47 protein-coding genes and 3 pseudogenes (2 of these 50 only partly in view) are annotated in these 57,671 nt (G+C 62.7%); 33 read left to right on the top strand and 17 right to left on the bottom strand.

Annotated elements, in window-relative coordinates; genetic code table 11:
• Window positions 1-732: the 3' portion of a hypothetical protein gene (locus D8M36_RS02115; protein WP_126846323.1), read on the top strand. It extends 306 nt beyond the left edge of the window; only the last 732 of its 1,038 coding nucleotides appear in the window; the start codon falls outside the window, past its left edge; it ends in the stop codon at window positions 730-732.
• Between the two features lie 32 nt (window positions 733-764).
• Window positions 765-1,637 (top strand): tetratricopeptide repeat protein, encoded by an 873-nt coding sequence (locus tag D8M36_RS02110; protein WP_126846321.1) that lies wholly within the window; start codon window positions 765-767, stop codon window positions 1,635-1,637.
• 86 nt (window positions 1,638-1,723) lie between these two features.
• Here D8M36_RS02110 and glgB read toward each other — a convergent pair whose 3' ends face one another.
• The 3 genes from glgB to glgX form a co-directional block, all read right to left on the bottom strand.
• The gene (glgB, locus tag D8M36_RS02105; protein WP_126846319.1) at window positions 1,724-3,928 is read right to left on the bottom strand and encodes a 1,4-alpha-glucan branching protein GlgB; all 2,205 of its coding nucleotides are present in this window, start codon (window positions 3,926-3,928) and stop codon (window positions 1,724-1,726) included.
• Between the two features lie 24 nt (window positions 3,929-3,952).
• Window positions 3,953-5,947, bottom strand: a complete 1,995-nt coding sequence (locus D8M36_RS02100; protein WP_238638345.1) for an alpha-1,4-glucan--maltose-1-phosphate maltosyltransferase — start codon at window positions 5,945-5,947, stop codon at window positions 3,953-3,955.
• A gap of 61 nt (window positions 5,948-6,008) precedes the next feature.
• On the bottom strand, window positions 6,009-8,210 hold the full coding sequence (glgX, locus tag D8M36_RS02095) for a glycogen debranching protein GlgX (RefSeq protein ID WP_238638344.1): 2,202 nt from the start codon (window positions 8,208-8,210) through the stop codon (window positions 6,009-6,011).
• 134 nt (window positions 8,211-8,344) lie between these two features.
• On the opposite strand from glgX, the gene D8M36_RS02090 reads away from it, so the two are divergent.
• The 9 genes from D8M36_RS02090 (at window position 8,345) to D8M36_RS02050 (ending at window position 17,078) form a co-directional block, all read left to right on the top strand.
• Window positions 8,345-9,412 carry an AAA family ATPase gene (locus D8M36_RS02090; RefSeq protein ID WP_065248005.1) on the top strand — a complete coding sequence of 356 codons (1,068 nt, stop codon included), beginning with the start codon at window positions 8,345-8,347 and terminating at the stop codon, window positions 9,410-9,412.
• An 8-nt stretch (window positions 9,413-9,420) separates the two neighbouring features.
• Window positions 9,421-10,314: a DUF58 domain-containing protein gene (locus tag D8M36_RS02085; protein WP_065248004.1), complete on the top strand. Its 894-nt coding sequence runs from the start codon at window positions 9,421-9,423 to the stop codon at window positions 10,312-10,314.
• Window positions 10,301-10,765, top strand: a complete 465-nt coding sequence (locus D8M36_RS02080; protein ID WP_126846315.1) for a hypothetical protein — start codon at window positions 10,301-10,303, stop codon at window positions 10,763-10,765. Before D8M36_RS02085 ends, D8M36_RS02080 begins: the two co-directional genes overlap by 14 nt.
• Complete coding sequence (locus D8M36_RS02075) at window positions 10,756-11,778, top strand: vWA domain-containing protein (protein ID WP_126846313.1); 1,023 nt, start codon at window positions 10,756-10,758, stop codon at window positions 11,776-11,778. Before D8M36_RS02080 ends, D8M36_RS02075 begins: the two co-directional genes overlap by 10 nt.
• Window positions 11,775-12,779, top strand: coding sequence for a vWA domain-containing protein (locus D8M36_RS02070; RefSeq protein ID WP_126846311.1), 1,005 nt, complete (start codon window positions 11,775-11,777; stop codon window positions 12,777-12,779). Before D8M36_RS02075 ends, D8M36_RS02070 begins: the two co-directional genes overlap by 4 nt.
• 2 nt (window positions 12,780-12,781) lie before the next feature.
• Window positions 12,782-13,666 carry a hypothetical protein gene (locus D8M36_RS02065; protein WP_126846309.1) on the top strand — a complete coding sequence of 295 codons (885 nt, stop codon included), beginning with the start codon at window positions 12,782-12,784 and terminating at the stop codon, window positions 13,664-13,666.
• Entirely contained in the window at window positions 13,660-14,805 is a 1,146-nt protein-coding gene (locus D8M36_RS02060; RefSeq protein ID WP_238638343.1) for a cysteine desulfurase family protein, read from the top strand. Before D8M36_RS02065 ends, D8M36_RS02060 begins: the two co-directional genes overlap by 7 nt.
• A gap of 84 nt (window positions 14,806-14,889) precedes the next feature.
• Window positions 14,890-15,993 carry a tRNA 2-thiouridine(34) synthase MnmA gene (mnmA, locus tag D8M36_RS02055; protein WP_126846307.1) on the top strand — a complete coding sequence of 368 codons (1,104 nt, stop codon included), beginning with the start codon at window positions 14,890-14,892 and terminating at the stop codon, window positions 15,991-15,993.
• Window positions 15,990-17,078 (top strand): hypothetical protein, encoded by a 1,089-nt coding sequence (locus tag D8M36_RS02050; RefSeq protein WP_126846302.1) that lies wholly within the window; start codon window positions 15,990-15,992, stop codon window positions 17,076-17,078. The genes mnmA and D8M36_RS02050 overlap by 4 nt, the downstream gene beginning before the upstream one ends.
• Before the next feature lie 26 nt (window positions 17,079-17,104).
• Here the strand turns inward: D8M36_RS02050 and D8M36_RS02045 are convergent, their stop codons facing one another.
• The 5 genes from D8M36_RS02045 to D8M36_RS02025 are packed head-to-tail and all read right to left on the bottom strand — an operon-like array spanning window position 17,105 to window position 21,144.
• Window positions 17,105-17,686 (bottom strand): hypothetical protein, encoded by a 582-nt coding sequence (locus tag D8M36_RS02045; RefSeq protein ID WP_126846300.1) that lies wholly within the window; start codon window positions 17,684-17,686, stop codon window positions 17,105-17,107.
• Window positions 17,683-18,912: a DUF58 domain-containing protein gene (locus D8M36_RS02040; RefSeq protein WP_126846298.1), complete on the bottom strand. Its 1,230-nt coding sequence runs from the start codon at window positions 18,910-18,912 to the stop codon at window positions 17,683-17,685. The genes D8M36_RS02045 and D8M36_RS02040 overlap by 4 nt, the downstream gene beginning before the upstream one ends.
• 2 nt (window positions 18,913-18,914) lie before the next feature.
• A complete protein-coding gene (locus tag D8M36_RS02035) occupies window positions 18,915-19,880 on the bottom strand; it encodes an AAA family ATPase (RefSeq protein WP_126846296.1) in 966 nt (321 codons plus the stop codon).
• Complete coding sequence (locus D8M36_RS02030) at window positions 19,877-20,431, bottom strand: hypothetical protein (RefSeq protein ID WP_126846295.1); 555 nt, start codon at window positions 20,429-20,431, stop codon at window positions 19,877-19,879. The genes D8M36_RS02035 and D8M36_RS02030 overlap by 4 nt, the downstream gene beginning before the upstream one ends.
• Window positions 20,428-21,144, bottom strand: coding sequence for a DUF4129 domain-containing protein (locus D8M36_RS02025; RefSeq protein ID WP_126846294.1), 717 nt, complete (start codon window positions 21,142-21,144; stop codon window positions 20,428-20,430). The genes D8M36_RS02030 and D8M36_RS02025 overlap by 4 nt, the downstream gene beginning before the upstream one ends.
• Window positions 21,145-21,302: 158 nt before the next feature.
• On the opposite strand from D8M36_RS02025, the gene D8M36_RS02020 reads away from it, so the two are divergent.
• The 15 genes and pseudogenes from D8M36_RS02020 to D8M36_RS01950 form a co-directional block, all read left to right on the top strand.
• Window positions 21,303-22,151 (top strand): hypothetical protein, encoded by an 849-nt coding sequence (locus tag D8M36_RS02020; RefSeq protein ID WP_126846293.1) that lies wholly within the window; start codon window positions 21,303-21,305, stop codon window positions 22,149-22,151.
• 4 nt (window positions 22,152-22,155) lie between these two features.
• Window positions 22,156-24,570 carry an NAD-dependent DNA ligase LigA gene (gene ligA, locus D8M36_RS02015; protein WP_126846292.1) on the top strand — a complete coding sequence of 805 codons (2,415 nt, stop codon included), beginning with the start codon at window positions 22,156-22,158 and terminating at the stop codon, window positions 24,568-24,570.
• Window positions 24,571-24,587: 17 nt separating this feature from the next.
• Window positions 24,588-24,884 carry an Asp-tRNA(Asn)/Glu-tRNA(Gln) amidotransferase subunit GatC gene (gatC, locus tag D8M36_RS02010; RefSeq protein WP_055088781.1) on the top strand — a complete coding sequence of 99 codons (297 nt, stop codon included), beginning with the start codon at window positions 24,588-24,590 and terminating at the stop codon, window positions 24,882-24,884.
• 3 nt (window positions 24,885-24,887) lie between these two features.
• Window positions 24,888-26,393 (top strand): Asp-tRNA(Asn)/Glu-tRNA(Gln) amidotransferase subunit GatA, encoded by a 1,506-nt coding sequence (gene gatA, locus D8M36_RS02005; RefSeq protein ID WP_126846291.1) that lies wholly within the window; start codon window positions 24,888-24,890, stop codon window positions 26,391-26,393.
• Window positions 26,390-27,901, top strand: a complete 1,512-nt coding sequence (gatB, locus tag D8M36_RS02000; RefSeq protein WP_126846290.1) for an Asp-tRNA(Asn)/Glu-tRNA(Gln) amidotransferase subunit GatB — start codon at window positions 26,390-26,392, stop codon at window positions 27,899-27,901. The genes gatA and gatB overlap by 4 nt, the downstream gene beginning before the upstream one ends.
• Before the next feature lie 117 nt (window positions 27,902-28,018).
• Window positions 28,019-29,608 carry an alanine/glycine:cation symporter family protein gene (locus tag D8M36_RS01995; RefSeq protein ID WP_126846289.1) on the top strand — a complete coding sequence of 530 codons (1,590 nt, stop codon included), beginning with the start codon at window positions 28,019-28,021 and terminating at the stop codon, window positions 29,606-29,608.
• A 254-nt stretch (window positions 29,609-29,862) separates the two neighbouring features.
• Window positions 29,863-31,458 carry an alanine/glycine:cation symporter family protein gene (locus D8M36_RS01990; protein ID WP_065247987.1) on the top strand — a complete coding sequence of 532 codons (1,596 nt, stop codon included), beginning with the start codon at window positions 29,863-29,865 and terminating at the stop codon, window positions 31,456-31,458.
• Between the two features lie 92 nt (window positions 31,459-31,550).
• Window positions 31,551-33,383 (top strand): dihydroxy-acid dehydratase, encoded by a 1,833-nt coding sequence (ilvD, locus tag D8M36_RS01985; RefSeq protein ID WP_126846288.1) that lies wholly within the window; start codon window positions 31,551-31,553, stop codon window positions 33,381-33,383.
• Between the two features lie 218 nt (window positions 33,384-33,601).
• The gene (locus tag D8M36_RS01980) at window positions 33,602-35,356 is read left to right on the top strand and encodes an acetolactate synthase large subunit (protein ID WP_065247985.1); all 1,755 of its coding nucleotides are present in this window, start codon (window positions 33,602-33,604) and stop codon (window positions 35,354-35,356) included.
• A 2-nt stretch (window positions 35,357-35,358) separates the two neighbouring features.
• Window positions 35,359-35,889 (top strand): acetolactate synthase small subunit, encoded by a 531-nt coding sequence (gene ilvN / locus D8M36_RS01975; RefSeq protein WP_126846286.1) that lies wholly within the window; start codon window positions 35,359-35,361, stop codon window positions 35,887-35,889.
• A 129-nt stretch (window positions 35,890-36,018) separates the two neighbouring features.
• On the top strand, window positions 36,019-37,050 hold the full coding sequence (gene ilvC, locus D8M36_RS01970) for a ketol-acid reductoisomerase (RefSeq protein ID WP_126846285.1): 1,032 nt from the start codon (window positions 36,019-36,021) through the stop codon (window positions 37,048-37,050).
• Window positions 37,051-37,099: 49 nt separating this feature from the next.
• Window positions 37,100-38,155: a 3-isopropylmalate dehydrogenase gene (locus D8M36_RS01965; RefSeq protein WP_126846283.1), complete on the top strand. Its 1,056-nt coding sequence runs from the start codon at window positions 37,100-37,102 to the stop codon at window positions 38,153-38,155.
• Window positions 38,156-38,196: 41 nt separating this feature from the next.
• Entirely contained in the window at window positions 38,197-39,279 is a 1,083-nt protein-coding gene (locus D8M36_RS01960; RefSeq protein ID WP_126846281.1) for a branched-chain amino acid aminotransferase, read from the top strand.
• 42 nt (window positions 39,280-39,321) lie between these two features.
• Entirely contained in the window at window positions 39,322-40,935 is a 1,614-nt protein-coding gene (cimA, locus tag D8M36_RS01955; protein ID WP_126846279.1) for a citramalate synthase, read from the top strand.
• Window positions 40,936-41,669: 734 nt separating this feature from the next.
• Window positions 41,670-42,027: pseudogene (locus tag D8M36_RS01950) on the top strand (IS3 family transposase); the annotation flags it as partial.
• 154 nt (window positions 42,028-42,181) lie between these two features.
• Here the strand turns inward: D8M36_RS01950 and D8M36_RS01945 are convergent.
• Window positions 42,182-43,000 (bottom strand): DUF4240 domain-containing protein, encoded by an 819-nt coding sequence (locus D8M36_RS01945; protein ID WP_126846277.1) that lies wholly within the window; start codon window positions 42,998-43,000, stop codon window positions 42,182-42,184.
• Between the two features lie 8 nt (window positions 43,001-43,008).
• A complete protein-coding gene (locus D8M36_RS01940) occupies window positions 43,009-43,575 on the bottom strand; it encodes a hypothetical protein (protein ID WP_126846275.1) in 567 nt (188 codons plus the stop codon).
• 936 nt (window positions 43,576-44,511) lie between these two features.
• Between D8M36_RS01940 and D8M36_RS01935 the strand changes: the two genes are divergently transcribed.
• Complete coding sequence (locus D8M36_RS01935) at window positions 44,512-45,345, top strand: DUF6414 family protein (protein ID WP_126846273.1); 834 nt, start codon at window positions 44,512-44,514, stop codon at window positions 45,343-45,345.
• Between the two features lie 14 nt (window positions 45,346-45,359).
• On the opposite strand, the pseudogene D8M36_RS01930 reads toward D8M36_RS01935, so the two are convergent.
• From D8M36_RS01930 to D8M36_RS01905, 7 genes and pseudogenes are all read right to left on the bottom strand, one after another.
• Window positions 45,360-45,722 (bottom strand): annotated as a pseudogene (locus D8M36_RS01930) (type IIL restriction-modification enzyme MmeI); the annotation flags it as partial.
• A gap of 59 nt (window positions 45,723-45,781) precedes the next feature.
• Window positions 45,782-46,045: pseudogene (locus tag D8M36_RS10445) on the bottom strand (type IIL restriction-modification enzyme MmeI); the annotation flags it as partial.
• 87 nt (window positions 46,046-46,132) lie between these two features.
• Window positions 46,133-46,801, bottom strand: coding sequence for a hypothetical protein (locus D8M36_RS01925; protein ID WP_126846271.1), 669 nt, complete (start codon window positions 46,799-46,801; stop codon window positions 46,133-46,135).
• Between the two features lie 13 nt (window positions 46,802-46,814).
• Complete coding sequence (locus D8M36_RS01920; RefSeq protein ID WP_161970182.1) at window positions 46,815-47,357, bottom strand: PTS sugar transporter subunit IIA; 543 nt, start codon at window positions 47,355-47,357, stop codon at window positions 46,815-46,817.
• Window positions 47,354-49,909 carry a DEAD/DEAH box helicase gene (locus tag D8M36_RS01915; protein WP_126846268.1) on the bottom strand — a complete coding sequence of 852 codons (2,556 nt, stop codon included), beginning with the start codon at window positions 49,907-49,909 and terminating at the stop codon, window positions 47,354-47,356. Before D8M36_RS01915 ends, D8M36_RS01920 begins: the two co-directional genes overlap by 4 nt.
• Window positions 49,910-49,943: 34 nt before the next feature.
• Window positions 49,944-50,777, bottom strand: coding sequence for an endonuclease/exonuclease/phosphatase family protein (locus D8M36_RS01910; protein ID WP_065247974.1), 834 nt, complete (start codon window positions 50,775-50,777; stop codon window positions 49,944-49,946).
• A gap of 92 nt (window positions 50,778-50,869) precedes the next feature.
• Window positions 50,870-51,805: a 3-methyladenine DNA glycosylase gene (locus D8M36_RS01905; protein WP_126846642.1), complete on the bottom strand. Its 936-nt coding sequence runs from the start codon at window positions 51,803-51,805 to the stop codon at window positions 50,870-50,872.
• A gap of 195 nt (window positions 51,806-52,000) precedes the next feature.
• Here D8M36_RS01905 and D8M36_RS01900 point away from each other — a divergent pair, with 195 nt between their 5' ends.
• The 6 genes from D8M36_RS01900 to fni all read left to right on the top strand — a co-directional run.
• A complete protein-coding gene (locus D8M36_RS01900) occupies window positions 52,001-52,792 on the top strand; it encodes a fumarylacetoacetate hydrolase family protein (protein WP_065247973.1) in 792 nt (263 codons plus the stop codon).
• A 165-nt stretch (window positions 52,793-52,957) separates the two neighbouring features.
• On the top strand, window positions 52,958-54,385 hold the full coding sequence (gltX, locus tag D8M36_RS01895; protein ID WP_236886301.1) for a glutamate--tRNA ligase: 1,428 nt from the start codon (window positions 52,958-52,960) through the stop codon (window positions 54,383-54,385).
• Window positions 54,382-55,554: a mevalonate kinase gene (gene mvk / locus D8M36_RS01890; protein ID WP_074296518.1), complete on the top strand. Its 1,173-nt coding sequence runs from the start codon at window positions 54,382-54,384 to the stop codon at window positions 55,552-55,554. Before gltX ends, mvk begins: the two co-directional genes overlap by 4 nt.
• Window positions 55,551-56,543 (top strand): diphosphomevalonate decarboxylase, encoded by a 993-nt coding sequence (gene mvaD / locus D8M36_RS01885; RefSeq protein ID WP_074296520.1) that lies wholly within the window; start codon window positions 55,551-55,553, stop codon window positions 56,541-56,543. The genes mvk and mvaD overlap by 4 nt, the downstream gene beginning before the upstream one ends.
• Window positions 56,540-57,658, top strand: a complete 1,119-nt coding sequence (locus D8M36_RS01880; protein WP_126846264.1) for a phosphomevalonate kinase — start codon at window positions 56,540-56,542, stop codon at window positions 57,656-57,658. Before mvaD ends, D8M36_RS01880 begins: the two co-directional genes overlap by 4 nt.
• Window positions 57,651-57,671, top strand: the 5' end (the start) of a protein-coding gene (fni, locus tag D8M36_RS01875; protein WP_074296524.1) for a type 2 isopentenyl-diphosphate Delta-isomerase. Its footprint extends 1,065 nt past the window's final position; only the first 21 of its 1,086 coding nucleotides appear in the window; its start codon is at window positions 57,651-57,653; its stop codon lies beyond the right edge, outside the window. Before D8M36_RS01880 ends, fni begins: the two co-directional genes overlap by 8 nt.

Genomic DNA, 57,671 nt, shown 5'->3' with positions numbered 1-57,671 from the left:
GCCCTCCAGCGCCCAAGTGACTCGCTAGTGGTACCGATCTCCTCAACAGCGGAAGGCTTCCCCCGCTACGCGCTTGCGCTCGTCGACGACGCGGCGAACGCGGGCGAGGCGCGTTTTTTCGTTGGCCTCGAACAAAAGGACGCACGCTCCGAATACACCTCGTGGGGTTGGGCGCGCCAGGCCGCCGGTATTGAGATGCCGACCGTGCCGAGTGCCGAGGCTGGAACGACGCAGGTTGGTCTCGAGGAGCAAGGCCTCGTGCTTACGCCCAAGGAGGCGTTTGCGAAGTACGCCGCCGTTCTCACCGACGGACATGACAACGCTGATCCTGACGACCTGATTCTCGAGGACCCGTTCCAGCAGAGCGCCCACGCGGAAATTCAAGGTGAGCGCGCGCAAATGAACGAGGGGGTGGACTGGGATGAAGTCGCCTCCGTTCGTGAGGAGTACGCGGTCAAGGAGGACGAGTTCCTTGGCCTCGGGACCGCAGAAGGCGGCGCCGTCGTGATGGGCACCCTCACCTCGACTCGTCGCGTGAGCGTGAACTCCGGTTCAATCTCGTACTCGGATGACAACCTCTACACGAAGCTCGCGGGCACGAAGAAGTTCGAAAAAGAACTCGTGCGCACCTACGGCACCACGGTGCTCTTGCACATCCCCGCGGCTGAATCTGGCGCAAAAATCCAGCCGATCGGGGCCTATAAGGTCCTCCTCTCGGTCTCTGGCAGCTGATCGAGAACCAGGCGAACGACGAAGGAGAAACGATGACGAGCTCATATGGCGTGATGGACTTCAACACGCTCAAGAAAGAAAACCAGACCGGCGGCACGTCTGATCCGCTCGAGGGCGAAGTAGCGGTGAGCGAGGCGAACCTCGAGAGCCTCATCAAGGATTCTGCGCAGCACCTCACGATCCTCTTCGTGACGAGTGCGCGAGTGAACGGCGGTGCGGCCTTTACCGACGAACTCCGTTCGGTCATCGCGAAACATGCCGGGACGATCCGTCTCGCGATCCTCGATGCCGATCAGCAGCCGCGTGTTGCGGCGGCGCTTCGCGTTCAGTCGCTCCCCACGGCAGTGCTGCTCATGAAGGGGCAGGTGCAGCCGCTTTTCGAAGGCGTGGTGACGAAAGAACAGCTTGCCCCCGTGATGGACGAGCTTGCCGCCCTCGCCGGCAAGGAAGGCATGCACACCGAAGCACCGCGAGAGGAGGCCGAGCAGCCGGCGCTTCCCGAGGCACTTGAGAAGGCCTACTCGGCGATGGAAAGCGGCGACATGGATGGTGCTGAGGCGGCGTTCACCGCCTATCTCGAGGAGCACCCCGGTGAAAGTGAGGCCAAGAAGGGGCTCGCGGTGATCGCGCTCATGCGACGGACTCAGGACGTTGAGTTGCAGGCAGGCCGTGAGGCCGCCGCCTCGAACCCGAAGGACACCGACGCGCAGCTCATGGCCGCCGACCTCGACCTTCTCGGCGGGCACGTGGACGATGCCTTCGCGCGCCTTCTCACCTCCTTCCGCGATACGCCCGCCGAACGGGACCGCATCCGCGCGCGCTTGCTCGAACTCTTCGATGTTGTAGGAGCCGAGGACGACCGCGTGCTCCAGGCACGAAAGAAACTCAGCCGCCTCATGTTCTAGAAGCCCCGGGCGAAGGCACAGAACACAGAGAAAAAGAGGCTTGCGACCGTTCGGGGATCGCAAGCCTCTTCTCTATGCCCGCGTGGTTATTGGCGCACGTTGCTCTCGGGGGTGAAGAACACGGCGCCGAGCGGCGGAACGCTCACGCGTACCGAGTAGTCGAGGCCGCCGTATGGAACCGGCTCCGCCTGGACGCGGCCAAGATTGCCCACGCCGCTGCCGCCGTAGCTCACGGCGTCAGAATTGAGAATCTCGGCCCACGCTCCGCCCTCGGGAAGCCCAATGCGGAAGGCGCGCCACGGCTCGGGGGAGAAGTTGATGATCGCGACAACGGGATTTCCTTCGCGGTCGTAGCGCGCGAATGCCACGAGGTTGTGGCCCGCGGCATCGGCATCGAGCCAGCGGAATCCCGCGCCCTCCTGATCGAGCTCAAAGAGTGCCGGGTACGTGCGTTGCACGCGATTGAGGTCGCGCACGTAATCGTTCACGCCCTGGTGAAGCGGGAAATCAAGCAGCCAGAACGGGAGGGCCTGGTTTTCGTTCCACTCCGTTCCCTGCGCGAAGTCACAGCCCATGAACAGCAGCTGCTTGCCGGGATGCGCCCACATGAGGCTCAGGTACGCACGGAGGTTCGCGGCTTGCTGCCAATCATCGCCGGGAGCTTTGCGCAAGAGCGGAGCTTTGCCGTGCACGACCTCGTCGTGAGAAATCGGCAGGATGAAGTTTTCCGAGTACTGATACACCATCGCGAACGTGAGTTCGTGGTGGCGGTACTGGCGGTAGATCGGATCCTGACCGAGGTACTCGAGAGTGTCGTGCATGAAGCCCATGTTCCACTTGAAGCCAAAGCCGAGACCACCCTGGTCAGTGGGCTTCGTGACGCCCGGGAACGACGTGGACTCCTCGGCAATCATCGTGATGCCGGGAGCACGCTTGTACGCGGTCGCGTTGACCTCCTTGAGGAAGTCGATCGCCTCAAGGTTCTCGCGCCCGCCGTATTCGTTCGGGATCCATTCGCCTTCGTTGCGTGAGTAGTCGAGGTAGAGCATCGACGCCACGGCATCGACGCGGAGGCCATCAACGTGAAATTCCTCGAGCCAGTAGCACGCGTTCGCCACGAGGAAGTTGCGCACCTCGGTGCGGCCGAGATCAAAGATGTAGGTGCCCCAATCGGGGTGTTCACCCTTGCGCGGATCGGCGTGTTCATAGAGCGCGGTGCCGTCGAAGCGGGCGAGGGCCCATTCATCCTTCGGAAAGTGCGCGGGAACCCAGTCCATGATGACGCCGATCCCGGCCTCGTGGAGCGCGTTGATGAGATAGCGCAGGTCATCGGGGTGGCCGAGACGCGAGGTCGGCGCATAGTAGCCCGTGACCTGATAGCCCCACGAGCCGCCGAAGGGGTGCTCGGCAAGCGGAAGGAACTCGACGTGCGTGTACCCCATGCCCTTGACGTACTCCACGAGAGGCTCGGCAACATCGCGGTACGAGGTGTAGGGGCGCCACGAGGCGAGGTGCACTTCGTAGATTGACATTTGCGATTCGAGTGGGTTTTTCGCGGCGCGTTCGGCGAGGAACGCCTCGTCGCTCCACTCGAAATCTGAGTCGACGACGACGCTTCCCGTTGCAGGGGGCACTTCGGCGAGTCGTGCCATCGGGTCCGCCTTCTCGCGCCATACCTTGTCGGCGCCGAGGATGCGGAACTTGTAGACCGCGCCCGCGCGCACACCGGGAAGGAAAATCTCCCACACGCCCGAGTCACCGAGCGAACGCATGGCCGTGCGGCGGCCATTCCAACCATTGAAGTCACCGATCACCTGCACGGCGGCGGCATTCGGGGCCCACACGGTGAAGCTCGTGCCCTGGATGCCGTCGAGCGTGCGCACATGCGCACCGAGCGCACGCCACAGCTCCTCGTGGCGCCCCTCGCGGATGAGATGCAGATCGAAGTCGCTGATCGTGGGGAGGAATCGGTAAGGCTCATCGACGATTTCGGTGCCCCCGCCCGGCCATGTGACGCGCAGGCGATGCAGCACGATCGGTGAATCGGGGGTTTCGAAAGCGGCGCTAAAGATGCCGTTGTACTCGTGAGTGAGCTCAATTTCGAGACGTTCACCGCTTTCGAGGCGCACTAAAGCTTCGACCTTGTCGGCGAAAGGCTTGAGAGTGCGGATCGTGTATCCGCCCTCGTACTCGTGGAGACCGAGGATCGAGTGCGGTGAATAGTACGAGCCGGTGGCAACCGAACCGAGCTCATGCTCGCTCGCGGGCAGGAGGGGAGGTGTTGCGCTCATGTCTATCTCCTTTGGTGACGGCGCTCAGTAGCGAATAACGCGGAGGATGTGGGCGGGGCGGTAATCGGCGCTCAGTTCGACGTAGTTGTCGCGATCCCACAGGAACTGCTCGCCCGTGAGGAGATCCTCGACCATGTAGTCGGAGTGGATGTTGAGCGCTTCGGTGTCGATGTGCACCCACGTCGACGTTCCGCCCTGCGCGTCGGTCATCGAGACGACGATGATCGTGTCATCTAACCCATTTTCGGTATCGCGGCCCTCGACGTGCTTGGAGAATACGAGCACGCGGTCGTCGTCGCAGCCGTGGAAGTGGGTGGTCGTGAGCGTCTGGAGTGCCGGATGGGCCCGGCGAATCTCGTTGAGGCGGGTGAGGAGCGGTTCGAGCGAGCGACCCGAGTGGAGGGCCCCCTCGTAGTCGCGAGGCTTGTACTCGTACTTCTCGTTGTCGATGTTTTCCTGGGCTCCGGGCCTCGGCGTGCTTTCCACGAGCTCGAAGCCTGAGTAGATGCCCCACGTGGGCGAGAGAGTGGCGGCGAGGATCGCGCGAAGGCGGAAGGCATTCCAGCCGCCCTGCGACATGAAGGGGGTCAGGATGTCGTGAGTCGTGGGCCAGAAGCTCGGCCTCATGTAGTGGGCCGCGGCCTTGAGTTCCTCCATGTATTCGCGCAGTTCCTCGGGGCTATGGCGCCACGCAAAGTACGTGTACGACTGGTGGTAGCCCACCTTCGCGAGCGTGTGCATCATCGCGGGCTTCGTGAAGGCCTCGGCGAGGAAAAGCACCTCGGGGTGAGTTTCATGGAACTCGGCAAGGATTTCTTCCCAAAAGCGCACGGGCTTCGTGTGGGGGTTATCCACGCGAAAGAGAGTCACGCCGTGAGAGATCCAGTATTCGAGCACGTCGCGGATAGCTTCGTAGAGGCCCCGGTAATCGGTGTCGAAGCTGAGGGGGTAGATGTCCTGGTATTTCTTCGGCGGGTTCTCGGCGTAGGCGATCGAGCCATCGGCGCGTACCACGAACCATTCGGGGTGCTCTTTCACCCACGGGTGATCGGGTGAGCACTGGAGCGCGATATCGAGGGCCACTTCAAGGCCCAAGCTTTTCGCGTGCGCAACAAAGCGGTCGAAATCCTCGATCGTGCCGAGGTCGGGATGGATGGCTTCGTGGCCGCCGTCGGAAGAGCCGATCGCGTAAGGCGAGCCCGGATCCCCCTCGAGTGCCTCGAGCGTGTTATTGCGACCCTTGCGGTGGGTCGTGCCGATCGGATGGATTGGGGTGAGGTAGGCAACGTCAAAGCCCATGCGTTTGATGCGCTCGAGTTGCGGGAGAGAGCTTTCGAGGGTGCCGGAGACCCAGCCACCCCGCTCGGGGTCAAAGTGGGCGCCCTCGGAGCGCGGGAAGAACTCGTACCACGAGCCGTAGAGTGCGCGTTCGCGCTCAACGCGCACCGCGATTTTTGTGGAGCGCGTGGGCCAGCGGCGCAGGGGGTACTCGGTCATCGCCTCGTGCATATCGGCGGCGATCGCGGGGGCGATGCGGGCCGACGGATGCAAGCTCGTGTTGGTGAGGGCGTCAATCGCCGCTTCGAGGCGCGCCTTATGGGCTTTCGGCCTTTTTTTCTTGGCGATTTCGGCAAGCGCGGCGCGCAGCACGATCACGCCTTCGGCGCACATGAGTTCCTCATCGATGCCCGCGGCGATTTTGACCTCGGCGTTATGCGCCCACGTGAGATACGGGGCGTCAAACGACTCCATGCGGTAGGACCATTCCCCTTCGCGGTCGGGGCGGAAGGTGCCTTCCCAATGGTCGAGACCGGGGTTCGTGCACACCATGGGGGAACGCAGCGTCTCGCCCTCGGGATCGGTCACGAGGAGCTGCATGCCCATCTGATCGTGACCCTCGCGAAAGCTCGTGGCGTGCACCCGAACGCGCTCACCCACGACCGCTTTGACGGGGAAGCGACCGCCGTCGACATTCGGTGAGACGGACGTGATCGGGATGCGCCCGATTCCGGTGGTCATCGCTGCTTTCGCCCTCGTGGCCATTGTGCCTCCCAAACTCGGCCCGGTCGTGATCTGCGCCTCAAAGTTTATCGGGATGCGCTGGGAGATTGTCGGCACTTTCCGCCTGCGATGTGGGCGAGCGCCAACCGTTGGACTGCACCACGACGAGCGTGGGCCCATCGAGGTGGAGACGCTCGTGTTCGACGTCGAGGCTTGCACCGCCGAGCGAGGAGTCGAGGGCGATTCGAAGCGGGCCCGCGCCCCAGGCGCTCGCGGGCAGTTGCACCTCTCGAGGACCCTGCTCGTTGCTCATGACCACCACGGTGAGACCGTCGCGGTGAGGAATGGCAATGCTCAAATGGCGGCGCTCGGGATTGAACCAGTCGGCGTGGCTCATGGGGGAGGCATCGCCCTTGAGCCACGTGATGCCTCCCGAGTCGCGATCCTCGAGGCTCGCTTCGTCGAAGAAGGTCGAGGGGCGAAGAGAGCTGAGCATGTGGCGCACAGCGATGGCCTGTTTTGTGAAGGTGAGGTGGCGCTCCACTCGCTCGTTTGACTCCCACGAAAGCCACGTGAGAGCGCTGTCGTGGCAGTAGGCGTTGTTGTTGCCCGCTTGCGTGCGCAGGCGTTCGTCGCCGGCGGTCAGCATGGGGACTCCCGCGCTTGTGAGGAGCGTTGCGAGAAGGTTGCGTGCGCTTCGATCTCGCACGGCGTCCAGCGCGGTATCGGGGCCTTCCGTGCCGTGGTGGAACGAGCGATTGTTGTCGGTGCCATCCCGGCCGTCCTCGCCATTGTCGACATTGTGTTTGTCGTTGTAGGCCGTGAGGTCGGCGAGTGTAAAACCGTCGTGCGCGGTCACGAAGTTGATGGACGCGAGTGGCGAGCGCATCGAGCGGCCTCGGGGAAGGTCGTGTGGATCAGCCCGGCGGAACACATCCGCGGAGCCCGCGAACCGCGTGGCGAGATCGCGAATATACGGGTGCTGCGGAGCCCCGTGCTCGCTCAGCTCCCGATTGCTCGAGAGCCAAAATCCGCGTATGTCGTCCCGGAACGAATCGTTCCACTCGCTCATGCCTGCGGGGAAGTTCCCCGTTTGCCAGCCGAAGCTGCCCACGTCCCACGGCTCTGCGATCAGCTTGATGCCCGCGAGCGCGGGGTCGGTACGCATCGCGGTGAGCAGCGGGTGCCGCGGGTCGAAGCCGTGGTCAGTGCGGGCGAGGGTCGTCGCGAGGTCAAAGCGGAAGCCGTCGACTCCCACGGTGTTGGCCCAGAACCTCAGCGAGCGCATGACGAGGTCGACGACGTAGGGGCTGCGTGCGTCGAACGTGTTGCCCGTGCCCGTGAAGTCGGCGAGGTGACCCGAATCCTGCCAGTAGTATTCGCGCGCATCGAGCCCGCGGAAGGAGACGGTGGGGCCATCCTTAGCGCCTTCGGCCGTGTGGTTGTAGACGACGTCGAGGATCACTTCGATCCCAGCGGCATGAAGGGCGTTCACCATGTCTTGCACTTCGGCGAGCACGGCGCCGGGGCCCATCTCGCGTGCCGCTTTGGTCGCGTACCGCGGGTTTGGCGCGAAGAAGCTGAGGGTGTTGTATCCCCAATAGTTTGTGAGGCCGAGGCGCGTGAGGTGAACTTCGTCGAGAGCCGCATGGATCGGGAGAAGTTCGAGGGCCGTGATGCCGAGATCGCGTAAGTAGGTGGTCGACGCCTCGTGGGCGAGCCCAGCGTAAGTACCGCGCAGCTCGGGCGGGAGGTGGGGATTGAGCTTTGAGAAACCGCGCACGTGCGCTTCATAGATGACGGTGTCGCGAAGCGCGGTGCGGGGGCGCAGTGAGGGGTCGAAGCGTTCGGGGCTCACGCGTGTGACGACGGAGTGGATCGCTGAGGCAGCATTGTCGTGCGGGTCGAGTTGGAGGGGCTCGACGGGTCGTAGCCCCGAATCGACCGTGTGGGCGAACATCGATTCGAGAAGTGAGGAGGCGTGGTCGATACCGTGGGCGTAGGGGTCGATGAGGAGTTTGTTCGGATTGAACACGAGGCCCTGCTCGGGAGCCCAGGGGCCGTAGGCGCGCAGACCGTAGTGCGTGCCTTCGGTGAGTCCCTCAACAGCACCCCAGTGCACTCCCGCATCAACGTGGGGGAGCGGGATGCGGCGCTCATCCCCTCCCTCGAATACGCATAGGTCAATTCGCTCGGCGCGCGGGGCGGGGATCGAGTAGGTTCCGACGCCTGCCGCGTTCACGGTGAGGCCGGGTGTCGTGGGGGGAGGAGGAACGTTCACGGCAACATTGTTCCAGACTTCCGTTGTTTGCCGTGTTTATGACGTGCGTTGGAGGGCGGTTCGGTATTGTCGAGGCGTGGTGCGCGCCTTCGCGCACGAGTGATCGACTGGGAAGCGGCAAAAGAGGTACGTACATGAGTGTGAATGGTGGGGCTCCCGCGCCGCGTCCGGTGGGCGAGCAGCCAGGGCGTACGCGTACATTCCAGCCAGAAAGTCCCGTACTCGGGCCAGCCGAGCGCGAGCGGGCGGCGCATATCGTCCAGAGCATTGCCCGCGTGTTCGGCTCGCGCGTTGTGGGCCAGGAACGCTTGAGGCTTGCACTTTTGACGAGCCTCGCAGCTGGCGGCCACGTGCTCCTCGAATCCGTTCCCGGTCTCGCGAAGACGACCGCGGCACAGGCGCTCGCGAGTGCGATCGGCGGCTCGTTCCGCCGTATTCAATGCACGCCGGATCTCATGCCGAACGACATTATTGGTACCCAGATCTTCAATTACGGTACGGGCGAGTTCACGACCCAGCTCGGCCCCGTGCACGCGAACATTGTGCTCCTTGACGAGATTAACCGTTCGAGTGCGAAAACCCAGTCGGCGATGCTCGAAGCGATGCAGGAGCGCCAGACCTCGATCGGCGGCGAGGTGTATCCCCTTCCGCACCCGTTCATGGTGCTCGCGACCCAGAACCCGATCGAGGAAGAGGGCACCTACGTGTTGCCCGAGGCGCAGATGGACCGCTTCCTCATGAAGGAGATCCTCACCTATCCGAGGCCCGCGGAAGAGCATGAAATTCTCGACCGCTCGACATCGGGCACGCTCAGCGCGCCAAAGAGTGTGCAGCCGAGCGTGAGCCTCGACGACATTGAGTTCCTCCAGCGCGCTGTTGATCGCGTATACGTGGATGCCGCGGTCAAGCGATACATCATCGACCTCGTCTTTTCGACGCGTGGCTCCGGCCCGCGCCCCATTCAGAACCTCACGCAGTCGGTGCGCGTAGGCGCCTCGCCCCGTGGCTCGCTCGCCCTCATGCGCGTCGCGCAGGCGCACGCGCTCGTGGAGGGGCGCGACTACGCCACTCCGGACGATGTGCGCGCGCTGCGCTATTCGGTTTTGCGCCACCGACTCGTGCTCACCTTTGATGCGCTCGCGAGCGGAATTACGCCCGAGACGATCATCGACGCGGTTTTCTCCGCGGTTCCGCTTCCGTAGAGGTCGCTTTGGCGTCGCTTCTCACGAGGGTCAAGGCCAAGGTAGAGATCACGACCACCAAAAAGGTGCGTGGTCTGATCGCTGGTCGTGGTCGCTCCCTGTTCAAGGGCAGTGGCGAGGATTTCGACGACCTGAAGTACTACCAGCCGGGTGACAAGATCTCGGATATTGATTGGAAGGCAACCGCGCGAAGCGGCGAGCCCCTCATTCGCCAATTCAACGAGGAGCGCGTGCGCTACCTGTGCGTGATTGGCGATACCTCGGGTGCGATGGCAGCGAATGCCGCCGATGGCACAGTGAAACGCGATGCGCTCGTGACCGCGGCCGGTGTCCTGTGCTACCTCGCGCACGCGAACGGCGATCTGGTGGGCCTAGTCGCGGGCACCCCCGGCGATCAATTGCAGCTGCCTGCGCGCTCCTCGCGTGGCCACCTTGAACTTCTTTTGCGCACCCTCCAAAAGAACACGGTCCTCGGCGGAGCTCCCGCGAACGTCGAGTGGGCGCTCACGCGCGCCTTGCGTCTCACGCGCCGCTCAAGCCTCATGCTCCTGATCACCGATGAAGCGAACCCGGGCCCCGAGTGCGAAGGCGTGCTTCGCCGCCTCATGACCCGGCACGACGTGCTCGTTGTGCGCATTCGTGACGCCGACCCACTCGGTCGCGTTGACCTCGAAGCCGACATCATTGACCCGGGTTACCCCCGCGAGATTCTGCGCCACACGCGAACGGTCGCGGCCGTACAAAAAGAAGCCGATGCCTTCCGCGAGAAACGTGAAGCCGAGATCACGGCGATGCTCGATTCGCTCGGGATCGTCCACACTCTCACCGACGGCGACGACCACGTTGTCGACGACATGATCGAGATGTTCCGCAGGCAGGGGGCGCGCCATGGACGGCCTTGAGATTATTGACCCACCCCAGTATTCGATCGCGTGGCTCATTCTCGCCGTGCTGTGCGCGCTCATGATCATCGCGCTTATCCTTACGCTGCTTCGCCTCACGAGATGGCTCGTGGAGCGTCGCGCCTACGCAAAGCGTCCCGGCGCGTCCGATGCCCTCAAGGCCGAGTTCCTCCGCGCGATCAATGCCATCGGCGAGAAAGTCGAGGCAGGCACCATGAGCGCCCGTGATGGCCACCGCGAACTCGAAGCAGTTCTGCGCGTGTTTGTGCTCCGCAGCGAGGGGCTCGATATTCGCCAAGAACCCCTCGAGAGAGTCGTGCTCGATCCCCGCACGGCAACCGTCGGAACTCTCCTCACGCGCACGCACGAAGCCGGATATGCGCGCGAAAGCCGCACGCGCCTTTCTGAAAGCCTTCACGCAGCGAGAGCGGTGGTGCGCGCATGGTCATGAGTTTCTGGTGGCTGAGCTGCCTGCTTCTCATCGCGGGCCTCATCGCTTGGGCCCTCGCGTACCTCAACCGACGCGTAGTGCGCCATCGCGCACTTTTCGTGGGAAACACGAGCTACCTCGACCAACTCCCAAGCGTGCGCCGAGCCCAGCGCGCCTCGCGCGTTCTCCGCCTCGTGAGCGTTGCACTCGCGGGCACACTCGTGCTCACGGGGGCGCTCCTTTCGGGACGCCTCGCGAGTGAGCGAGTGGAAACTCCCTCGTTCAAGAACCGCGACATCGTGCTGTGTCTCGATGTTTCCGGCTCGATGCTGCCCTATGACCGCGAAATCCTCGAGAGTTACCTCGAGCTCGTGGAAGGCTTTAAGGGGGAGCGCGTGGGCCTGTCGGTGTTCAACTCGACCTCACGGACAGTTTTCCCGCTCACAAATGACTACGGCTTGATCCGCCGCGAACTTAAGCGAGGGATCGACGCGCTCAAATACAATCCCGTTGCCCACCGCATGGGTACGGCGCAATACAGCGAAGAAGACATCGAGAAGTTTTGGGACTTTATGGGCGGTACCTACGATGAAACATTGCCGCCCTCGCTCATCGGCAATGGCCTGGCCTCATGCGGGCAGCTCTTCGATCACGCGGAAGAGGAGCGCTCCCGCTTCGTGGTGGTCGCGACCGACAATGAACCGGGAGGCACGGGCATCTACGAAACCCCCGCTGCGGTCGACACCCTTATCAACAGGGACATCACGATGTGGACGTTCTACCCAGGAGCGACCTCATGCACGGGTAACTGCGCGCAAGAGCTACAGAGCGAGACCGAGCGTTCGGGCGGAAAATTTTGGGCCTCGGCCGATCCTGGAGCGATCCCTTCGATCATCGCCGAGATTCAAAAGGCGCAAGCTGCCGACATGGGCGCGATTCCGCGTGTGATCCGCACCGACCACCCAGCACTGTTCTTCACGATTTCTCTTATCGGGCTGCTCGCCATGATCGTCGTGGGATGGAGGCAGCGATGAACCTGGGAATCCACCCGATCATGCCGTGGTGGGCGATCGTACTCATCTTCGTGCCGAGCGTGAGCGCATGCGCCGTTCTTCTCGGCGTTCGCAAGGGCTCGCGCCTCGATTGGCTGCGGCGTCTTCTCATGGTGCTCGCACTCGCCGTCGTGGCCCTGCGCCCCGTGACTGGCGATGAAGCGCTCAGTACGCAGCGCCTCAACGCCAACGTCATCTTCGTTGTGGACCTCACGGGCTCGATGAGTGCCGAGGACTTCGATGGCTCGAAGCCGCGCCTCGACGGGGCTAAAGCCGACATGAGGCGAATTATGGACGGCATGGAGGGCGCGCGATTCTCGATTATCACGTTCGATTCGAGTGCCTCCGCGCAGCTTCCACTCACAACTGATGCCGGCGCTGTCAAAGCGTGGATCGACACGGCACGTACCGAATTGACGGCCTATTCGCGAGGCTCCAACGTGGACCGCCCGCGCGGAGCGTTGCAGAAACTCGTGGACCAAACGCGAAAAGACGATCCTGACTCGCGCCTGCTCGTGTACTTCTTGAGCGACGGCGAAAACACCGACAACAAAGAATCCGAACCGTTCGGGGCGCTCGGTGGGAAGCTCGATGGCGGGGCGGTCCTGGGCTACGGTACCCCCAAAGGCGGGCCCATGAAGGCCGTTGGCGGCGAGAACGACGGCGAATACATCAAGGACCCCTCGGGTGGCCGCGGCCTTTCGAAAATAGACGAAAAGAACCTCAAATTTATCGCGCAGCAGATGGGCGTGAGCTACCTTCACCGCACGGGCGGAAAAGACGGCCTTGAAGAAACGTGGAAGAACCTCAACCTCACGCTCATTGATACGACCGAGGAGCAGGCCGTTCCGAGTTTCGAAGACTGGTACTGGATCGCCTCGATCGCCTTTACCCTGTTGGCGATCTGGGAGCTCGCAGAGCTGACTCTCCGCCTGCCCAAGACCCTGAGTCGCGCAGATGTGGCTCGTGCCGGAAGGAGATAGCCATGGTGAAGAACAGGCACGATGCTCCAAAGCTCACGTGGCGAGAGCGCTTAGGCCTTCGCCGTTCGGCCCGTCAAGGCCGAAACTTCGGGATCGACCGTTCACGATTTCGCACATTGCGGATCATCGGCGCGCTCCTGATCGCGATCCCCGTGCTCGTGCTCACCGCGGGTATCGTGCGCTTCGTTTCGATGCCGCTGACCCAGGCCTGGGCGCTTGGCGCGTATTCGAATGAACACTACGAGGACGCGAGGGACCGTCTAGGCCCAGTCGAGAAGGTCAATCTCTTCGAGCCCTACCTCCCGCACCTCACCAAAGGCACCGCATACCTACGCGAGAATAAGTTTTCTGAGGCGCGAGGAGAGCTTGAAAAGGCCTTGAGCGAGTGGACGACGGGGATGGACCTCAACAAACCGCCGCATGCCGAGTGCAAGATCCGAAATAACCTCGCGGTAGCGATGGCGGGCGAGGCACGGGGGGTGAAGGACCCAGGCGAGCGCGGGGATCTTCTGTATTCGGCAGAAGAGGTTCTTGCGCCGTGTCAAAACGGCGGTAGTGCCTCCGATTCAAATGAGGACAAGAGCTCGACCGGCAAATCGGGCGAGCAGATCGAAGAAGAACGCAAAGAGGCCGACCGTGAGGCAGGCAAGGAAGAGCGCGAGGGGCCGAGCGACAAAGGGGAGAACGACGAGGAGAACCCCGAGAACGACCCGAAGAAGACCGATCCTGACGGTGATGGCAAGGACGGCCAGAGCCCCACGCCTGACCCCGAAGAACAGAAGAAGCAAGAACAGCTCAAGAAACAAAACGGCGGCGACGATCCTTCGAATGGCGAGGGCGACGACGGCGGCAAGGGCGACGACGAGGGAGTAACGAAACCATGGTAGAAGGCCGCGTGTATCTCGATCACGCCGCAACAACGGCGATCCGCCCGAGCGCACTCGAGGCATACACGGAGGCTGCCCGCACGCTCGGCAACCCTTCGAGTCAGCACGCGTCGGGCCGCCGCGTGCGCGGGATTTTTGACGACGCCGTGGCGGAGATCGCGGATGTGCTCGGTGTTCCGCGCAGTTGGATCATCATGACCTCGGGTGGCACGGAGGCCGATAACCTTGCTCTGCGCGGGATCGGCGGACGCGTCGTGGGGCTTTCGACGGATCACCCCGCGGTCGTGGACACCGTGCGTGCGCTCGGTGGGGAGCTTGCGCCGGTGGATTCCGACGGTCGCCTTGATCTTGCCGCGACCGAAAAACTTCTTGCGGCCGTCGAGGGTCGTGAAGCCGCAGCCCTTGTGAGCGCGGCCCTCGTGAACAACGAGACGGGCGTAATTCAGGATCTCGAGGCTCTCGCCGAGATTGCTTCGCGTTACGGAACAGTGGTGCATACCGATGCCGTGCAGGCCATGGCGCACATGGCACCGCCGGATTTCTCGAAGATCCCGCTATGTTCCATCACGGGCCACAAGATCGGCGCGCCCGTGGGTGCGGGCCTTCTCGTTGCAGACCCCTCCGTGAAGCTTTCCGCGTTCGGCACGGGCGGTGGCCAGCAGCGCGGGATCCGTTCAGGCACGCTCGACGCGCCCCACGCCGCCGCGCTGGCGGTGGCGCTGCGCGAGAGTGCCGAGGAACGGAAGGCTCGTGGCACTGAGCGCGATGAGCTCGCCGAGCTTTTGCGCCAGAGCATCCGCGAGATGGACCCGCGGGCCCACTTCACGGCCGAAAATGCGCCGCGATCCCCGCACGTGATCCACGTGTGCTTCGAGGGCGCGGATCAGGATGCGATCCTGTTTCTCCTCGACCAGGAGGGCATTGATTGTTCTGCGGGTTCCGCGTGCCACGCGGGCGTCACGCAGGCCTCCCACGTGCTCACCGCGATGGGGTATTCCGATCTCCTCATGCGCGGCGCGATCCGGTTCTCCCTTGGCTGGACGAGCACGAAGGCCGATGTGGAGGCGCTCGTAAGGGTTCTTCCGGGCGTTCTTGAGAAGGCACGCGCAGTTGCCTCGAATGGTGGAAAATTTTCGTGAGATGTCCCGCGCATCCCATGTGCGCGGTGTCTGGGCTTTGTACAGTGGAGGGCGTTTTCGAGATTTTCGAGCGAAAGGTGCGAGGTGAAGGTTCTTGCCGCGATGAGTGGCGGCGTCGATTCGGCCGTAGCCGCGGCGCTTGCCGTTGAGCAGGGGCATGACGTCGTAGGCGTCCACATGGCGCTCTCAAAAAACCGCGAACAGACCCGTAACGGCTCGCGCGGTTGCTGCACGGTCGAAGATGCCTCTGATGCCCGCCGCGCGGCCGACCACATTGGGATTCCGTATTACGTGTGGGACCTTTCGAACGATTTCCACGACCTCGTGGTGGAGGATTTCCTTTCGGAGTATTCGCGCGGCCGCACCCCGAATCCGTGCGTGCGCTGCAACGAGCGCATCAAATTCGCGGCACTCATGGACCGTGCGCGTCTTCTCGGCTTCGATGCGGTGTGCACGGGGCATTATGCCTCGGTGCGAAACGAGGGGCCCGGTGGGGCGCGCTCGCTCCACCGGAGCGCCAACATGCACAAGGATCAGAGCTACGTTCTTGCCGTCATGGGTCCCGAGGGACTCGCGCGCTCGGTTTTCCCGCTCGGCGGCTTCGCCGACAAGGCCGAGGTGCGCGCCGAAGCGGACCGTCGTGGGCTCGGCGTGGGCCACAAGCCCGATAGCTACGACATTTGCTTCATCCCCGATGGCGACACGCGCGGTTTTCTCGAGCGCGAGCTCGGTGCGCAGCCAGGCGAGATCGTGGATATGGATGGCCGCGTGCTTGGCGAACATTCGGGCACGTATGGCTACACCGTGGGCCAGCGCAAGGGCCTCAACTTGGGTCGCCCGGCCCCCGATGGCAAGCCGCGCTACGTTCTCGATGTGAAGCCCGACACGCGCCAGGTGATCGTGGGGGCGGCGGAGCTGCTCTCAACGCGCACGCTCATGGCGAGCGAGGTCGTGCCGTTCGAAGATCTCGACTCCGGGCGCGAGGTCGAGGCGCAGATTCGCGCGCACGGGGAGGCGATCCCCGGCGTGATCACGGATGTTGAGCCTGGCGACGACAGCGCGAGCGCAATCGCGGGTCTCACGGTCGAGCTTGCGAGGCCGATTCGAGGTGTCGCCCCCGGGCAGACTCTCGTGCTCTATTCGGGCGATCGCGTGCTCGCCTCGGCCACTCTCGACTCACGCGCATGACAGTGCACGAGGGAGCGCCTTCTTCGCTCCTCACGCTTTTTTCCGACGGAACCTTCGCTCTGAGCGAGGCTACGTCGGCATCCGTCGCCGGGCCGCTCTTTGCGCGCTTTGAGCGGATGCGTTCCCTACTCGGCTCGAGCCTCGAGGAAGGAATCGAGGCCGAGCCGTCGCTGGCGCTCGGTGGCGAGGGCCCGTTCGATCACGTGCTCCCCGCGTCCCTTGCGATGCTTCCAGTTTCGGGAGACCTCGCGCCCTATGGTTGGCGGATCGGTCCGGGCGAAGGCACACGGTGGCGCGCTAACCGCGACGCGGCCTTTGCGCGTCTCGACGCGGCCCGCCTTGCTTTTTTCGAGTATGAGGGCCCGTTGAGCCTCGTGCGACTCGGGCCTGTTTCGTGCGCCTCTTCGGTGTTTATGGCCTCCGGCGAGCTCGCGCTCGCCGATGCGGGACTCGTGCGCGAACTTCCCACCCTCATTGCCGAGGGCATCGACGCGGAGGTTTCCGTGCTTCGCGAACGGGTACCCGGCGCGCGGCCGCGCGTCATGCTCGATGAGCGAGGCGCACTCAGGGCTGTCGAGGGCCGTGTGCGCACGGCTTCCGGTTATCGTTTCCATCGCGCCATTGGCCGAACGGCGCTCACCGACCTTTTCTCGGCGTGCGTGACCGGAGCCGCTGAACGGGGGATCGCCACGGAAGAACTCACGCTCGCTGTTGACGCGCGCGTGGGCATCGTGCGTGCGGCGCTTGACGCGGGAGTGCGAAGCGTTGCCGTTGACCCGCTCTCGCGGGACCTCGCGGCCGTTGGCGGAGCGTGGGAGGCCCTCGCCGAGGCGCGTGAGAAGGGCGTTGAGCTTCGTTTTTTGACGACGGCGGGTGCGGTTGAGGCCTCGATGAGGCACGTCCTCGCCGCGTGGCACGAGCTTGGCTATGCACCCCAAGAGGTTCGGGGCTTCGCTTTCGCCGTGACGAGGCGCCGGGCAGCTGACCCCGCGCGCGAACAAGGCGCTTCGGCCTTCGTGCGGTCGTGTGACATGGACGAGATCATCCACGCCGCTCCCGCGTTCGCCGAGCGTGTGAGCGACTAGAGCTTTCCGCTCACCGGGGATTGGCTCTATTCCTCATCCTTGTGGGGCAAAAGGAGCCACGCGAGAGCCCCGAATACCACGAGAATCGCCACGAGGATGATGACGCTCGGAATCGCCCCTTGCGGCATGAACAAGAGCGGAACGAGGGCGAATACGACGAGTGCGGTCGCGAGTCCGAAAACGAGCGCGAGCATGCCGAGCACCCGCCTGACAGCACGCCCGCTCGCGTGCGCGTGAGCGGGGGAACGCGCGGCAATAGCCCACAGGGAATGCGACGCGAGCAAGGAAGCCGCGAGGCCGATCGACGCGGCGATCGAGAGCGGCGGTGAGGCCCACAGCGCGAAAAGCCACGCGGCAAACGTGAGAAGCCCCGCTTCCGAACCGGGCTGGGCGAGCTGAAGCAGGTTCAGCACGGCAAGCGCGATGAACGGGAGGATGAGCCCCATCGTGAGTGGAGCGGCGAAGCTACTCGTGGCTTCGCACGCGACGAGCAGCGCGGCGGCGAACTGGCACGCGAGCGCGCCAAGCCTCGCGCACCACTGGGCAGGTGCGACCGAGCGAAGAAGGTCGATCGCGTCGAGCAGGTGATCGGTGAGGTGACGAATCACAGCGCCTCCTCGAGCGTGCGTACGGGGATCCCGCGGCGTTCAAGGTCGGCGATCACGAAGCGCCGTTCAAAACCGCGAATCACCCACGCTTCGTCCCACAGGTGCGGATCCTCGAGGCCGTCGATGCGCCGCATTGGCGTACCCGTGAGTCGCGAAGTGTCGGTGAGCTCGGCGGGGAGCGTATCGATGATCGTGAGGTCGGCGCCATGCGCGCGCATGAGGCCGATCTGCTCAATGAACTCCTCACTGAGAAGAGGGGTACACGCGATAGTGAGTGTGCCCGACCGGAGACGTGGAGCTCGACGAAGGCGCGGGGACACGGCGTCTTCGCGCGAGAGACGCGAGAGCGCTTCGAGGATGCGCCTCATCTGGCGCTCACCCGTGCCAAAGGGGATCGAGCCGATCAACGCTCCCGCGTCGTGGATGCCCACGCGGTCCCCGAGGGCGAGGTAGTGGCGCGCGAGCACGGTTGCCGCTTCCACGCTCATATCAAGGCTCGAGGCGCGCCCGTCGCCGGGTTCGGCGCCGATCGGGCGGATGTCAGCCATCGTGTCGACGACGATGAGAACGTCGGTGTCTCGCTCGGAAAATGTTTCGTTCGTGTGGAGGGTGCCGCGGCGTGACGTGACGCGCCAGTTGATTTTGTTGAGACGGTCGCCCGGGCGGTAGGGGCGAATGTCGGCGAGCGCCGTGCCTTCGCCCTTCGTGCGAGACGCGTGTGGACCGCTCACCCCGAGAACATGCGTGAGTGCCAGAGGCCTCGGCTTCGCCGTTGCGCCCGCAACCGCGGAAATTTTGCGCGCTTCGTGGCACCGGTGGCGTCGGAATGCCCCGAGCGCATCCGTTTCCTGCACCGTGAACGGGCCAAACTCATGTGTGCCCCACACCCGCGCTTTAGCACTCACGTGCGCGGTTTCGAGATCGGTTGTGACCGCCCAGCGCGGCGAGTATTCGAGCCCGCCCTTCATACGCGCACCCACGGTCACAAGCATGCCGCGCGCACCCCGGGCGGTCGCGGTGACGCTCTCGCCCTCGTTGACTTTGGCCTCTGCGGCCTCGAGCGTTGCCGGAGTGTTGGCGCGAGGGCGAAGGGCGTGTGCAACCGCGATCCACGCGAGAAGCACGCATCCCACGAGCAGCGCATCGAGCCGCGAGCCGAGAACGCCGTAGAGTACGAAGGCTGCCGAAGCGAGTACCGCGCGCGTGTGGGCCTGAGTTCTGTGCATGCTCAGGCAGCTGCCTCAGGTGCGTCGATGCGTGTGAGGATCGAGTCGATCACGCTCGCGCAGGAGATGTTTTGGAGCCACAGTTCGGGCCGAATCACCACGCGGTGTTCGAGGCACGCGTGAGCGAGAGCCTTGATGTCTTCGGGGATCACGAACTCGCGGCCATTGATGAGCGCGAGGGCACGCGCACTCTGGATGAGGGCGAGGGAACCACGTGGAGATGACCCCATTGCGGTATCGCTGTGCTCGCGAGTTTCACGCACGAGCGCGACCGCATAGCGGCCCACGGCTTCGCTCACGTGGATTGCTTCGACCGAGTGCTGGAGCTTCTCCAGCTCGCCGGTCGCGAGCACGCGCTCAACGTCGATGGTGTCCTCGCGGCGCTCGATTCGACGCGCGATGACGTCCCATTCGTCGTCCGCGCTCGGGTAGCCGAACGTGAGACGCATGAGGAAGCGGTCAAGCTGGGCCTCGGGCAGGGGATAGGTGCCTTCGGTCTCCACGGGGTTTGCGGTCGCGAGCACGTGAAAGGGGTGGGGGAGCGCGTGGGTTGTGCCCTCGATGCTCACCTGGCGCTCCTGCATCGCCTCGAGGAGGGCGGCCTGGGTCTTTGGGGGCGTACGGTTGATCTCGTCGGCGAGCAGCAGGCCCGTAAACACGGGGCCTGGGCGGAATTCGAACTCGCCCGTTTTTTGGTTGAACACCTCGGAGCCCGTGAGGTCGCCCGGAAGAAGGTCAGGCGTGAACTGGGCGCGCCGGAACTCGAGCCCGAGCGCGAGGGCGAACGACCTCGCCGTGAGGGTTTTGCCGAGGCCCGGATAGTCCTCGAGGAGCACGTGGCCACCCGCGAGGATGCCCGCGAGGAGCTTGGTGAGGGCCTCACGTTTGCCCACAACGGCGCGGCCTGCCTCATCGAGGATGCGCGCGCTGAGTTCGGCGGCCTCGCGGGGGGTGAAGATGTCGGTCATGGCCTCTCCTTGGCGTGGGTGGCGGGGGCGGTGAGTCGTGTGTATTCGCGTTCGAGGTCGCGCAGCGCCGCCATGAGTGCGCGTCGCGTGAGCCGTGCTCGTGGGCCTCGCGGGCGCGGGGAATCGGTGGGGGATCCGGCTTCGTGGGCAAGGGCGATGAGGTCCGACGTCTGCTGCGAGAGCGCGAGGTTTTCCCCGCGTGAGGCGGCGAGCGTGTCGAGTTCGCAGGCGATCTTGTGGAGATACGTCGCCGGAAGCCGCGGGCCCTGCCGCTTCGTTTCAATTGTGCGGAAGAGGTCGTCCTCGATGCGCCGCACACGGCGATCTTTCGCGGCTTCGAGCTCAGGGGTTGCGCGGTAGAGGACGCGTGGAAACTCAGGTGCCTCATGGACTGCGAGCCCCGTGGCAGTAAGCTCCCTGGCGAGCAGGGCACCGAGAACGAACACAAGAGCGTAGGCGAGGTTGAGGCGAACATCCACGAGGTGCAGCGCGAGGACGATCGCCACCGTTGCCGCTGTCGTGACCGCGAAGGTGAGCACGAGACGTTTCACGAAGGCCCACCTCCGGTGCGGCCGAGTGCGAGCTGTTGGCTCAGCAGCCGCAGGAGATCGCGCGCTTCCTTGAGAACGGCGGGTGGCGTTTCGTGATTCGAGTAGCGTTCGGCGCGGTAGAGCTCGGCGAGGCGTGCGAGGTGAGAGAGGTCGAGGCCCACGGGGCCCACGACGCGCTGCACGAACTCGCTTGAGGTTTCGTAGGAGTGGCGGCCGTATCCCTCGGCCGTGAGGCGCGCTTCGATCGCGAGCCAGGCGGAGACGATGGGCTTATCGTCGCCGGTATGGTGTTCGAGCGCCGCCGCAGCATCCTCGAGCGATGCGGCAACGGTGGAGGCCTCGACCTCGAGCGGTGTCTCGTCGACGTCGGTTTCCGGGGTGAGGGCGCGCCTCGAATGCCACGCGCGAAAGGCTACGCGTGCGACGACGATGAGGAGGCACAGGCCTGCGAGTGCGAGAAGCACCCACACGATGACCTCGAGGGCGGGGCCGAACGGGCCTTTCCCCTCGGGTTGATACTGCTCGAAAGTGCCCGAGATTTCCGTATTGGCGTGTGGCGTTTCGCTCGTCTCGTTCTCTCGGTGGAAAACATCGAGGGCCGAGGGGCCAGCGCCAATGTCCACAAGCGGCGGCATATGCGCGGCCGTTGCACACCCGAAGAGAAGGGCGCAGGCAATCGCGATGAGTGCGGGAAAAAACCGCTCGACTTTCATCGCGAATCTCCCTCCTTACCGCACCAATGGCGTTCTCATAGAACGCCTATATATGTCTTGGAAGCCTATACCGGTGCCCTGAATGCCTTGCGCCCGCTCGCCAGCGTGTGAGAGTGTCACGTCAGTGCACATGCGAGCGGAAAATTACCGGAGATGCGATGAGCAACAGCAATGGAACTCTTGACGATGACGCGCCCATGACGGCGCGTCTCATGACTGCCTTCGCCTTCATCGCGGCCGCGGGCCTTTCCATACTCTTCACGATCGTGTGGCTTCTCAGTGATGGTCTCAGTGCCGACATCTCGCTCGGCGGGCTCATCGCCCCACTCATGCTCGGAGTTTTTATTGCGGTCGGCCGTGCGGTGTATGACGTGACGCTTCGGCGTTTGCCGTTTGCATGGATGTGCGTTGTTGTCGCCGTGAGCATCCTTGTGCTCGCGCTCGTGGGTGCGAAAATTTTCGAGCTCACCACGGACCAGAGGTATGCGCTTTCGTCGTTTGTGTTCCTCATCGGTGTGCCCGTGTACGGTGCTCTCGCGTGGACCGTGTTCGCTCTCTGGCCTGCGCCAAAGAAGCAAGAGCCGCGGCTCTTTGGTCCGGGCGAGGACCGGGGCGACTGGCGCGAAGAGTTCATTCGCGCCGCACGTGTGCGCGGGGACCTCACAGAAAAGCGCATCGAGGCACTCGCAGACGACGCGTACGCGCGCGCCGGGGCCGCGCATCGGAGCGTGGGGGAGGAGTGCGGCGATCCCGTGCGCTACGCGCGTAGCCTCCCGAAGGATCGCACGACGGTCGCAAAGCGCAAGCTGTACTTCCAGCTTGCCCTCGTGGTGCTCGCTGGTATCGTGCTGACCTTGAACCTGGGCGGTGAGGCAAAGAGTGCCTTCGGCACGGGAGCGCTCATCTTGTGGCTCGCTATTTTTGCGGTGGGTGCACTCTCTTCGTTCTTCCTGTGGCGAAAAGCGAAGCGCGAGCAGGAGGGTGAAGCGGAGCGGCCCGTAGACTGAGCGCGTGAGTACCGAGCAGACACCGAGCACGAACGCCTCAAACATCGCCGCATCTGCCGACCGCGCCGAGATCACCACGCTCGAGGCTGAGGGACGCATTCTTGACCTGCGCGAACGCCTCGCCGCGGCGCGCGTCGAATACTACGAGAACGACGCGTCGATCATGGCCGACGGCGAATACGACGCCCTCGAACGGGAGCTCAAGGATCTCGAGGAGGAGTATCCCGAGTTCGCGAGTGAAGAATCGCCCACACAAACCGTGGGCGGGGCAGTTGCTCAGGGCTTCGCCTCGGTGCCCCACATCGAGCGCATGATGAGCCTCGACAATGCCTTCAGCCTCGACGAGATTCACGAGTGGGCGAAGCGTTGTGAGCACGAGGCGCCGGGCGCGCCCCAGTTCCTCACCGAGCTCAAGATCGACGGGCTCGCGATCTCCCTCGTGTACGAAAACGGCACCCTCGTGCGCGGGGTGACGCGTGGAGACGGCCGCGTGGGCGAGGACGTGACAGCCAACGTGAAAACGATCCGCAACGTGCCCCATACGCTCACGACCGACACCCCGCCCGCGCTTCTCGAAGTGCGCGGTGAAGTGTTCTTCCCGATCGACGAGTTCGAGAAACTTAACGAGGAGCGCCGCGAAGCCGGCCTTCGCGAATTCGCGAACCCCCGCAACACCGCCGCGGGCTCGCTTCGCCAAAAGGATTCCTCGATCACGGCCTCTCGCGCCCTCGAGGTGTACGTCCACGGGATCGGCGCGCACGAAGGCGCCGTCGGATACCCCGAGAGCCAAAGTGAGGTCTACGAGATGCTCGCTTCGTGGGGCCTTCCCACCTCTCCACACTTTGAGGTTTTCGACTCGCTCGAGCAGGTCACGGAGTACATCGCGCGGGCGGGGGAGAAACGCCACGACTTCGAGCACGACATCGACGGCATCGTCATCAAAATCAACGACTTCGCTCATCAGCGTGCTCTCGGAGCAACGTCGAGGGCTCCGCGCTGGGCCATCGCCTACAAGTACCCGCCCGAAGAGGTCACAACGAAGCTGCTCGACATTCAGGTCGACGTGGGCCGAACTGGCCGCGTGACGCCCTTCGGTGTCATGGAACCCGTCAAGGTCGCGGGCTCGACGGTCGCGCGTGCGACGCTCCACAACCAATTCGATGTCGAACGCAAGGGCGTGCTGATCGGCGACACGGTCATCCTGCGCAAGGCCGGCGATGTGATCCCCGAGATTCTCGGCCCCGTTGAGAAGCTCCGCGACGGCAGCGAAAAACCGTTCGTCATGCCGAAAACATGCCCGAGCTGCGGGGCAGAGATTCGGCCGGAAAAAGAGGGCGATAAAGACTGGCGCTGCCCCAACCAGAAGGACTGCCCCTCCCAGGTCACCGGCCGCATCGCGCACGCCGCAAGCCGAGGGGCCTTCGACATCGAGGCCCTCGGCGACGAATCGGCGATCGCCCTCACCGATCCCGATAAACGCCGCGCCGAAGCCCTCGCGTCCCTCAATGCTGGTCACGCGCTTTACCTGCCGGTTCTGACCGAAGACGACTTTGCGAGTGACGCGTTCGTGACGCTCAAAAACGGGGTCGCGACGGATGACATCGACGGTGTTCCCGTGCTCCGCATCACCGACCCCGAAGACCCGCGCATCCCCGCGCCGAGCGAGGGCGTCGTGCGCACGGGAGAGAACCTCTTCGACCTCACACCCGAGGACCTGCGCCATGTCACGGTCTACCAGAGTGTGCGCCGCGACGGCGAAGAAACGGGCGACTGGCGCACCGTGAGCGCCTTTTGGAACCGCCCCCAGTGGCGCTACTACAAGTCCAAGAAAACCTGGAGCCTCGCGCGGCCGGCCACCGTCGGAAAAACGACCGAGGTTCTCATGGGCGAGCTCGAAAAAGCCAAATCGGCGGGACTCTGGCGGGTCCTCGTGGCCCTCTCGATTCGCCACGTGGGTCCGACGGCTGCCCGCGCCCTCGCGACCGCGTGGGGTTCGATCGACGCCATCGCGAACGCCAGCGTCGAGGAGCTTTCCGAAACCGACGGCGTAGGGGAGACGATCGCGAAGAGCGTCAAGGCCTTCTTCGAGGAGGAATGGCACGCCGCGCTCGTCGAGGCCTGGAAGCGCTCCGGTGTGGTGATGGAAGACGCTTCCGCGAGTGGGATCGAGAAGACGCTCGAGGGCCTCACGGTTGTTGTGACGGGTTCGCTCGAAAACTTCACGCGCGACGGCGCGAAAGAAGCGATTCTCCAGCGCGGCGGCAAGGCCTCGGGAAGCGTTTCGAAAAAGACGAACTACGTGGTCGTGGGCGAGAACGCCGGCTCGAAGGCAACCAAGGCCGAGGAGCTGGGAATCACGATCCTCGATGAGGAAGGTTTCACAGCGCTCCTGGAGGGTGGAGAAAACGCCCTGGCGTAGTGCCTAGAATGGATGCCATGCCAGCAATGAGTTCTGAAGAAGTCGCACGCCTGGCGTCCCTCGCTCGCATTGAGCTCACCGACGAAGAAATCGCGCGCTTCGCGGGCGAATTCGACGCCATCCTGGACGCGGTTGCGTCCGTGAGCGAAGTGGCGAGCGACGACGTCCCGGCCACAAGTCACCCGATCCCCATGACCAACGTGTTCCGCAAGGACGAGGTCACGGAGACTCTCACGCAAGAAGAGGCCCTTTCTGGCGCGCCCGAAGCCGCCGATGGTCGCTTCGTTGTTCCGCAGATTCTGGGGGAGGAGTAACCGATGACTGACCTTGTGAAGCTTTCCGCCGCGCAGATGGCGAAGGGCCTCGAAAGTGGCGAGTTCAGCGCGCGCGAATTGACCGACGCGCACCTCGCACGTATCGAGTCCGTTGAGTCGAAGCTCAACGCCTTCGTGACCGTGACCGGCGATGACGCACGCGCAACCGCCGATGCCGTGGACGAGGCGCGCGCCAAGGACGAGAGTCTTGCGCCGCTCGCGGGCGTGCCTGTCGCCGTGAAGGATGTCGTCGTCACGAAGGGTACGCAGACGACCGCCGGCTCGAAGATCCTCGAAGGCTGGATCCCGCCGTACGACGCGACGCTCGTGGAGAACCTCAAAGAGGCGAAGCTCCCGATCCTCGGCAAGACCAACATGGACGAGTTCGCGATGGGCTCGTCGACCGAGACGAGCGCCTACGGCAACACTCACAACCCGTGGGATCTCGAACGCATCCCCGGCGGTTCGGGCGGCGGTTCCTCCGCGGCCATCGCCGGTTTCGAGGCTCCGCTCGCGATCGGCACCGACACGGGCGGCTCGATCCGCCAGCCTGCGGCTGTGACCGGCACCGTTGGCGTGAAGCCCACCTACGGTTCCGTGTCGCGCTACGGCCTCATCGCGATGGCGAGCTCGCTCGACCAAGCCGGGCCGTGTACGCGCACGGTCGAAGATGCCGCGCTCCTGCACGAGGTCATCGGCGGTTACGATCCGAAGGATTCGACCTCGATCAAGGGCGGCTTCGGCAACTTTGTTGAAGCCGCGCGCACCAAGGACGTCAAGGGCATGCGCATCGGCGTCATCGAAGAGCTCGAGGGCGAAGGCTTCGATCCGCTCGTGAAGCAGCGCTTCGAAGAGGCGCTCGCGCTTCTCGAGAAGGCAGGTGCGGAAATTGTCCGTGTGAGCTGCCCGAACTTCAGGTATGCGCTCGGCGCCTACTACCTCATCATGCCGTCCGAGGCGAGCAGCAACCTCGCGAAGTTTGACGGCATGCGCTTTGGTTTGCGTGTCGTTCCCGAGGATCACCCGACCGCCGAAAAGGTCATGGCCGCGACCCGTGGCCAGGCTTTTGGTGCGGAGGTCAAGCGACGCATTCTGCTTGGCACCTACGCACTGAGCTCGGGCTACTACGACGCCTACTACGGAAGTGCCCAGAAGGTGCGCACCCTCGTGCAGCGCGACTTTTCCGCGGCCTTCGAAAAATGTGACGTTCTCGCCTCGCCGACCGCGCCAACCGTGGCCTTCCGCCTCGGTGAGAACACCGACAACCCCCTCAAGATGTATCTCAACGACATCGCGACGATCCCCGCGAACCTCGCGGGCGTTCCCGGCCTCTCGCTCCCGAGCGGCCTCGCTGAGGATTCGATGCCCGCGGGCTTCCAGTTCCTCGCACCAGCGATGGGCGATGACCGTCTCTACCGCGCCGGTGGTGCGCTCGAGGCACTGCTCGAAGATTCCTGGGGAGGGCCGATCCTGAACAACGCTACGGCCCTGGAAGGAGGCGCCAAGTGAACGCCTACACCGACATCGAGCCTCTCGACTACGATGAGGCGATTGAGAAGTACGACCCGGTCCTCGGCATCGAGGTCCACGTCGAGCTCGGCACGGCAACCAAAATGTTCGACGGCGCGCCCAATGTTTTCGCCGCCGAGCCCAACACGGCCATCACTCCGGTCTCGCTCGGCCTTCCGGGCACGCTCCCGGTCGTGAATGAGAAGGCCGTCGAGTACGCGATCAAGATTGGTCTCGCGCTCAACTGCTCGATCGCCGAAAACTGCCGTTTCGCGCGCAAACAGTACTTCTACCCCGACCTCACGAAGAACTTCCAGACCTCGCAGTACGACGAGCCGATCGCGTTTGACGGTTACGTTGACGTCGAGCTCGACGATGGCGAGATCGTGCGCGTGGACATTGAGCGCGCGCATATGGAAGAGGACGCCGGTAAGAACACCCACATTGGTGGCACGGGCCGTATCCAGGGTGCGACCCATTCGCAGGTCGACTACAACCGCGCGGGCGTGCCCCTCGTGGAGATCGTGACGCGACCGATCCCGAACACGGGTGGCCGCGCACCCGAGGTCGCCGCGGCGTACGTGCGTACTCTCCGCGATATTTTCCGCACCCTCGAGGTTTCGGAAGCCCGCATGGAACGCGGCAATGTGCGTGCCGATATCAATGTGTCGCTTCGCCCCTCGCCGGAAGCTCCGCTTGGCACGCGCACCGAGACGAAGAACGTGAACTCGTTCCGCTCGATCGAGCGCGCCGTGCGCTTCGAGATCGGCCGCCAGGCCGGTGTTCTCGAAAGTGGCGTCGAGGTGATCCAGGAAACCCGCCACTTCCACGACGACACGGGCCACACGAGCCCGGGCCGCGTGAAGAGCGACGCCGAGGATTACCGTTACTTCCCGGAACCGGACCTCGTTCCCGTGGCGCCGAGCCGCGAATGGGTCGAGGAACTGCGTGCAGCACTTCCTGAGCTTCCCGCGGCGCGCCGCCGCCGTTTGCTCGGCGAGTGGGGCTTTACCGATCTCGAGATGCGCGACGTGATCAATGCCGGCGCGCTCGACCTCATCGAGGGCACCGTCGCTGCAGGCGCGAAGCCGCAGGCTGCGCGCAAGTGGTGGATGGGCGAACTCGCCCGCATCGCGAAGGAAGCGGAAAAGGAACTCGAGGAGCTTTCGGTGACCCCGAAGCAGGTCGCCGAACTCGTGTCGCTCGTCGAAGGGAAGAAGATCAACGACAAGATCGGCCGCCAGGTTCTCGCGAAAGTTCTCGACGGTGAAGGTGACCCCGCCGCGATCGTTGAGAAGGAGAACCTCGCCGTTGTTTCCGACGACTCGGTTCTTGAAGGCGCCGTCGATCAGGCTATTGCCGACAATCCCGACGTGGTCGAGAAGATCAAGGGGGGCAAGGTCCAGGCGATCGGCGCGCTCATCGGCCCGGTGATGAAGGCCACCCGTGGCCAGGCCGATGCCGGCCGCGTCCGCGAGATCATTATGGCCAAACTTGAGGTGGGCTAATCCGCCGGACATAATAGGTATTCAAGAACTACCTAGCATGAAATGGGGCCCCGGGCTTAGCAGACCGAGGCCCCATTTTGCGGCCTAAAACAGATCCGGGCCCACCGAGAGGCACCCATGAATTTCGACCAGTACGTTGACCAACTGATCGCGCCCATTGCTCAGTTCATGAGCTCGGTCGTGTTTTACGCGCCGAACATTGGCGGCATCGAAGTCCCCCTCATTGTCGTATGGCTCGCCGTCGCGGCGATCTTCATGACCGTATGGCTACGTTTTCAACCGATCACGGGCTTCAAGCACGCGATTGATGTCGTGCGCGGCCGCTACGCGAGCAAGACCGACCCGGGCGAGGTGAGCTCGTTCCAGGCGCTCGCCACCGAACTCTCGGGCGCGATTGGGCTCGGCAACATTGCGGGTGTCGCGGTCGCGATCGGCCTCGGCGGCCCAGGTGCAGCGCTGTGGATCGCGATCTTTGGCTTTTTCGCGATGAGCCTCAAAATGGCCGAGGCAACTCTCGGCACGAAATACCGGGTCATTGACGAAGACGGCACGATCCATGCCGGCCCCATGTACTTCCTCAAGTACGGCTTCAAGGAGATTGGCTGGGCCAAGGCCGGTAGTGTTCTCGCGATGATCTACGCCATTTCGGCGTTCCTTGGCGTATTCGGTGGCGGCAATATGTTCCAGTCGAACCAAACCGCGCTCATCCTCAGCGAACAGCTCGGCAGCGATTTCCTCATGAACAACCGGTGGATCGTGGGCGTGATCTTCGGTGGGCTTCTCGCTCTCGTCGTGGTCGGCGGTGTGAAGTCGATCGGCAAGATCACGTCGAAGGCCGTTCCGCTCATGGCCACGATCTACATGGTGAGCGCGATCCTCATCCTCCTGTTCAACCTTCCGCAGATTCCTTCGGCCTTCATGACGATCGTCACGGAGGCGTTCCAGCCGAAGGGCGTTGCCGGCGGCGCCGCCGGTGCCGCCGTGATCGGTATCCAACGTGCGCTCTTCTCGAACGCGGCAGGCGTCGGAACCGCGGGCATGACCCACGCGACCGCGAAAACTCGCCACCCGGCGACCGAGGGGTACACGGGCATGTGGAGCCCGTTCCTCGACTCGTGCGTGGTGTGCATGATTACGGCTCTCGTGGTCGTCGTGACCGGTGTGTACCAAAGCGGGGAGGCGGACGGCATCGTCATGACGGCGAGCGCCTTCGGCACCGTTGCTCCGTGGTTCCCCTACGTGCTCATGGTGATCGTGGTGCCGTTCGCGTTCTCCACCGTGCTCGCGTACTACTACTACGGGCTCAGCGCGATCCAGTACATCCTTGGCAACTCGAAGTGGGTGACGCGTGCGTTCCAGATTCTGTGGATCGCGCTGCTCGTGATCGGCTCGTCCATCACGATTGATTCGGTCGTGACTCTCGCCGATGCACTCATCTTCATCATGACCATTCCGAACCTCATCGGCGTGTACGCGCTCGCGAAGATCGTGCGCTACGAGATCCTTCGTCACAAGGTCAAGGTGACCACGGGGGCGATCCCGCAGATTGATCCTGAGCTCGCGGTGGGCATGGGCGATCATGAGCCCACCGAAGAGCAGATCGCCGAGGCGCGCGAGCGTGATGAAGAAGAGGCACGCGAGTGGCACGAGATTCGCGAGCGTCTCTACGAGGACGGCGAGTGGGGCCAGCAGAGCGAAAAGGAGTGATCGAGACCACTGGGTAGCGTAAGTCACACGGCGAGGATCCGTGAGGACCTTCTTGACTGATTTTCCGACGGCTGCTACACCAAAGCTCTGACCTGTGGTTTTATTGAGATGAGCCCTCGCCCAGGGGGCTGTGGGTGCGGGCAAATGCCTTTTGTCGCCAAGAATTCGTTTTGGTCGATGTGCTTGTATCCGCCCCTGCGTTTCCGAAAAGTAGTGCTTGTTTGGCGCAAATTTTTCCCCACTAGGAGAGACCGATGCACAGTTCTGGTGCGATCGACCAGTTCTTAAATACGTACTTTGCCCCCTTTGCGGACTTCCTGTCGGCAATCGTGTTCTTCGCCCCGACTATCGCGGGTGTCGAGGTCCCGATCATTGTGCTGTGGCTCGTCGCGGCCGCCATCTTCCTCACGGTGTGGCTGCGCTTCCAGCCCATCACGGGCTTTGCGCACTCGATTGACGTGATTCGAGGAAAATTCACGCGCAAGACTGATCCTGGTGAGGTGAGTTCGTTCCAGGCGCTCGCGACCGAGCTTTCGGGCACCGTTGGTCTCGGCAACATCGCGGGTGTCGCGGTGGCGATTTCGGTTGGTGGCCCTGGCGCGGCCCTGTGGATCGTGCTCTTCGGCTGCCTTGCGATGAGTGTGAAGATGGCCGAGGCGACCCTCGGCGTGAAGTACCGCGAAATCGATGAGGATGGCCACACTCACGGTGGCCCCATGTATTACCTCAAGCACGGTCTTGCCGAAATTGGCTTCAAAAAGTTTGGCATCGTGCTGTCGTTTATGTACGCGGCGTTCACCCTCATCGGTGTGTTCGGTGCAGGCAACCTCTTCCAGTCGAATCAGGGCGCGGCGATTCTCAGCGATCAGCTCGGAATTGCCTTCCTCCAAGACAACCGTTGGGTGATCGGCGCGATCATGGCGGCGCTTGCAGCGCTCGTGATCGTTGGTGGCATCCAATCGATCGGCACGTGGACGGCGCGCATCACCCCGCTCATGGCGATCGTGTACTTCCTTTGCGTTCTCACGATCATCGTGATGAACATTCAGGCTGTTCCGGAGGCGGTCGTCAAGATCATTACGACGGCGACAACCGGCGAGGGCGTGACCGGTGGCGCGATCGGCGTGGCTATCGTTGGTATTCAGCGTGCGCTGTTCTCAAACGCCGCCGGTGTGGGTTCCGCGGGCATGGCGCACTCGGCCTCGAAAACCAAGGAGCCGGCAACCGAGGGCTTCACCGCGATGTGGGAGCCTCTCGTGGACTCGGTCATCGTGTGTACCCTCACGGCGATCGCTATCACCGTGACGGGCGTCTACACCGATAGCAGCGGTGATGGCATTGTGATGACGGCGACCGCGTTTGGCACGGTGGCAAGCTGGTTCCCCTACATTCTGACCGTTGCCGTGGCGCTCTTCGCCTTCTCCACGATCCTGAGCTACTACTACTACGGCAATCTCGCCGCTGAGTTCCTCTTTGGTCGTTCGACCTTTGTGAAGCGTGCCTTCCAGATCGTGTGGATTCTGGCCGTCATTCTTGGCTCTGCCGTGTCGATGGATGCTGTCATCAACTTCTCGGATGCCGTGTTCTTCCTCATGACGATCCCGAACCTTCTCGGCATCTACTTCCTCGCGAAGGTCGTGCGCTATGAAATCCTCCGCCACAAGGTGAAGCTCGAGACGGGCGCGATTGCGGTTGTGCACCCCGATCTCGCCGTGGGTATGGGCGATCACGAGCCTACGGAGGAGCAGGTGGCCGAGGCGCGTGCGCTCGAGGAGCAAGAGCAGGCGGATTACGAGGCTCTCAAGCAGCGCCTTGCGGATGATCCTGATTGGCCGCACCGCGAAGGCTGATCCGCCTCAGTAGTTCGCTGAGTGTTTTGCATCGTGAGATCCCCGTCCAAGATTTGGGCGGGGATCTCACGTTTCGCCCTATGCTGAGCTGCATGCCACATCTTCGTTCACGTACCTCAACTCACGGCCGCAACATGGCGGGAGCTCGCGCGCTGTGGCGCGCGACCGGCATGGGCTCGAACGACTTCGGTAAGCCGATCATCGCGATCGCGAACTCGTACACGCAGTTCGTTCCCGGGCACGTTCACCTCAAAAACGTTGGCGAGATGGTCGCTGAATCCATTCGCGAGGCCGGGGGAGTGTCGAAGGAATTCGACACCATCGCGGTCGATGACGGTATCGCGATGGGGCACCAGGGGATGCTGTACTCGCTCCCGAGCCGCGACGTGATTGCCGACAGCGTGGAGTACATGGTCAACGCGCACTGCGCGGACGCCCTCGTGTGCATCTCTAATTGCGACAAGATCACGCCGGGCATGCTCATGGCCGCCATGCGGCTCAACATTCCCGTGGTTTTTGTTTCGGGCGGCCCCATGGAGGCCGGCAAGCCCGTGGAAGGCGTGATCGACCACAAGATTGACCTCGTTGATGCGATGAGCTACGCGGTCGATGAGGCGGTGAGTGATGATCAACTCGCACAGATTGAAAACAACGCGTGCCCTACGTGCGGCTCGTGCTCGGGCATGTTCACGGCCAACTCGATGAATTGCTTGACCGAGGCCCTTGGCCTCTCGCTCCCAGGCAACGGCACGACGCTCGCGACTCACGCTTTTCGCCGCAACCTCTTCGTGGAGGCGGGCACGCGCATTGTGGAACTGTGTCGGCGCTACTACGACAATGACGACGAGAGCGTGCTTCCCCGCGCTGTCGCCACGAAGGCGGCCTTCACGAATGCGATGAGCCTCGATGTGGCGATGGGGGGCTCAACCAACACCGTGCTGCACATCCTCGCGGCCGCAATCGAGGGCGAAGTGGACTTCACGCTCGAGGATATCGACCGGATTTCGCGCAACGTTCCGTGCCTATCGAAGGTGGCGCCGAACGGCTTTGCACACGTCGAGGATGTTCACCGTGCAGGTGGTATCCCCGCAATCCTCGGCGAGCTTGATCGCGCGGGCCTCCTTGATCATTCGGTACATGCGATTCACGCTGATTCACTCGCCGAGTGGCTCGCCCACTGGGATATTCGCGGGGGTAAGGCGGCCGATGAAGCCTTTACCCTCTTTAGCGCCGCGCCCGGCGGAAAGCGCACAACGGTGCCGTTCAGTCAGGATATGCGCTGGGAAGAGCTGGATCTCGATTCCGAGGGTGGCGTGATCCGTTCCGTTCCGTTCGCCCACACGAAGGACGGCGGACTATGCGTGCTTCGGGGAAACCTCGCCGCCGAAGGTGCGGTCATCAAGAGCGCGGGGATCGACGAGGAGCTTTTTCACTTCGAGGGGCGCGCTTTCGTGGTCGAATCCCAGGAAGAAGCCGTTCAACGCGTTCTCGATAAGTCCGTCAAAGAGGGCGATGTCGTTGTCATCCAGTTCGAGGGCCCTCAGGGAGGCCCCGGGATGCAGGAGATGCTTTATCCAACCTCCTACCTCAAGGGGCGTGGGCTCGGCAAGGCCTGCGCGCTTATCACCGACGGTCGATTCTCGGGCGGCACCTCGGGGATCTCGATCGGGCACATTTCGCCGGAAGCGGCCGAGGGCGGGGCGATTGGCCTTGTCGAAACAGGCGATCGGATCGTGATTGATGTCCACAGGCGCGAGCTCACGCTCGACGTCCCCGAGGAGGAGCTTGAGCGCCGTCGCGAGGCGCGCGGCCCGCTCCCGTGGCGACCGAAGAATCGCCGCCGCGAGGTGAGTCAGGCGCTCAAGGTTTACGCCCACCACGTGCGCTCGGCCACGTTTGGGGCAACGCGCAGGCCGCTGCCGTAAACAGTGAGCGGAGTGGGGCCGACGGTTCTCGACAACCGTCGGATCCCAAAATATGGACCTTTTCGTTTCATGTTTTGTGAGTGTGTAGTTTTACTCCCATGCAGACCATTCTTCTTATCGTCACCGGGCGCGGCTAACGCCCCCGCACGATAAGCCGCGCCCCTCGAATTCCTCCAAGGAACGAGGGGCTTTTTCTTCAGTGCATAGTTGGAGGCGTCATGACTGAAACGGTCACGGGAGCGCAATCGCTCATTATGTCGCTCGAGGCGGCGGGAGCGGAGGTCGTGTTCGGCCTCCCCGGCGGCGCTATTTTGCCCACCTACGATCCGCTACTCGATGCACAGCACCTTCGGCACATTCTCGTGCGCCACGAACAGGGGGCTGGCCACGCGGCGAGCGGATACGCCCATGCGACGGGCAGGGTCGGGGTGTGCATCGCCACCTCTGGTCCCGGCGCAACGAATCTCATCACCGCGATCGCTGATGCACAGATGGATTCGATCCCCATGGTGGTCATCACCGGTCAGGTGGGTTCGAGTTTTATTGGCACGGACGCGTTTCAAGAGGCCGACATCGTGGGCATGACCATGCCCGTGACGAAGCACAACATCCTCGTGAAAAGCGCGGAGGAGATCCCGCTCGCGATCAAGCAGGCTTTCCATCTCGCCTCGACGGGCAGGCCTGGAGTCGTGCTCGTAGACGTGACGAAAGACGCGCAGCAGGCCGAGACCGTGTTCGAGTGGCCCGAAGAGCTGAATCTGCCCGGCTATCGCGTTCCGGGCCGCCCCAACGGAAAGAAGATCCGCGAGGCTGTTGACCTGCTTCTTCGCGCTAAGCGGCCCGTCTTTCTGCTTGGCGGCGGTGTGCTCCGCTCTGGCGCAAGCGAGGAAGTGCGCGCGCTTGTGGAAGAGGCGAACGCTCCGTTCGTGACGACGCTTATGGCACGCGGAGCGCTTCCCGATTCGCATCCGCAGCATCTCGGTATGCCCGGTATGCACGGCGATGTCGCAGCCGTGGCGTCGCTCCAGCGCAGTGACCTTATCATCGCGCTCGGCGCGCGCTTTGACGACCGTGTCACTGGCAAACTCGATTCCTTCGCCCCCGGTGCGAAAGTCGTGCACGCCGATATCGACCCGGCCGAGATCTCGAAGAATCGCGTCGCCGACGTCCCGATCGTGGGCGATGCTGCCGATGTCGCGCGTGCTCTTCGTGCAGAGCTGAGCGATTGCCTCGCCGAGGACGACCCGCGCGACTATGAGGCCTGGTGGCAGCTCATGAGGGGGCTTCGCGAGAACTACCCGCTCGGATGGACCGCGACGGCCGACGGCTACACGGCGCCGCAGCACGTCATCTCCCGGATCAGCGCGATCAGTGGACCCGCGTCGATCTTCGTTGCCGGCGTGGGCCAGCATCAAATGTGGTCGAGCCAGTTCATCGACTTCGAGGAGCCGTACTCGTGGATCAACTCGGGTGGTCTTGGCACGATGGGCTACTCGCTCCCCGCAGCGATGGGGGCGAAGGTTGGCCAACCGCGCAAGGTTGTGTGGTCGATCGATGGTGATGGCTGTTTCCAGATGACGAATCAGGAGCTTGCGACGTGCGTGCTCAACGACATTCCCGTGAAGGTCGCGGTGATCAATAATTCCTCGCTCGGCATGGTGCGCCAGTGGCAGAACCTGTTCTACGACCAGCGATTCTCGAACACCGACCTCAACACCGGTCACGGAACCCGACGCATTCCCGATTTTGTGAAGCTCGCCGAGGCGTACGGTGCGGTGGGCCTGCGCTGTGAGCGCGATGAGGATATTGACCGGGTGATTGGCGAGGCAATGGCGATCAACGATCGCCCCGTCGTGGTCGATTTTCAGGTGAGTGCTGACGCGATGGTGTGGCCCATGGTGCCCGCTGGCGTGAGCAATGACGAGATTCAAATCGCGCAGGGGATGACGCCCGAATGGGAGAGGGAGATCTGAGCATGGACTTTTCGCGCGACCCGGAAAAGAACCACACGCTGTCCGTTCTCGTGGAGAACAAACCCGGCGTGCTGACGCGCGTGTCGGCACTCTTCGCGCGGCGCGGCTACAACATCGCCTCGCTTGCCGTGGGTCCCACGGAACACGAAGGAATCTCGCGCATTACGGTTGTTGTGGAGGTGGATCAAATGCCGCTCGAGCAGATCACGAAGCAGCTCAACAAGCTCGTGAACGTGCTCAAGATCGTGCAGCTTGAACCAAGGCAGTCGGTTGAGCGCGAGCTCGTGCTCGTGAAGGTGAAGGCCAACAACCAGACCCGCACGTCCGTGCTCGAAATCGTGCAAATGTTCCGCGCCAAGGTTGTTGATGCGGCCTCCGACTCTGTCACCATCGAGGCGACGGGGTCGGCGGATAAGCTTGCGGCGCTGTTGTCAATGCTCGAGCAGTTCGGCGTCAAAGAAATCGTGAAGTCGGGGGCCGTCGCGATCGGTCGCGGCCCGCGCTCGATCACGGATCGCGCGCTACTCGGCTAGGCGCGGCGAGGTCCGACGCCGGCGGGCCCACAAGCGTTTCTCAATATGAGACACGTATCCATAAAGTAAGACGAGTGGTGGATAGACTGCCCTCAACCGAATCACACAGGAGAACCGAAGGAGTTCATCGTGGCGGAAATGTTTTATGACGACAATGCCGATCTCGCAGTGATCCAGTCGAAAAAGGTTGGCATCGTAGGCTTCGGCTCGCAGGGCCACGCTCATGCCCTCAACCTCCGCGACTCGGGCGTCGAGGTGCGAGTGGGCCTCAAGGAAGGGTCCAAGTCGCGCACCAAGGCTGAAGAACAAGGCTTCGCCGTTGACACGGTTGCGGAGGTGGCGAAGTGGGCCGATGTCCTCATGATTCTCGCGCCCGATCAGCACCAGGCGGAGATCTACGAAAACGAGATCGCGGGCAACCTCGAAAGCGGTAACGCGCTCTTCTTTGCCCACGGATTCAATATCCGCTTCAACTACATCGAGGCGCCGAAGGGCGTGGACGTTGCGCTCGTTGCCCCGAAAGGCCCGGGACACACCGTTCGCCGCGAGTTCGTCGCAGGGCGCGGCGTGCCCTGCATCGTTGCGGTGGAGAATGACGAATCGGGCGAGGCCTGGCCGCTCGCGCTCTCATATACGAAGGCCGTCGGCGGGCTTCGTGCGGGCGCGATCAAGACGACGTTCACCGAGGAAACCGAGACCGACCTCTTTGGCGAGCAGGCCGTTCTGTGTGGCGGCATGAGCCACCTCGTGCAGGCGGGCTTCGAAACCCTTACCGAAGCCGGTTACCAGCCCGAAATCGCCTACTTCGAAGTGCTCCACGAGCTCAAGCTCATCGTTGACCTCATGATCGAGGGTGGAATCACCAAGCAGCGCTGGTCCATTTCCGATACCGCCGAGTTCGGCGACTATGTGTCGGGCCCGCGAGTCGTAGACGAGCACGTCAAGGCTTCCATGAAAGCCGTTCTCGACGACATCCAAAACGGCAGCTTCGCGAAACGCTTTGTTGACGATCAGAAGGCGGGAGCGGTCGAATTTACGAAACTGCGCGCACGCGAGCAGGAGCACCCGATCGAGAAGGTTGGCAAAGAACTTCGCACGATGTTCTCGTGGAGCGCCGAGCAGCTCGATTCCGACTACACCGAGGGTACGGCGGAACGCTGATCCGCCCTTTGCCCCGTGCCATACCGCTAGCGTCGCCGAAGGAGAAACCATGAACACACTCGAGCTCGCCGTGATCCCCGGAGACGGGATCGGCCAGGAAGTTGTTCCCGAGGGCCTCAAGGTGCTTCGGGCGGCACTCGAGGGCACTGGACGCGACCTCGTCACGACCAACTACAATCTCGGCGCGAGCCGCTGGCATGAGACCGGTGAGACGCTCACGGATGCGGACCTCGCCTCGCTCAAGTGTCACGACGCCTTGCTGCTGGGTGCCGTCGGAGATCCGAGCGTGCCTTCGGGTGTGCTCGAGCGAGGGCTCCTCCTCAAGTTGCGCTTCGCGTTCGAGCACTACGTGAACCTTCGCCCCACGACCCTCTTCCCGCACGTGGATTCTCCGCTCGCGAATCCTGGCGCGGTCGACTTTGTCGTCGTGCGTGAGGGAACCGAGGGGGCTTACGTGGGTGCTGGCGGCGCGCTCCGCGAAGGCGGGGTGCATGAGGTCGCGACCGAGGTGTCAATTAATACCGCCCACGGGGTCGAACGCGTTGTGCGCTACGCGTTCGACCTCGCACGAAAGCGCCGAAAGAAACTCACGCTCGTGCATAAGCACAACGTGCTCGTGCACGCCGGCCGCTTGTGGAAACGCATCGTTGAGGAGATCGCCCCCGAGTATTCGGACGTCGAGGTGGATTATTCCCATATCGATGCGATGATGATCTATCTCGTGCAGGATCCTTCGCGTTTCGATGTCATCGTGACCGACAACCTCTTTGGCGACATCATCACCGACCTCGCGGGCGCGATCTCGGGGGGCATCGGCCTTGCGGCCTCCGGCAACCTCAATCCTTCGGGCGAGTTCCCCTCGATGTTTGAACCCGTGCACGGCAGCGCCCCCGATATCGCGGGCAAGGGCATCGCGAATCCCGCCGCGACGATCCTTTCCGTAGCGCTCCTTCTCGAGTCGATCGGCGAGGACGATGCCGCGCGCAGGGTTCGAGAAGCTGTCACCGAGGATCTCGCGAACAATCCGAACTCCGCGCGATCGTGCGCCGAGATCGGGGACGTGATCGCGAAAGCGGTGCGAGAAAAGGGGAGCTCGGCCTCGTAAACTGGGGGAATCCACGAAAACATGTGAGAGGAAAGAAACCCATGGGTGAGTACCGCGCAAGTTCGGCTCCGCGTCGAATCTCGAGTGAGGAGCGCGAGCGAATTCTCTGCGACCCTGGCTTTGGCGACAATTTCACCGACTACATGGCCCACCAGCGCTGGACCGAGACCGAGGGGTGGGGGGAAGGAGAGATTCTCCCGTACGGCCCCCTTTCGCTCGAGCCCGCCGCGGCTGTTTTCCATTACGCTCAGGAAATTTTCGAAGGCCTCAAGGCCTTCCGCCACGCCGACGGAAGCGTGTGGACGTTCCGTCCCGAGAAGAACGCCGTGCGCATTCAGAACTCGGCTCGGCGCCTCGCCTTGCCGGAGATTTCAACCGAGGACTTCCTCGCGTCCCTTCGCGCGGTCGTGAGCGCCGATGAGCCCTGGGTTCCCACGGGCGGCGAGACGAGTCTCTACCTTCGACCGTTCATGTTTGCCTCGGAAAACTTCCTCGGCGTGCGCGCCGCGCACACCGTCGACTACTACGTGATCGCCTCGCCCGCAGGCAACTACTTCCCGCGCGGCATTCAACCGCTCGTCGTGTGGGTCTCGCCCCTCGCGGCACGTGCCGGCCGCGGCGGCACTGGCTTTGCGAAGTGCGGTGGTAACTACGCGAGCTCTCTCCAGGGCAAGTACGAAGCTGCCCGGTCAGGCGCCGATGAGGTGATGTTCCTCGACTCGGAGACCCACACGAACATCGATGAGCTCTCGGGTATGAACATCTTCGTGGTGTACTCCGATGGCCGTATCGTCACCCCGACCCTCACGGGTTCGATTCTTCCAGGTGTGACGCGCGATTCGATCCTCACCCTTGCGGCCGATCGCGGACTTCGCCCGAGCGAAGAGCCCGTCAACTATGCGAATCTCACGGCCGATATCGCCGACGGTCGCGTCACCGAGATGTTCGCGTGCGGCACCGCCGCAGTCATCAACCCGATCGGCGAGCTGCGCGACGAAAAGTCGACGTGGACGATCGGCGATGGCGGAAGTGGCGAAGTCACCATGGCGCTTCGCGAGGAACTCACGGGTATCCAGTACGGCCGCATCGAGGATCGCCACGGCTGGCTCACGCGCCTCGTCTAGTTCACCGTTCTCGTTTTTCTGCACCACCCGGAGGCCACGGCAGTGTTTCACCTCTACGACACGACTCTTCGCGACGGCTCCCAGCAGGAGGGCCTCACGCTGAGTGTTGAGGACAAGCTCCAGGTTGCGAGGCTCCTCGACGAGCTCGGCGTGGCCTACATCGAGGGTGGCTGGCCGGGTGCGGTTCCGAAAGACACCGAATTTTTTGCGCGTGCCCAAAGCGATCTCACGCTGAAAAATGCGCGACTCGCGGCCTTCGGTGCGACGCGCAAGAAGGGTGCCGTGGCCAAGGAAGATCCTCAGTTGCGTGCGCTCGTCGAGTCGGGCGCCCCCACGCTCACTCTTGTGGCGAAGTCCGATCTTCGACACGTCGAAGCGGCCCTTCGCACAAGCGCCGAGGAAAATCTCGCCATGGTGCGCGAGAGCATCGAGTTTCTGCGCGAGTGTGGCCGTGAGGTGTTCATCGACGCCGAACATTTCTTCGATGGCTACGCCTACGATGCCGACTACGCGGTAAGTGTGGTAGCCGAGGCCCTCCGCGCGGGTGCCTCGATAGTGGTGTTGTGTGACACGAACGGTGGGATGCTTCCACACCAGGTCAGTGCAATCTACGCGGATGTGCGCGCTCGGCTCGAAGCCGAAGGGCTTAATCCTGATCTCCTCGGCGCGCATATGCACAACGATTCGGGTTGCGCGATCGCGAACACGATCGCTGCGGTCGAGGCTGGCGCGGTGCATGTCCAGGGCTGCGTCAATGGTTACGGCGAACGCACGGGCAACGCCGATCTCATCCCAGTCCTCGCGAATCTCCAGCTCAAGCTCGGCCGAAAGCTTGTGACTGACGCACAGCTCGGCGATGCGACTCGCATTGCCCACGCGATCGCGGAAGTCGCCAACATTCCTGCGCAGTCGCGCGCCCCTTACGTGGGCGCGAGCGCCTTCGCACACAAGGCAGGTTTGCACGCGAGTGCCATCAGGGTCGATCCGGATCTGTATCAACACATGGATCCCATGGTCGTGGGCAACGACATGCGCATGATCATCTCGGATATGGCGGGCAAGGCCTCGATCGAGCTGAAGGGCCGCGAGCTCGGCTACGACCTCTCCGGGGAAGACGCCACGCTCACGCTGCTCGCCGAAACCGTGAAGGGGCGTGAAGCCGAGGGGTACAGTTACGAAGCTGCCGACGCTTCCTTTGAGATGCTTGTTCTCCACGTTCTCGGGGATCTGCCCACGTACGTGGAAGTCGAGTCGTGGCGCACCTCCTCGCATCAATTGCGCGACGGCTCGCTCGAATCAGAAGCGACCGTGCGACTGAGCACAGCGCCCCACCACCGCAGTGTGACGATCGCCGAGGGAAACGGCCCCGTGAACGCGCTCGATAAAGCCCTTCGCGAGGCACTTATGGATACCTACCCCCAGATCGCGTCCTTCGCGCTCGTGGACTTCAAGGTACGCATCCTCGACTCGCAGCAGGGCACCGATGCGACCACTCGCGTTCTTGTCACGAGCCAAGCGCCGTTTGGTCGTTTCACCACGGTGGGCGTGGGCCCGAACATTATCGAGGCCTCGTGGGAAGCGCTTTTCGATGCCTATTGGTACGGCCTCCACAAGCTCGGTGTGACACCCGCGCGCGAAAGCGGAGAATCGTACTAGAGCATCGCTTCGAGATCTTTCAGCTTGCGGATCCTGAATGGACAGCAGTGCCAGCGGTAGGCGGGACCACATCTCAAGCCCGCAGTGAGAAGGGCGGAAGGGGAGCCGGGAGGCCCGTGGTGGTGGGGCGTGAAGAAGGGTCGAAGCCATGTGCTCTCTCTAGGGGGGGGGGGGGGGGGGGGGACCGTTCTATGCTTATGGCATTTCCACCCCTACTCGCGGGCAGCAAGCCAGCTTCTCGGAGCGTCGCTACGTGCGTCGTAGCGGTGCGGGGAGTGCAGCCCACTTCTTCCGAGATATCGCGGCGGGGTGGTATACGTCCGGTATCGCTATAGCTACTGGAGACGGCGAGGTGGATGCGACCGCGCGTCTCGTTGCCCTGTACTCAATGAGACGCGCACGTGCAGCGCGAGCCAATACGGAAAAGCTCCATTTCACTGCCCTATTGAAACAGCACACAAGACATGCGGCAGTGGACGGCCATGTGGCGGCTACGTACAGGAATTCATGCCTTATGTAGACCCTCACCTTGGAGCATGGCCGCACTACGAACGAACGCTTCAGTGGCCACCAACGGCGTGGTCGTTCATCACACGGCATCAGCACTCGAGAGAGAGAAACGATCACGATACATATCAATGAACGCGATCATTTTTTGCCGTGGGGATCACGAGTGAGGAGAACGCCTAGCCAAAAGCCGCCCGGTTTCAGCTCGGGCATGACGCGATGAGTAGCTTCTTGGTGACATCACACGTCTTCGCACTGAGAATTATGGTGTGTACGGAGTACGGAAGATGCGGCATCCTATGCGACGAGCTGGGTGGGACATCGGTCGGGATCAGACCGCCCGGTTGATGAAAGGTGCTGGTGTGTGCGGGGTGCGTCGCGGTCCGTCCCCGATGACCACCAGGTGCTCTCAGTCTCCTGATACACGCCCGGATCTGATCCAGCGCAACTTCCGCGCCAGCGGGCCGAACCGGTTGTGGGGTGCTGACATTACCTATGTTCATACCAGGGCTGGCTTCCTCTATACGACATTTGTCACCGACGTGTTCTCACCGCATGATCGTTGGCTGGTCCACGCGTTCGACCTGAGTTGGGTCACAGAGACTTGACCTACCGTAAGGATCTGATTCTTCGCAAGACCAGCCACACAATTCTTCACCAACCGATCAAATTTTTCGGCATAGTCCGATTACCCCCACCTTCTCAAACAGAAGTAAACTTGAAACACCAATGCGTTCTTTTACACCGAGTCAAGTGAGAAGAGGACCGGCAAAGCCTCAATTGCTAAGGAAGTTAGCCTCTCAACCATAGTATCATCATCAAGGTGTGATAGGCGCGAAGAAGAAACCTCGATCACAACGACTAGTTCCTCCACGAAGAAACCAATATAGTAATCGTGTTCAAAGTACACCTTAGAGGGTCCATCATGCTCTTTTTCACGATAAAGAATATTCAGTGTGGCAGGGAGCATCTCCTTTAGGGTTGAATCGACAAGAATCTTATCCTCTATCGCTGGACCCGCCAAGATTTCACATGACCTTAAATTACCGATCGCTGGGTATCGAATACGCGATACTCCATCGTCATCTACAGATTGATACTCCGGACGCCCCCTCCTATCTTCCGAATGGCAAAAGACGAAAGGTTCAACGTACGCACCGTCAACCTCAGAAAGCTCCTCTAGACCGGCAGCTGTCCACCCCTTAGCGTTTACGCCCGTTTCATAGCCAACATCGTCTATCTCATCCTCTAAAATCTCATCCGCGAGATACAGTATCTCCTCACACTCCTGGTTCTTGTGCCGGCGCAGTACAGACGGGTCAGCAATCACAGACTTACAAAACGACGGCCCCTTGCTCAGTATGCCGGCACGGAGAAAGAGAAACTCCTCACCATCAGGCTTATAGCCAAGATCCTTACATAGCTCCCGCCAAACATCTTCGCGATCTAGCTGCCTCATAAGGCTATTGCGGAGCAGAACAAAGGCTTGCATTTCCTTCTTCCCCGCTCCCTTAAGGCTCTTCTTCAGTTCTTTAAAATCTCTCCATTCAGTAACCAATTTTCACCTCACAAATCAACGACAATTTCGATACCTACATGGTCTGATTTTGTTTTCCATATTATAGCCTCGGTTTTTATAGTGATGATACGTGCCATAGCCTCGGCAGCGGTGCGGTCCGCAATAATGAATGACTGCTCGAACCCATCGCGGGTCGCTGTCACCCGAAGATCAATGCCCGGCCACGCCTTCGCATACGTTGCCGTCGACCCCTCCACACGCGGAGCACCAAGAGTGTCCGGCCACGTGACCGCGATCTGTGAATCCGCTGCACCACCCGACAGTGACGCCACCTCAGCCGGTTGAGCATCTGTGCCATTCACCTCGCCCGCCAACACAACACCCTCAGGCACTGACGCGGGAGCAAGCGAACCATCCGCCTTCTCCACCAGATCAGTGTTGAACGAGGCCCATTCACCCTTGTCATTCTTGAACTGCACAGGGGCCGCAAACTGCTCCGTGGTCACCGAACCATCCGGATTCACCCACGTCGTCGATGACTCTGAACGCTCCGCCGTCACCTCAACACGCTGACCCGTCGCGCGTGCGCGGATAGCTGCAGACGGAAAATCCACAGGATCTTTCGAGTCAGTAGGCCCTGCAACTGGGGCACTCGGGGATTCTGCACCGCGTGGGGCTGCCCACGCCTCAACTGGCTCCAATCCCGCTATCAACAACGCTGCGCACACAATAAATGTCACAGCAAAAACGGCACGACGAAGAACCCTGTTTTCAGCCCAACCAACCACGCGAGAACCCCTACTCACTTGCAGCACCACTGCTGCTCCCATAACACCCCCGGCCGAGGCATCAACTGGATGCTACGTTCACATCACAGCAATCACGAACAGACCTAAGTCCCAGAAGTTTCGCAGGAGACACAGAGGGATAGCTTGTTTCAGCCTGCCACCCCTGCAGACGCGGTCGTCGTCGCCCTTCGCATGGCCCCAGGTGACGAAGCGCGTCAGGTGCAGGCTTTCGGCAGAGGGCAACCCGTCGTGGGAACACTCGGCGCCCTGCAATGAGCCCGGGGATTTCTTGTTGGTATCGCTCGGCAAGCTCAGGGGTGGCGGCGGTTGCGGTGATCGTAATGCCGTGGGTGTCAGCTATGTTCAGAAGTTGCTCTTGGATGAGTGCGCGGTAGCGTTTTCCTTGGCCTGTGCCGGGGTTGCGGGTGATGTGGGTCCCGATAGTCCAGGTATCGCTCTTTGTGCGCAGTGCTAGGTACGCATCACGTGTACCCCCACTACGACACTGACGCGATCTGGTGTACGGGTCCATCTCATGCGACGGAACACGATCTGATTTAGAGGCGCAGGCCCAACCCTGGGTCACGGATTTTGTCTCTCGCGTACTGGGCATGCCAAAGCGAAAGCATCCACGAAAATAGGGCGCTCAACGAGTAGAGAGTGAGATCATTAGCTATGCCACTTCGATCGCCTCGCTATCTCAATAAAGCCGACTTCTACGCCCAAGCCGAGTAATGCGGCATCCCCCGTACACCCAAGCAAGTGGAATATTCCGAACGATCTAGCAACACCGGTGGGGCCGAAGGCAAAGTCGGTATATATGGCATCGGAGGCAGCGCCACCACGACAAAAGTGGTGGAGGTGCAGCACGCGTACACGCTCGAAAACTCCGACAAGGTGACTTTCAGCAAGACCCTTGATCAGATGGAAAAAGAGAATCAAGGGTTCACAGTACTTCCATTAGGAGACGGCACCCAAGAAGACCACTGGACTACCTGGCGCGACGCCTTTGTGAAGGTCGACGGGAAGCTGTCACTTAGCCCTGTAAGCGCGGTCGGAAAGATCATGGATGCCTTTCGACAGCTCCTTGCGAGAGAAGATGTCGATCTGGAAGCTCTTGCACGAATCTCTCGTGGGGAGTGCACTGAAGAGAACCCTTCCGGGATAATGTCGGATTCCCAGATCTACAGCGTTCTCAAGTCCGTCTATTTCGGGAACTCTCTACCGGACATCCCCTTGCTATACCGCATGACACCAGACATCCAGGGCGTTTTTGACCACCTCTTCATCAGTTGCACCCCAGGACACTTCATCGGCAAAGGCATAGCAGGAAGTGACGCATTGGAGGGAGATGCAACTGTTCTGGGTACTGTTCGAAACCTCATCCCGGACGACCCTGACGAGGGGTATCTATCGACTGAGCGCTGGACACTACACGGGTGGGACCCAACAGTCCGTTCTCGTATGCGTCCAAGCATGGATGACCTTTCAGAGACTCTTCTTCCGACATTAGACCCTTCGTGGCAAAACCACGAAGACGAAAGCTTCTTCCTGAAGGGACCAACCTTAGTCATCGACGCCGTTGCAATTTACTAGGAAACCAGCCAGCTCTAGGCAGTCATCTCGACGTAGCGTTCGAAGAGGAGCGCGAGGCGTTCTTCGTTGGAGTGGAGTGCTCGTTTCGCGCCGAACGCTTTATCCGCCGCGCGGTCGAGGGTGGCGTGTGCTTTGAGAAGTTCGGGACTCATGGCGAGTGGGTTGTAGTGATCTGCGAGTGAGCGTTCGGGGTGCAGCTCACGGGCCGCGATGACACCCTTGCCTGCCTCGATGACCTGCTGCCGCGATTTCTCGTCGACTTCAGGCAGGGGGAGGTTGTTCCACACCACCGTGTTCGAGAAGCGCAGGCGGGACTCGAGCGCACCACCAATTGCGCGCTGCCAGGTAATGAAGGCTGAGCTAGAGATAATCCCGAATCAGGGCGCTCGTGTTCAGTAAGCGATTCGATGTAGTCGAGCGCCTGTGCTTCGGCAGTCTCGAGGTCTTTTCCAGCGCTCTTCATCTCGATAAGTGCCGTACCGGAGGTCAGCGCGTCGATAAACCCATGCTGCCCGGTGGATGCACGCCTGGCTCGCTTCTCGTACACCGCAGCCGTGCGGCCACTAATACCAAAGCAGGCAAGCAGCCCTCGAACAGACTCTTGCGCCTCCCCCTTCTCGTAGCCTTCAGCCTCGCGCCAGTCAGCCACAAAGGCTCCGGCACGAGTCCGGACATCGGAGAGAACAAGAGGCTTAGGCATGGGGGCTCCGAGTGGTTAGTGGGTTAGAAGTCTTGTGCCCTCCCTGGGGGGAGGGGGAACCGTTTTATGCTTATGGCCTGACCCCCCCTAGAGCAGGTCGCGCACAGTGCGAATGTACCGCTTTGCAGTGCTCTCGGAGAGGTTGAATTCGTCCATCACCTCACGTCTAGTCGGCTGTGTCCCCGACTCTGCGATCTGTTTGCTAAGGAAGGCGAGCACTTCCGCTTTCGAGGCTTTGGCCTGTCGCTGGCGCTGCATGTTTGCTTTTTCCCATCCTTTGCGGAGGGGTTCGCGTTCTTCGGGGTTGTTGGCGCGGCGTTGGACGGTTGCTTTGCCGCCGCGTGAGCCGAAGGTGCGTAGTGCGCGGCGTTCGGCGGGGGTGACGTGTTGGGTGGAGCTGAGGCCTGTTCCGGCCTCTTTAGCGGTCTTGTTGGTGGTGGCGTAGGCGCGGACGCGGCGGGCCATGGTGAGGCGGTCGCGCATGGGTGGCATTTCGTCGGGGCGGCCTAGGGTGTCTTGGGCTTGGGCGATGCGGTAGGCGTGTTCGTAGGCGTCGATGATGAGGTTGTCTTTGAGGCGTTGGCCGCGTTTGTGGGCGCGGTGTGCGGTTTTGAGGGCGTGGCGGAAGGCTGTTTCGTCGCGTTGTGGGGTGCCTGCTGCGTCGTAGAGGACGCGGACGCCTTGGATGTAGGACGGGTCGTGGCGTTCGAGTTCTTCGACGCTGAGGCCGTCGAGCTCGTCGGAGAGGGCGCGCACGCGCTGAGCGCGTTCACGATTGGCTTTGGCTTGAAGGATCAGGTCTGTCCCGGTTTTTGCGGGTGTGGGGGGTGTCGGGGGCTGTGGTGAGTGCGCCGAGTTGTTCGAGCATCGCTTCGAAGGACCGCCGTGCGTTCTCGGCCGAGCCGGCTTCGAGCCTTTCGCGCCGCGCGCCGTCACCAAGGATGCTGAGAAGCCTTTCGAGTGCCTCGACCTGGGCCATCCCGTTGCCGGCAACGATATAGATGGCGAGGCGCACCTGGAGCGCTCCGGCGTCGGAATCTCCCATTGCACCGAACGCGAGGGGCTCGGCGAGCCTTACCACCACGAGAGCATCCTTAAGGGTGTGGGTCTCGTCAGCGTGGGGTATCGCGACGGGCGGTTCGAGCGGGAGGCCGGTGGGGTAGAGCTGCTCGCGCGCGAGTACGGCCTCGACCCACGACGATGCCACGCATCCGTCGGCCTCGAGGTGTCTCGCCACGAACCGGGTGAGCGAGGCGAAGCTCGTGCCCTCGTCTTTCGGGACGTCGAGCACGTATGCGCGTGGCTGCGTCACCGCCAGGGCGCCTTCACGATGTCTCCGACGTACTCGAGGGTGAGCGCGAGCTCGCCCTCTTCGTCGGTCTGTTCGAGGTCCACGATCGCCTGCATCACGAAGTCGTGATCGCCTTCGGGATCGACGATGGTCTGCGTGACGAGCCAACGCTTCGACTCTTGCTCGATTCGAAGGTATTGGTGTGCGCGGGCGCGATCCTCGATCACGACGTGATCGTGCGCGTCGTAGAAGTCGTCCATGGCTTCCCCCCAGCGGTCGGCGTTCCAGCCACTTTCGCTATCGAGCTCGCCGAGCTGTTCTTCACGCTCGAACGCGAAATCCTCGACTCGGCGCCACATGGCTGCGCGCACCATTTGCGTGAGCACTTTTGTTTGCGCGCTCAACGCTCGGGGTGAATCGGGGCGTACCTCGCTGGCCGCGTCGCCAGTGTCCTCGGGGTTCGACAGTGCCTCCCACTCGTCAAGCAACGAGGAATCAACACCCCGCACGAGCACGCCGAGCCACTCGATCACGTCCTCGAGCTCGTCGGTGCGGAGCTCAACGGGGAGCGTGCGCCGGAGGGCCTGGTAGGCGTCGGAAAGGTACCTCAGCACGATGCCCTCGGAGCGCATGAGCTTGTAGCGCGAGACGAATTCGCTGAACGTTGCGCCCGTTTCGTAGAACTCGCGCACGATTTTCTTGGGGGAGAGGTCGTGCACATTGATCCACGGGCGGTTTCTCGCGTAAATCTCGAGCGCGGCGGTGAGCTCCTCCTCGAGGGGTTTTGGCCACGTGACTTCGTCGAGGCGCGCCATGCGCTCGGTGTATTCGACGCCGTCGGCCTTGAGTTCGGCAAGCAGCGCGCTCTTTGCGGCATTTTGTTGTGCGAGGAGAATCTGGAACGGGTCTTCGAGGATCGCTTCGATGATCGACACCGAGTCCATTGTGAGGGTTGGGGAGTCCTCGTCGAGGATGTCGAGGGCCGCGATCGCGAACGCCGCGAGAGGCTGGTTCATTTGGAAGTCCCACTGGAGGTCGTCCACGAGCGTCACGGTGCGGCCAAGGTGATCCGGCTCCTCTCGCACCGTGATGATTTCTGCCTCTTTGAGACCTCGGAAAAGTTCGAGGGCGCGGCGCTTGAGTGCGAATTTTTGGGTGCGGGTCTGGTGGCTTTCGTCGATGAGGTGCTGGGCGGCTTTAAGGGCGCTACCCGGGCGGGAGATAAGCGCGAGGAGGATCGCGCTCGTCATCGCCATGTGCGGTTTAAGTTCCGACGGTTGCTCTTCACTAAGCTTCCTCAGGTTCTCCTCGGTCCAGTTCACCCTCCCCTCGGGAATCCGCATTTTTGGCTCGCGCCGCTTTTTCTTCGCGCTGTTCGGCTTCGCGCCACTTTCGGCCCGCTTGGCGAAGCGCTCCTTCTCCTTTTCGAATTCGACGGCCCATTCGGGTGCCTGGACGACAACGTGGCCAACGGTGTCGTAGCCCGCTCGACCGGCGCGGCCAGCAATCTGGAGAAACTCGCGCGTATTGAGAAGTCGCTGGCGGCGACCGTCAAACTTCGCAAGCCCCGTCATCAGCACCGTGCGAATGGGAACGTTGATGCCTACGCCGAGAGTGTCGGTGCCCGCGATGACCTTGAGCAGGCCCGATTGGGCCAGGCGTTCGACGAGACGGCGGTATTTGGGGAGCATGCCGGCGTGGTGCACGCCGATGCCCTCGCGCACGAGCTTCGAGAGAATCGAGCCGAAGCCTCGTGAAAAGCGGAAATCACCGATGAGCTCGCGGATCTTGTCCTTTTCCTCGCGCGTAAGAATCTTCGTGCCGAGGAGATGCTGCGCCTGCTCGAGGGCGTCTTTTTGCGTGAAATGGACGATGTAAACGGGTGCGTCGCGGTTGTCGAGGATCTCTTTAATCGTGTCGGGAAGATCGGTGGTTGCCCAGCGAAAATCGAGCGGAACGGGACGCTCAGCATCCGCGATCGTGCTCACGCTTCGGCCAGTGCGCTCGGCGAGATCCTTCTCGAAGAAGCTCACATCGCCGAGAGTCGCGCTCATCAGAACGAACTGTGTGCGGGGGAGTTCGATCAGGGGAACCTGCCAGGCCCAACCGCGCTGCGCATCGTCGTAGAAATGAAACTCGTCCATGACGACGAGACCGATGTCGCTCGTCTCACCGTCGCGAAGGGCGTGGTTCGCGAGAATTTCCGCGGTACACACGATGATGGGAGCCTCGTGATTGACGGAAGAATCGCCCGTCATCATCCCCACGGATTCCGCCCCAAACATCGAGACAATCTCGAAGAACTTCTCGCTCACAAGCGCCTTGATGGGGGCCGTGTAGTACGCCTTCTCTCCACGCGCCATCGCCGCAAAGAGAGCCGCGTACGCAATCGTCGTCTTTCCCGAACCGGTAGGGGTGGCGGCAATGACGTGATCACCCGCGGCGATCGCGAGAAGCGCCTCTTCCTGGTGGGGGTAGAGTGTGCGGCCTACCTCGGCTTGCGCAGCGATAAAGCCCTGGGCGATCGCGTCTTCGCTCGAGTCCTGGGGGAGAAAATCGTGAAGAAGTGGCATGCCTCCATTGTGGCAGCCCTGGCAGGGCCAGCCGCTACTTCGTAGCTGGATCTGCGTGAGGGATCTCGAGTTCGGCCACCACCGGTAGGTGATCCGAGGCGTGCGTGCGATGGGTCTTGGCCGAGATCGGCCGGATGGAGCGGCTCGCGAGAATGTAATCGATTCGCCTCATGGGGATAGGGAGCACCGGATTCGTGCGGCCAAGCAGGCGCTTGGCAAGGGGGAAACGGTGCTTCGCGGCCCACACATCGATGAGGCCCTTCGTGAAAACCGCGTAATCGCGCACTTGCGAAGGCGCGGCATTGAGGTCGCCAACGAGGACCGCCGGCTCCTCGCCCGCGAAGGCCACCTCGCGCGCGGCCCGAAACTGCGCGCGCCGAGACTTCGCGGGACCGAGCGCAAGGTGGGTCACCGAAAACGCAAACGGCACCCCATCCGCGTCGATCCGGGCTCGGAGCACCGCGCGGCGCTCAATCAGGCGGTTCTCGGGCAGACGCGCCATGTGTGACTCGAGAATCGGGAAGCGCGAGAGCACCGCGACCCCGTACTGGCGACGTGTACTGATCCCTACCCGCTCGACGGAGCGCCGCGAGGGATCCAGATCAATCGTGGGTGCGAACTGGGCGTGCATATCGAGCCGATCCGCGAGCCAGGCCGCCTGATCCACGAAATCCGAGCGTGTACCGAAGAAGCGATCGACCTCCTGCAAGCCGATGACATCAGCTTCAAGCGCCTCGAGGGCATGTGCCGTCGATTCCAGGTTGAGGACGTTTCTGGAATTCGCGCCGTGATGAATATTGAAGGTCGCGACGCGCACGCGCCTTGCCTCGGCGTGTGGGGACTTCGGTGAGGGGGGCGAAGGGGGCATGACACTATTGTGCCCGCTTCCGCGCAGAAAAATGACGTTTGTTGCGGGGTGTCCGAGTCGCGGTACATCGATGACCTAGCGCGATTTTGATGTCAGTGACGAGCGACGTCGGCAAACATGGAGGCGAGCGGATCCAGGACCGCGAGGATGCGCGTGCGTAACTCCTCGGAGCGAACGGCGAGCGCTCGCTGACGCCGTACATACTCCTCCTTCCCCTCATCGGTTTCGATCGGCACGACCCCGTACCCGTAACCTCGGCAGTCGTACGGGGAAGCCTCCATGTCGAGGATACGCAAGTCCAGGGCATGCTCGAAGCAATCGAGCACGATGTCGCTTGGAAGCAGGGGCGCAAGCTTCATCGACCACTTGTAGAGGTCCATCCCTACGTGGAGACATGCGGGATCATCCCTCATCGGCTGAGTCTCCCGTGTGGGATGCGAAGCATTGAGCGGAGCCGCGTCAGGCGTGAAGAAGCGAAAGGCATCGATATGTGAACACACCAGACGGTTCTCCTCGACGACGCGGTTCGTTTCCTCGGCGCTAAGGCGCAAGGGGAGTGACTCGTGGCGTTTTTCGCCCGCCCCAAGCCGATACACCATCGCCCACTCATGAAGCCCAAAGCACGAGAAATTTCCCGGCTTCTCAGCGAAACTCGAATTCGTGAGCAGGCGATGAATCCAATAGGCAGCATCGCCGCGCTCACGCACGAACCGCTCGAGATCCGCCACCCGCACGCCGTTTGGCGCCCCACTCGACGAATCCTTAAGATCGCGATACCAGCGCCGAGTGCCGTCGGAGTCCACATCCCCGCGCCCCCGAAGCTCCTCATCTGCCGCGCTCTCGTAACCGACGTGCCAGCCCGGGTGCCACCGCCGAAGCTGTCCCGGACTAAAGGGGTAGTACGTGTGCAGAAAATCCTCGATCGGATGCTTTTTACCCCGCGCCTTGCGCTCGCGGTGCGGGGCGCTCAGGGCGTCGGCGCGGTTCTCATGAGCCTCGCGTGCACGCGTCACCTCCGACGCAGACATGAGGGTCGCGAGGCCGCCGGGGGCGGGGGTCGAATCCAATACCAGTGAAGAATGGGGCACCCCACAAGCCTACGTGCCATGTGCACGTGAGCCGGGCCGCGCTCGCGGGCGGCGAATGTGAAGAAAGGGTGAGGGGTGGTCAAGGGCATAGGCAGCGCACCGGTGAGGGCCGAACGGCCCTACTAGACTGGAGACATGCGCATTGCACGATTCACCACCGGCTCGAACCCGATGTTCGGTATCGTCCAAGAAAAAGATGGCGTGGACATGGTGTACGGGATTACGGGAGACCCGCTCTACACGCAGATCCAGCCGAACGGTACGATCCTCCCGCTCGAGGATGTTCGCCTCCTCGCTCCGGTCATTCCCCGCTCCAAGGTCGTTGGCGTGGGCAAAAACTATGCCGAACACGCGCGCGAGATGGGCGGAGAAGCGCCCGAGACCCCTCTGCTCTTCCTCAAGCCGAACACGTCCGTCATCGGCCCGAACGACCCGGTGATCTATCCCTCTTACGCGAAGGAGTTGAGCTTCGAGGCTGAGCTGGCGATCGTCATCAAGTCCCTCGCGAAGAATGTTCCCGCCGAGCGCGCTGCCGACGTCATCCTCGGGTACACGTGCGCGAACGATCTCACGGTGCGTGACGCCCAGCGCGAAGAATCGCAGTGGTTCCGCGCGAAAGCCTTCGACACCTCGTGCCCGCTCGGGCCGTGGATTGAAACTGACCTCGACACCGCGCAAACGCGCATCCGCTCGCGAGTCAACGGCGAGGTCAAACAGGACGCCACGAGCGCGCAGATGCTCCGCACGATCCCCGAGCTGATCGAGGAGATTACACGCTCGACCACACTTCTGCCCGGCGACGTCATCCTCACCGGAACCCCCGCGGGCGTTGGCCTGCTCGAAGCTGGTGACACCGTCGAGATCGACATCGACGGGCTCGGCACCCTGACCAATCGCGTCGTCACGCCCGAAGAACTCGAGGCCTAAATCCGCAACCGGGGCACTCGCCCCGCCAACCTCCCAAAGGAGAACATCCACGTGAGCGCTGAGAACATCGATCTCGCGACCCTTCCCACCCTCGATAGCACGCGCGGCCACAGCGAGGTGCGCGTGCGCTTTTGCCCCTCGCCCACGGGCACGCCCCACATCGGCATGGTGCGCACCGCGCTGTTTAACTGGGCCTACGCGAAGCGCACGGGCGGAAAGCTCGTGTTCCGCATCGAAGACACCGACCAAGCGCGCGACAGCGAGGAAAGCTACAACCAGCTTCTCGACGCGATGCGCTGGCTCGGTATCACGTGGGACGAAGGCGTCGATGCCGGCGGCGAGGACGGCCCCTACCGTCAGTCTCAGCGCGGCGAGATTTACCAGGACGTCATTCAGAAGCTCAAGGACGGCGGGTTCATTTACGAGTCGTTCTCGACTCCCGAGGAAATTCAGCAGCGCCACATTGCGGCCGGCCGCCCCAAAGAATCGGGCTACGACGGCTTCGATCGTGACCTGACCGAGGAGCAGAAAGCGGCGTTCCGCGCCGAAGGCCGCGAGCCCGTGTGGCGCGTGCGCATGCCCGACGACGACATCACGTTCAACGATCTCGTGCGCGGGGAGATCACCTTCAAGGCCGGCTCGACCCCCGATTACGTGGTCGTGCGCGCGAACGGTCAACCACTGTACCCGCTCACGAACCCGGTCGATGACGCGCTCATGGGCATCACCCACATTCTGCGCGGAGAAGATATCCTCAGCTCGACGCCTCGACAGATCGTGCTGTACGAAGCGCTCAAGAAGATCGGCATCGCGAAGTTCACGCCCGAATATGCGCACCTTCCCTACGTTATGGGTGAAGGCAACAAGAAGCTCTCGAAACGCGATCCCGAATCCAGCCTCTTCCTCTACCGCGATGAAGGCTTCGTGCCCGAAGGCATGATCAACTACCTCTCGCTTCTCGGCTGGGGCTACAGCGGTGATCAGGACATTTTCACGCGCGAGCAGTTCGTTGCGAAGTTCGACGTCGCCGACGTCAACCCGAATCCGGCCCGCGTGGATTACAAGAAGGCGCTCGCGATTAACGCCGACCACATGCGCATGCTCGACGAAGCCGAGTTCACCGAGCGCATGATCCCGTACCTTGAGAAGGAGGGCGTGGTTTCCACGCCCATTACGGAGGAACAGCGCGCACTTCTCGCGAAGGCCACGCCTCTCGTGCAGCCGCGCATGAACCTCCTCGGCGAGGCTCCCGGCATGCTGCGCTTCCTGTTTATCGACGATGCCGACCTCGTGATCGAGGAGGACGCCCTTAAAAAGCTCGGCGACGATCCGGTTTCTGTGGTGCGCCGCGCGATCGAGGTCATCAACGAGGGCGGTAAAGAGAACTTCACGACCGAGAAACTCGAAGCGTCGCTGCGCGCGGCCATTATCGAAGGCATGGGCGTCAAGCCGCGCCTTGCGTTCGGGCCGCTTCGCTCCGGCATTTCGGGCCGTCGCGTGAGCCCGCCGCTTTTTGAGTCGATGGAACTTCTCGGCTTCGACTCGACTCTCGCCCGCCTCGACTCGTTTGCCAAGCTTCTCGCATCGCGGTGAGTGACGAAACTTTCGAATACGCGACCGGGCACGGCCGCGCGCACGCCAAGACGATCCTCATTGGTGAGCACGCGGTCGTGTACGGCCATCCCGCGATCGCGTTTCCCATCCCGCATTTGAGCCTCACGGCGACCGCGAGACTCTTGCCGTACCCGGATTCGGTGAGCGCGCATGCCGGTCGCATTGAGGGCTCGGTTTCGGCCGAGGGCTTTGGCACGATCAGTGGATCGTATTCGCTCGCGGAGGGGTTGTCGTTTGACGAGCAGACCGTTCCGGGAAGCGAGGTTCGCTTTGAGAGCGGGCTGACTCTCGACGTGCCATCGACCCGCACGGGGGAGCGGCGCGGCAGGCGGCGCATTGCCACCGTAGGCGATCCATCGACGGGCGCGATCTATCTCGATGTTGATACGGAAGAAGCGGAAGACGAACTCGCCCAATCCGCCCTGCGCACGATTCTCGGCTATGTGGGGGAGAAGCCGGGGCGCGCTGAGGTGACGGTCGAGGGAAGCATTCCCACGGCCCGCGGACTCGGCTCGAGCGCCGCGATGGCGAGCGCGATCGCTGTTGCCGTCGCGCACCTGTACAGCCATGAACTCACGAGTGAGGAGCGCTTCGAACTCGTGCAGTTCGTGGAGCGCATCGCCCACGGAACCCCAAGCGGGCTCGACGCCTACCAGACCATGGCGAAGGTTCCCCTGTGGTTTCAGGCAGGAAAAGCGGAGCCTCTCGAACTCTCGGTGACTCCCGCGCTTGTCGTGGCCGACACGGGCCTTCCCGGACACACACTCGATGCCGTTCGGGGTATCCGCGAACGGCGCGAACGGGATTCCCGGCTCGTGGATCTCGCGCTCGAAACGATCGCTTCGCTCGCGCACACGACGCGTGAAGCACTCCGCCTTGGCGATATGAGCAGCGTTGGCCGCGCGATGAATGACTGCCAGCAGATTCTTGCGGAACTCGATGTATCGCATCCGCGACTCGAACGTCTCGTAGGTGCGGCGCGTGAGGCTGGTGCGCTTGGCGCGAAACTCACGGGCGGCGGTCAGGGCGGCTGCATCATTGCGCTTGCACCGTCCCACGGCGCCGTGCCCGCGCTCAAGCGGGCGCTCCTTGCGGCTGGTGCGACAAACGTTTGGCCGATCAACACCGCGTATGAGGAGAGTTCATGACGCGCGCCACCGCTGTTGCCCACCCCAACATCGCCCTCGTGAAGTACTGGGGCAAAGCCGATCGCGAACTGAACCTTCCCGCGACTGGCTCCCTTTCGCTTACCCTCGACATCTTCCCCACCACCACGACCGTTGAGCTCACCGAGGAGACCACCGACCAGGTCATACTTGACGGCGCCACGCTTTCCGGGGAGGAATCCGCGCGCGTGCGCACGGTTCTTGATCTCGTACGTGAGCGGGCAGGTACGGGTGCGCATGCGCGGGTGACGTCCACGAATACGGTTCCGACGGCTGCGGGGCTCGCGTCGAGTGCAGCCGCGTTCGCGGCGCTTGCGAAGGCGTCGAGCGTTGCCTATGGGCTTTCGCTGAGCGATGCGGAGCTTTCGCGGCTTGCCCGCCGTGGCTCAGGGTCAGCATGTCGCTCAATTTTTGGTGGCCTCGCCCGCTGGAACCAGGGCACGAGCGATGAGACGAGCGTCGCGGAACCCCTCGAGTGGAAGGGGGAAGATCTCGCCATGGTCGTTGCGGTGATCTCGAGCGCCCGCAAGAAGATCGGTAGCCGCGCCGGGATGAACCACACTGTGGAGACCTCCCCGTACTTCGAGGGGTGGGTCCGTTCGAATGCCGCTCTCGTGGAGCGTGCGTCGCGAGCTGTGGCCGAGGCGGATTTCACGAGCCTCGGTGAGATTGCCGAGATGAGTGCGCTGCGTATGCACGCCTCGATGCTTGGCGCCGAGCCGCCCGTGCGGTACCTCACGGGGAAGAGCTTCGCGATTTTTGACGCAGTCCAGGCGCTGCGTGAAGAAGGGCTAGAGGCCTATGCAAGCGCGGATGCGGGGCCCAACGTGAAGATTCTGTGTCGCTCGCGTGAGGCCGCTCTCGTGACGCAGTCCCTGCGTGAGAGGATCGAAGACGTGAAGATGCACGTTGCGAACGCCGGCCCCGGCGCCTACCTCCTTGACGAGGGTGGGCGCCCGAGCGCAGCATGAGCGCTTTTGAGTTCCGTGCGCCCGGCAAACTTTTTGTCGCGGGCGAATACGGCGTTGTGCACCCGGGCAATCCGGCAGTGCTGATCGCGGTGGATCGGGCCGTGACCGCGCGCGCCCTTCCCGTTCGTCGCGCCTTCGGCGTACGCGTAGCGAGCGAGCTGTGGAGCGAAGAGCGCGATTACGCGCCCGCTCACGAGGGGGAGGCGGCGCAGTCGCGCGAGCCAGTTTTCCTCGCACTCGACGTGCTCGAGGAGTACCTTGGCACTCTGCCAGTTCTCGATCTCCACCTTTCCTCAACCCTCGAGGAAAGTGACGGGCGCAAGTATGGTTTTGGCTCCTCGGGCGCCGTGGTTGTCGCGACGATCGGTGCCGTTCTGCGGGCCCTCAAAAAAGACTTTTCCCCACTCGAGCTCTTCAAGCTTTCCGCCCTCGCCGTGCTCAAGGGCAACGTTCGCGCTTCATGTGCCGATGTGGCGACGAGCGTTCTGGGCGGGTGGATTTTTTACCGCTCATTCGACCGCGAAGCCGTGCGCGATCTGTGTGCGCACCACGGTGTGAAGGCTGCACTTGCCGCGCCGTGGCCGGGTCTCACACTCGAGGCTCTCGACGTACCCGCGAATCTCGATGTGGTGATCGGCTGGAGCGGCGCGCCGGCCTCGACCAGGTCACTCGTCGCTCACGTTGATGAGGCCGCGAGAGAAGGGCTCGTGGACCTCGAGGTTTTTTCGCAGGAGAACGCCGCCCACGTCGACCGTTTCGCGAGTGAACTGCGCGCGGGTGAAGCGAGCGCCGCGATGGTGACGCTCAACGCCGTACTCTCACAGCTTCGCGCCCTCGACAAGGCGGCTGGAGGCACGCAGCCACTCGGGATCGAAACTCCAGAACTGCGCGCCATGACCGAGATCGCCAACGCGCACGGTGCCGCCGCGAAACTCTCGGGAGCGGGTGGCGGCGACTGCGTCATCGCTCTCGCTTCGAGCGCGGGCGTGGCCGAAGCCGTGAGGAAAGCCTGGCGAGCGGCGGGAAAAATTGCGCTCGACGTGGGCGTGCAAGCGTCGGAATTCGCGCATCGCGAAGAGGACACGACTGGAAAGCGAGGGAGCGCCCATGAGTAGTTCGCGCAAGGAC

The sequence above is a fragment of the Dermabacter sp. HSID17554 genome, from assembly GCF_003989295.1.
In the GTDB taxonomy this organism is placed as follows: domain Bacteria; phylum Actinomycetota; class Actinomycetes; order Actinomycetales; family Dermabacteraceae; genus Dermabacter; species Dermabacter vaginalis.
This window is presented reverse-complemented; position numbering and strand designations above follow the sequence as displayed.

What these genes read in the sequence shown, in the direction of transcription:
- D8M36_RS02110 (WP_126846321.1), top strand. Translation starts at nt 765, where the DNA reads ATGACGAGCTCATATGGCGTGATGGACTTCAACACGCTCAAGAAAGAA.
- glgB (WP_126846319.1), bottom strand. Translation starts at nt 3,928, where the DNA reads ATGAGCGCAACACCTCCCCTCCTGCCCGCGAGCGAGCATGAGCTCGGT.
- D8M36_RS02100 (WP_238638345.1), bottom strand. Translation starts at nt 5,947, where the DNA reads ATGACCACCGGAATCGGGCGCATCCCGATCACGTCCGTCTCACCGAAT.
- D8M36_RS02090 (WP_065248005.1), top strand. Translation starts at nt 8,345, where the DNA reads ATGAGTGTGAATGGTGGGGCTCCCGCGCCGCGTCCGGTGGGCGAGCAG.
- D8M36_RS02080 (WP_126846315.1), top strand. Translation starts at nt 10,301, where the DNA reads ATGGACGGCCTTGAGATTATTGACCCACCCCAGTATTCGATCGCGTGG.
- D8M36_RS02075 (WP_126846313.1), top strand. Translation starts at nt 10,756, where the DNA reads ATGGTCATGAGTTTCTGGTGGCTGAGCTGCCTGCTTCTCATCGCGGGC.
- D8M36_RS02070 (WP_126846311.1), top strand. Translation starts at nt 11,775, where the DNA reads ATGAACCTGGGAATCCACCCGATCATGCCGTGGTGGGCGATCGTACTC.
- D8M36_RS02065 (WP_126846309.1), top strand. Translation starts at nt 12,782, where the DNA reads ATGGTGAAGAACAGGCACGATGCTCCAAAGCTCACGTGGCGAGAGCGC.
- D8M36_RS02060 (WP_238638343.1), top strand. Translation starts at nt 13,660, where the DNA reads ATGGTAGAAGGCCGCGTGTATCTCGATCACGCCGCAACAACGGCGATC.
- D8M36_RS02050 (WP_126846302.1), top strand. Translation starts at nt 15,990, where the DNA reads ATGACAGTGCACGAGGGAGCGCCTTCTTCGCTCCTCACGCTTTTTTCC.
- D8M36_RS02040 (WP_126846298.1), bottom strand. Translation starts at nt 18,912, where the DNA reads ATGCACAGAACTCAGGCCCACACGCGCGCGGTACTCGCTTCGGCAGCC.
- D8M36_RS02035 (WP_126846296.1), bottom strand. Translation starts at nt 19,880, where the DNA reads ATGACCGACATCTTCACCCCCCGCGAGGCCGCCGAACTCAGCGCGCGC.
- D8M36_RS02025 (WP_126846294.1), bottom strand. Translation starts at nt 21,144, where the DNA reads ATGAAAGTCGAGCGGTTTTTTCCCGCACTCATCGCGATTGCCTGCGCC.
- D8M36_RS02020 (WP_126846293.1), top strand. Translation starts at nt 21,303, where the DNA reads ATGAGCAACAGCAATGGAACTCTTGACGATGACGCGCCCATGACGGCG.
- gatC (WP_055088781.1), top strand. Translation starts at nt 24,588, where the DNA reads ATGCCAGCAATGAGTTCTGAAGAAGTCGCACGCCTGGCGTCCCTCGCT.
- gatA (WP_126846291.1), top strand. Translation starts at nt 24,888, where the DNA reads ATGACTGACCTTGTGAAGCTTTCCGCCGCGCAGATGGCGAAGGGCCTC.
- D8M36_RS01995 (WP_126846289.1), top strand. Translation starts at nt 28,019, where the DNA reads ATGAATTTCGACCAGTACGTTGACCAACTGATCGCGCCCATTGCTCAG.
- D8M36_RS01990 (WP_065247987.1), top strand. Translation starts at nt 29,863, where the DNA reads ATGCACAGTTCTGGTGCGATCGACCAGTTCTTAAATACGTACTTTGCC.
- ilvD (WP_126846288.1), top strand. Translation starts at nt 31,551, where the DNA reads ATGCCACATCTTCGTTCACGTACCTCAACTCACGGCCGCAACATGGCG.
- D8M36_RS01980 (WP_065247985.1), top strand. Translation starts at nt 33,602, where the DNA reads ATGACTGAAACGGTCACGGGAGCGCAATCGCTCATTATGTCGCTCGAG.
- ilvN (WP_126846286.1), top strand. Translation starts at nt 35,359, where the DNA reads ATGGACTTTTCGCGCGACCCGGAAAAGAACCACACGCTGTCCGTTCTC.
- D8M36_RS01965 (WP_126846283.1), top strand. Translation starts at nt 37,100, where the DNA reads ATGAACACACTCGAGCTCGCCGTGATCCCCGGAGACGGGATCGGCCAG.
- D8M36_RS01960 (WP_126846281.1), top strand. Translation starts at nt 38,197, where the DNA reads ATGGGTGAGTACCGCGCAAGTTCGGCTCCGCGTCGAATCTCGAGTGAG.
- D8M36_RS01915 (WP_126846268.1), bottom strand. Translation starts at nt 49,909, where the DNA reads ATGCCACTTCTTCACGATTTTCTCCCCCAGGACTCGAGCGAAGACGCG.
- D8M36_RS01910 (WP_065247974.1), bottom strand. Translation starts at nt 50,777, where the DNA reads ATGCCCCCTTCGCCCCCCTCACCGAAGTCCCCACACGCCGAGGCAAGG.
- D8M36_RS01905 (WP_126846642.1), bottom strand. Translation starts at nt 51,805, where the DNA reads ATGTCTGCGTCGGAGGTGACGCGTGCACGCGAGGCTCATGAGAACCGC.
- D8M36_RS01900 (WP_065247973.1), top strand. Translation starts at nt 52,001, where the DNA reads ATGCGCATTGCACGATTCACCACCGGCTCGAACCCGATGTTCGGTATC.
- gltX (WP_236886301.1), top strand. Translation starts at nt 52,958, where the DNA reads ATGGTGCGCACCGCGCTGTTTAACTGGGCCTACGCGAAGCGCACGGGC.
- mvaD (WP_074296520.1), top strand. Translation starts at nt 55,551, where the DNA reads ATGACGCGCGCCACCGCTGTTGCCCACCCCAACATCGCCCTCGTGAAG.
- D8M36_RS01880 (WP_126846264.1), top strand. Translation starts at nt 56,540, where the DNA reads ATGAGCGCTTTTGAGTTCCGTGCGCCCGGCAAACTTTTTGTCGCGGGC.